Source organism: Cnuella takakiae (assembly GCF_001953305.1).
GTDB lineage: Bacteria > Bacteroidota > Bacteroidia > Chitinophagales > Chitinophagaceae > Flavisolibacter > Flavisolibacter takakiae.
Window position 1 is genome coordinate 1,978,327 of sequence record NZ_MTFE01000010.1, and the last position, 42,972, is coordinate 2,021,298.

Sequence of the window (42,972 nt, forward strand, 5' to 3'; positions counted from 1 at the left end):
ACTTTTCTGATGCGTTTTTTTCTGCTTTGCCTCCTGCTTGCGGGCTTTACTTCCCTGCAGGCACAGGAGCTCTATGTATTCAGCGACCCGGCTTCGAATGTGCCGGCCCGTTCACTGGTAACAAAAGGCTTTGTTCAGTTGGGCACCCGCAATCCTTTGCCGCAACGCTATGGCGCCGAGGTGATGGCCGGTGTAAGCAAAAAGCTGATGCTGCGTGCCGGTACCACGGTCTCCAATATGATGATGCGGGGCAACCGCTGGGAGGCTGCCTATCTCTATGGCAAGTACCGTTTTTTGAGCAAGGATGGCGTGCATGCGCACTTCCGGATGGCAGCTTTTGCCGAAGCGGCTTACTCCCGCAACCCTACTTTTTTTGATGAAATAAATATTCAAGGAGATGTAAGCGGCAGCCAGCTGGGATTGGTCGCTACCCAGCTCAAAAACAAAACGGCGGTATCGGCTACCGTTGCCTACCTGTCGGCATTCCGCAAACCCACACCGCCCGGTTATGGTATCCCGGTGGTGCAAAATGCAGTTGGTTATTCATTGTCGGCTGGCACCCTTGTATTGCCCAGGGTCTATAAGAACTACGACCAGCTCAACTTCAACATATACGCAGAGTTGCTGGGGCAAAAAGCACGAGGCAGCGATGCCTGGTTTGTGGACCTTGCTCCCGCCATTCAGTTCATTGTAAAAAGCAATACCAAGTTCAACCTGGGTTACCGTTTCCAATTGGATGGCACGGCCAGCCGCTTTACCCAGAACATGTTTGTGCTGGGTGTGGAGCATACTTTTTTCAATGCATTGAAGAAATAGGGGTTGAACCACGAAGACAGCTTCGGCACAGAGGAGCACTGTTTTTTTTGATTTGCTAGTAAATCACCTCTCTGTGTTCCTCCCTTTCCACCCTGTCTCCGTGGTTCAACCCCAAACAAAAAGTCCGCTGCTAAGTTTTGCGGTACTTTTTTGCGGGGTTTTGTTTGTGGTGAAATAGGGCGATAATTACCACCAATTCTTTTGCTGGTTCAATGGTGTAAATGATGGAATAGGGATATTTTTTGAGGCCTAATTCGTGGTAATGAAGGTAGGTATTGCGCCACCAGGTAGGACGCTGGCAAATTCGAAAAAGCGCTTCGTTTATTGCCAAAACAAAGTTTTCTGCCGCAACTAAACTTTGATCCCGGTACCATTGTACGGCTGCTTCATACTCCTTTTGAGCTTCAGGGTGCAGTTCGTACCGGTACATAATTGAGTTGAAGTGCTGCAGTTAAGGTTTCAAAAGAGCTGCAATGCGTTCCTGGCTTTCCTGTGCGCTGACAACTTTTGCTTCGCCACTTTTGTAGTCGGCATGTCTGCGGTCAAGTTCAGCTTTAAGTTCTTCGGTATAGGTTACAGACAACTGTTCAATATCATTTTCCATAATTGCGTAAATAGCCTCTATTTTTTTGTCGTCGGCTACTTCCAGGTAGTTGTGCAGTTTTTGCCGGAGGGCTGTAGTTTTATTCATTTCCGGTGTTTGTACAAATGTAAATCCAATATACCGTAATGCTGGTTGCAATTAGGTTATAAAAGCTTCAAGCAGTTAGCTCCAAGCTCCAAGGCTGATACGATTTTTTGTGCAAATCTAAACCGTGTTCCTTCCTGCCCTCCCTGTCTCCGTGGTTCAATCCCAAACAAAAAGCCCGCTTCCTTTCGGAGCGGGCTTTTTTATGATCAGGACTTGTTCGCTTAGCGCATGAACAGCAGTTCGCGGTACTTGGGCAGGTACCATTCTTTGTCGTCCACCAGCAGTTCCAGCTTGTCGGCGTGGTAGCGGATTTTGTCAAAGAATTTTTCCTTCACTTCTTCGCCATAAGCAATGGCCTTCTCGCGGGTGTTTTCCAGCGCATTGGCCTTTTTGCGGGCTTCAATCATCGCGGTTACCGAAGTGCTCATTTCATTGATGTGACGCGACAGGATCTGCAGCAGCTCTTTCTGGCTGGTGTAGTTGGCGTCTTCCAAACCGATTTCCTTCAGACCTTTGATGTTGTTGATCAGCAGGTTCTGGTAACGGATGGCTGCAGGCAGGATGTGGCTGGTAGCCAGTTCCGCCATCATGCGGCCTTCGATCTGTACTTTCTTCAGGTATTTCTCCAGCTCAATTTCGTGGCGGGCTTCCAGTTCGCTGTGCGAGTAGATGCCGTTGTCGATAAAGAGTTTAAACGCTTTTTCTGTAACCATCGCATCTAGTGCCAGCGGCGTGGTCTTCACGTTGGGCAGGCCGCGTTGCTCGGCTTCGTTTGCCCACTCTTCCGAATAGCCATTGCCTTCAAACAGTACGTTCTCAGAAGCAATGATGTACTCCTTAATTACGTGCATGATGGCGATTTCTTTCTTGTCGCCTTTCTGGATCAGCTTGTCCACATCGCTCTTGAACTGCTTCAGGGTAGCGGCCATGGCGGTGTTGAGCACGGTCATGGGGTTGGCGCAGTTGGCGGTAGAACCCACGGCACGGAATTCGAACTTGTTACCGGTAAAGGCAAAAGGCGAAGTACGGTTGCGGTCGGTATTGTCCATCAGCAGTTCGGGGATGCTGCGGTGGATGTCCATCTTCAGCATGCTTTCGTCCTGCTCATCAAACTTGTCACCCACACGCTGCTTGATATCATTGAGCACCTTGGTGAGGTACTGGCCAATGAATACCGACATGATGGCGGGCGGCGCTTCGTTGGCACCCAGGCGGAAGTCGTTGGAAGCCGAAGCAATAGAGGCGCGGAGAATATCGGCGTAATCGTGGAAGGCCTTGATGGTGTTCACAAAAAAGGTCAGGAACATCAGGTTGGTCTTCGGCGTTTTGCCGGGAGAGAGCAGGTTCACACCGGTATCGGTGGCCATGCTCCAGTTGTTGTGCTTACCGCTACCGTTGATGCCTGCGAAGGGTTTTTCGTGGAGCAGTACGCGCAGTTTATGACGCTTGGCCACGCGGTCCATCACATCCATCAGCAGGGTGTTGTGGTCTACGGCCAGGTTCAGTTCTTCAAAGATGGGCGCACACTCAAACTGGCCGGGAGCCACTTCGTTGTGACGGGTGCGAAGGGGAATACCCAGCACATACGCTTCTTTTTCGAAGTCGCGCATAAAGGCATACACCCGCTCGGGGATGGAACCAAAATAATGGTCTTCGAGCTGCTGGTTTTTGGCCGAGTTGTGGCCATAAACGGTGCGGCCGCACATTACCAGGTCGGGGCGGGCATTGAACATGGCTTCGTCGATCACGAAGTATTCCTGCTCCCAACCCAAAGTAGCAGTAACCTTGGTTACGTTGCGGTCGAAATAGTTACAAACGTCCACAGCCGAAGAGTTGAGGGCTTCAATAGCCTTCAGCAGGGGTGCTTTATAGTCGAGCGATTCGCCGGTATAAGAAACAAAGATGGTAGGGATGCAAAGGGTTTTACCAAAACCGGTTTCCAGGATAAAAGCAGGAGAGGAGGGATCCCAGGCAGTATAACCGCGGGCTTCAAAAGTAGCACGCAGGCCGCCGTTGGGGAAAGAAGAAGCATCGGGCTCCTGCTGGATCAGCGCATCGCCTTCAAACTGCTCGATGGGGGTGCCATCGGTTTTCAAGGTAAAAAAGGAGTCGTGCTTTTCGGCCGTGGTGCCGGTAAGGGGCTGAAACCAGTGTGTATAGTGGGTTACACCTTTTGTTTCCGACCAGGCACGGATGCCATGTGCAATCTGGTTGGCCATCGAGCGGTCGATTTTCTGACCGGCTTTGATGGAGTTGTTCAGGCTTTTATAAGCTTCATCGCTCAGGAACTGGCGGGCTTTGCTCAGGGTAAACACGTTCTCGGCAAAAATGCCGGTGATTTTGGCGGAGCCATTCAGTTGGTGGCTGCTTCCGTTAACCGCCTCGGTAGAGGTTTCGGTCAACCCGCGGAGGGCTTGAAATCGCAAGGACATAGAATAGGTTTTGGGCAAAATAAAGACTAATGGCAGAATTTGTACAAGTATTTTCGGGAAAAGCTGCTTTCAGGTAGACGAATTATAGAAAAATCAGACATTTTTTGAAAATTCTAAACCTGAATGGTGTCACATACAGGCTTCTATAAAATATATCAGGTACTATTAATGTGAGCTTCCGGCCAGTTCCCCTAGGCGTCTTGCATTAGTTGCCTGTTGTTTTCCAGTTGGCTTTTTCCTGATCAAATACAGACAGCAAAAAAGATACAAAGGCAGCACAATACTACGGTAACGCACCACGGCACCCAGGAAGGGGATGGTATAACCAATTATCAGAGCAATAAGCAGGACAAGGATGGCTATAAACCAAATGGTGGGTGTTTGCGAAACTCTTTTGCGCATGCAGGCGGCTGCCCAAAGAGTAGCAGCAACAAGCAACAGGCCTTCCATAGCTGCAAGTGCGGTACCCCAATTATAGCTGTCGGATGGAAAGGGGCGGAACAATCCAATTGCCAATGCCCGGGGCAATTGCTGGAGGTAAGCAGCTGCCGTTGGTTCCAACACCGCCATGTCAATCCGGGAGGCTCCATGTTTATTCAAAAATGCAACCTGCCGGTCTGCAAGAAGTTCCGGGAAGTTCAGTGCCGGTATAAAACGAGGTACTATAAAAAACAGTAAAGCCAAGACCAGCAGGGTAGCGCCAAATCCAATGGCAGGTTTGAGCCGGAACCTAACCGTAATTGCCCATCCCAACAGGGCAGCTCCAATTGGTAGCAGGAGAAAATTGCGCAAAGCAATGACCACTAAGAGACCTGTGGCAAATGCTCCCAGGGTCTGTAGACTGAGTTTGCGGGTATTTTCCCATTTCCAAACTGTATATAGAATGAGTGCAAGGGCAATTACCAGGAATCCCTCTTTATGTATCCCGCTGGTCCAAAATAAAAAGGAAGGCAGCAGCAGGGGCGGATAAATGAGGTAAGCAGGTACCTGTGGCAGCAGGTTGCGGCCCAATCGGTACAATAGGATGGGGCCGGTTAACAGCAAGGCGTTTACCAGTACCACATTTATATAGTAATTGCTCCCGGTAAACAGGTTGCAAATTCCCAGGAGCTTGGGGATGGTATTGGCATCGAGGTTGTTCCACCAGGAGTGGCGGGTACTGAAAAAACCGCCATAGCCCGCTGCATTACCGGTTTCAAACAAGGTGCTTACAAAGGAAAGTGGATCATTTCGGAGCATGCCCGTTTCCACAAGGCCATCCCGGTGGTAGCTCCAGGTGTCGCCTCCCTTTTCCCATTTTCGAAAATAAAACCCGTAAAAAAGCCCGCAGGTTACTTTTAGCCAATAATACCCGGCAAGATGTGGCAGGGGAATACCGCTATTGCGGAAAAAAGGAATGCGCCAAAGCAGCAGGGTACAGCCAGTCAGGTAAAAACAAAACAGCAGGAAGGTCAAGCGGGGTAAGGATTTGCTGGTCGCAAAATAGCCAAATAAGCCACTGGATGACCAATTAAAATAGGGAGCTAGGAACGAAGACCTTAGTTTTGCCGCGCACAACCCCCACGTCATGGAAATTACCGTAAAGACCGCCGAGCAGTTGCGCATTACTGCCGAAGAATTTGAACTCATCAAACAGAAACTGGGCCGTACGCCCAACTTCACCGAGCTCTGTGCTTTTTCGGGCATGTGGAGCGAACACTGCAGTTACAAAAACTCCATCAAATGGCTGAAGACCCTGCCCCGCGAAGGTGGACGCATGCTGGTAAAAGCCGGTGAGGAAAATGCCGGACTGATGGACATCGGCGACGATTATGGCGTGGTGTTTAAGATCGAATCGCACAACCACCCCTCGGCGCTTGAGCCTTTCCAGGGTGCCGCTACCGGTGTAGGTGGTATCCATCGTGATATTTTTACCATGGGTGCCCGCCCCATCGCAGCCCTCAACTCGCTGCGCTTTGGCCGCCTTTCGGAAGACAAAACCCAGCACCTGCTGGCCGGCGTGGTGCACGGCATCGGCCACTATGGCAACTGCTTTGGCGTACCTACCGTTGGTGGTGAAATCTATTTTGAAGACTGTTACCATACCAACCCCCTGGTGAATGCCATGAGCGTAGGTATTGTAAAAGCAGGCAAGACCGTATCGGCTACCGCCCTGGGTACCGGCAACCCCGTGATGTACGTGGGTTCGGCTACCGGCAAGGATGGTATCGGCGGTGCTTCTTTTGCTTCTGCGGAGATCACTTCGGAGTCGGTACAGGAACTGCCCGCCGTACAGGTAGGTGATCCTTTCCAGGAAAAGAAATTGCTGGAAGCCTGCCTCGAAGTGATTGAAACCGGCGGCGTGGTAGGTATGCAGGATATGGGTGCCGCAGGCATCATCTGCTCTACCGCCGAAATGAGCGCCAAAGGCGAAGTGGGTATGCGCATCGACCTGGAGAAAGTGCCCATGCGCCAGCAGAACATGAAGGCCTGGGAACTGCTGCTTTCCGAAAGCCAGGAGCGTATGCTGCTGGTGGTGGAAAAAGGGCAGGAAGCAAAAGTGAAAGCCGTATTTGACAAGTGGGACCTGGAAAGCTCTGTGATTGGTGAAGTAACTGATGATGGCCTGCTTTCTTTCTATATGTATGGCGAACTGGAAGCCCAGATTCCTGCACAGGAACTGGTGCTGGGTGGCGGTGCCCCCGTTTACGAGCGTCCTTATGAGCGTCCTGCTTATTTCGATAAAATTGAAGCTTTCAAACCGGAGTCGGTTTCCGAGCCTGATACCGAAGACCTGAAAGCCATTGCTGAAAAACTGGTTACCCTGCCTTCCATTGCCAACAAGCGCTGGATTTTCAACCAGTACGACAGCATGGTGGGCACCGTAAACGCCAGCACCAATGCGCCTTCTGATGCGCAGATTGTGCTGGTAAAGGAAACTGGTAAAGGGCTGGCGGTAACGGTGGATTGCAACAGCCGCTATGTATTTGCTGATCCCTTCAAAGGTGCAATGATTGCCGTGGCCGAAGCCGCCCGCAACATCACCATCAGTGGTGGCCAGCCCCTGGGGGTTACCAACTGCCTCAACTTTGGTAACCCTTACGATCCGCAGGTGTACTTCCAGTTTGTAAACGCGGTAAAAGGTATGGGTGAGGCCTGCCGCAAGTTCGATACGCCTGTTACCGGTGGCAACGTGAGCTTCTACAACCAGAACCCCGACGGCCCCGTATATCCTACCCCCACCATCGGTATGGTAGGTTTGGTAGAAGACCTGGGTAAGACCATGAGCCTCAACTTCAAACAGGAAGGTGATGTGGTGTTCCTGCTGGGCAGCCTGCAAAACGATATCAACTCCTCCGAATACCTGCAAAAGATCCGCGGCGTGGAGTTTTCTCCCGCACCTTATTTCGAGCTGGAAGAGGAGTTTGCCCTGCAGCAAAAAGTGTCCGAACTGATCAAGGCAGGCTTGCTGCAATCGGCACACGACCTGGCAGAGGGCGGACTGATCGTTGCCCTGCTGGAAGCGGGCTTTACCAATGGCCTGGGCTTTAATGTGCAAATGGTAGAAGGTTTCCGCAAGGATGCTTACCTGTTTGGTGAAGCACAGAGCAGGGTAGTGGTGTCGGTATCTGCCGGCCAGGTGCCAGCCTTCAAGAAAGCTTTGGGCAACCTGCCCTGCTATGAACTTGGTACCGTTACCGCTAGCGACGTAATTGTTGGTGGCTGGAACTGGGGTAGCATCCTTGAGTGGAAAGAAAAGTACGACACGGCTATTGAAAAATACCTGGCAAAAGAAGAAGCCGGTGGTGCGCTGAGCATGATCTAAGCTTTGGAGGATATACTTGTAAAGCCCGGGTGAGTTTTCATCCGGGCTTTTTATTTCACGCAAAGGCGCCAAGGGGCAAAGACGCAAAAAACATAACTGCAAAAACGCAAAGGAGTAAAAGAGATGCTATTAAAATCATTTGACCACCTGCCATTAAGAAAAACCTTCTTTGCGCCTTTGCTCCTTGGCGACTTTGCGTGAAACTTTCGTTGCGTCGTTGCTCCGCCTCGTCGTTGCGTGAAAGACGCCTTTGCGTGAAATGCTTGATATCTACTTATCTTTCCCCAGTATTACCGCCGCTTGCTCCTAAATTGAACTATGAACCAATCTATTGCCATCATTGGTGGCGGCAATCTGGGAACGGCCATTGCCGAAGGCCTGATCAAAAGTGGATTTGTACAACCTGCCCAACTCACCATTACCCGCCGCAACGTGGCGGCCCTGCAGTTTCTACAAGATAAAGGCGTGGTGGTTACTTCCGACAATTCCGCCGCAGTGAAAGATGCCGGTATGGTGATCCTGGCCATCAAACCCTTCCAGTTTAAAGAAGTGCTCACAGAGATTGCCGTTGCCCTTAACCCGCAGCAGGTACTCATTTCTGTAGTTACCGGCATTTTCCTCAAAGACATGCAAAGCATTGTAGGCCACCAAATGCCGCTATTTCGCGCCATGCCCAATACCGCCATTGCCATTCAGGAAAGCATGACCTGCCTGGCCAGCACACAGGCTTCAGCCGAACAGGTGCAAATGGTGCATGATGTGTTTGCTACCCTGGGTAAGGTGGCAGTGATTGACGAAAAGCTGATGGATGCCGCCACCGTGCTGGGTGCCTGTGGTACGGCCTATGCCATGCGGTATATCCGGGCAAATATCCAGGGAGGTATTGAAATTGGCTTTGATGCCAAAACGGCTTCCCTGATTGCTGCGCAAACGGTAAAAGGGGCTGCCGAACTCCTGCTGCAACGTGGCGCCCACCCCGAGCAGGAAATTGATAAAGTAACCACGCCCAAGGGTTGCACCATTGCCGGGTTGAATGAAATGGAGCACCAGGGGTTTTCATCTTCGCTGATCAAGGGCATTGCTACCAGCTACGATAAGATTGTGAAGGGATAGTGGATCTAGATCTTCCATCCCTTGGAGAGATGGAAGATCTAGTCTATTAAACCTTAAAGGTTTACAGCTAATTGATATACAGTAAAATAGGCTTGCTGCTTTTATCAATATAACCTGATAAAATTTCCATGAACCGGGTGCTTACCGCCGGACATCCTTCCGAATTGGGTAAGCGAAACGGCACCTGCATATTGGGCACACCGCGCCAGGAATGGAGTACCACAGCCCGGGCCATCATATTGGAGTTGGTGGCATCCAGACCCACCAGCTTGTAAGCTCTTCCAAAGCGACCATGGTAGGCATAACCTATTTTTGCCAAACCCCTGGATGAACATTTAGAACCCGGAACATTGCTGTACACCGGCTGATCATCTTTTTCCCTGCCATTAAGCACCATACCCTTGTGGAGTATCTGCTGATTTTTAAGGTCCAAAACAAAGAATCGGTACCGGCCCGAATACTGCTGCAGGTCTACATAGAAAGCAACCTTGTCGTTGTAGCGGTTGCCCGGTTTAAGCTGGCTGCACATGGCCTTTAAGGCTTCACTGGAACCTGTTTGTTTTGCGCCTGCCACTGGTAGGTTGGTGTTGTACAGGAATAAAAATATTGCTCCGAGCAGAAGGAGCATTGCCAGGGCAATAAGGGATTTTTTGAGGCTCATAGTTAGTAATGGTGGCTGAAAGTATGCAATTGTAATACACCCGCCAACCAGGAGCCCACATAGTACCCAATTAGGAATGCTTACCTTTTATTTTCGCCATTATTCTTTGGCCTGCGTAAGAGGGATATGAATCTTTTTACTGAAGGTTTCCTGAACTGTGGGTACCAAATCATGCCCGGAGTCCATTGCCGCAGACGGTACAGCAGTTGTAATACCTGCCTGTTTTCGGCCTTTACTTTTTTGTCTAATACCATTACCGGAAACTGTACCAACTTCAGTAAACGTTTGAAGCTTTGCTGGTCTTTCATTTTCAGGGCATCTTCCAGTAGGAACTCAATACCCACCTGCCCATAGGCAAGCAGTTGGGGATATTGGCTGTTTACCGTTTCGTAAAACAACAGGTAAAAATTCCGCATATACCGCCAGCTATTGGTGCGGTTGGTTTGATGCCTGGAATAATAGGTGCCTAAAAATGGGGTATAAACAAAAGGTACCTTGCTGGCCACCAATTCAACTGCAAAAAAGCGGTCACCCAAGGCTTTCAGTTGCTCCGGAAACTGGTGCTTTTTGAAAATGTCGCGGTGCATCAGCATGCATTGCTGAAGGGATGGGTGCGGTGTTTGCGCCAAAAAATCCGGCAGCATCAGGCGTTGTAACAATTGTGCTGGCGTATGGGCACCAATAATTTTTGTTTCACGTGCAATGGGCTGATCGTTGGCATCCATGCTTACGCGTTCGTAATCGCAGTACAGTACGACCGGTTCTGTTGCGGCTTCCGCAACAGCCTGCAGCTGTACAGCCGTTTTTTCGGGATGGATCCAGTCATCGGCATCCAGGCATTGGATCCAGGTGCCTTTGGCAGCCCTTACCCCAAAGTTTCTGGCCTGCGGCAGTCCGCCATTGGCTTTTGCCAGGTACTGCACCCTGTTGTCCTTTCTTTCCAGCTGTATTGCCACCTCTTTAGTGTTGTCTGTTGAACCATCGTCAACAATAAGGCATTCAATATCGGTAAAGGTTTGGGCCAGTACACTGTTGACGCAACGTTCCAGGTACTTTCCCTGGTTGTAACAGTTGACAATAATGGAGACAAGGGGCGCCATGATGCGGAGGGTTGGTTAAGGGAGAAAAGCAGGCTAAAGCATACAAAATATAAAAGGAGGGGTAAAATCAAAATTGTCGGGCCCTTAGTTTTGTTTTTCAATATAAACCCCTGCTTTCCCTCCTTACATTCCCTTTTTAGGATTGTAGCGGACACGGGCAAAGGAGGGGTTTTTAGGACTGTCTGATGTTCACAAAATCTCCCCAAAACTTTCTTCTTTTTTTCCCGCACCCAAACTATCCGTAGTTTTGCATGACCTCCCGGAATTTTTAAGACCCTTCCGCTGGTCATGTACAGGTTGCCAAAACCTGTTTCTTTTTTTCAGAACACCGGATTTGACCAGTAGCACAGCCCTTCTTTAGATAAGCTTTTTGCAATTCGGCAGCCGTTTTGGTCTGGAAAGAACTATTGTACCACAGACAATAACCTCTTATGGCTAAGTATATATTTGTTACGGGTGGTGTAACCTCTTCCCTCGGGAAAGGTATTATTGCGGCTTCGCTGGCCAAACTGCTCCAGGCTCGTGGCCTGCGGGTAACCATCCAGAAATTTGACCCCTATATCAATGTGGACCCCGGAACACTCAACCCCTATGAACACGGTGAGTGTTATGTGACCGAAGACGGTGCCGAAACTGACCTTGACCTGGGTCACTACGAGCGTTTCCTCAACATTTTTACCTCGCAAGCCAACAACGTTACCACCGGCCGCATTTACCAGTCGGTGATCAACCGTGAACGCGAAGGTGCTTACCTGGGTAAGACCGTGCAGGTGGTGCCCCATATTACCGACGAAATCAAGCGCCGGATGTTGCTGCTGGGACAAAACAACCAGTGGGATATTGTGATTACCGAGTTGGGCGGTACCGTGGGTGATATTGAATCACTGCCTTACATCGAGGCCGTTCGCCAGCTGCAATGGGAACTTCCAGAAGAAGACCTGCTGGTGGTGCATCTTACCCTGATTCCTTACCTCAAGGCGGCAAAAGAGCTGAAAACAAAGCCTACCCAACACTCTGTAAAGATGTTGAGCGAAAGCGGCGTTTTCCCCGATGTTATAGTATGCCGTACCGAGGAGCCCCTCAACGATGATATCAAGCGCAAGATCGCCCTGTTCTGTAATGTAAAGCCCGAGGCAGTTATTGAAGCGCCGGATGCCAGCACCATTTACGAAGTGCCCCTGCTGATGATGAACGAGCAGCTGGACCTTACCGTGCTGAAAAAGCTGAACATTACCCAGTTTGGTGAACCCGATCTGACCCGTTGGAAAGGCTTTTTGGATAAACTGAAATACCCCAAGGCCAAAGTATCCATTGGCCTGATTGGTAAATACGTAGAACTGCAGGATGCCTACAAGTCCATCCTGGAAGCATTTGTACATGCCGGCGCTATGAATGAAACCAAGGTGCAGGTACTGCCCATCCATTCCGAAGGCCTTACACCTGAGAATGTTGCGGAAAAGCTGTCCAATCTGGATGGTTTGCTGGTAGCACCTGGTTTTGGTCACCGGGGTATTGAAGGCAAGATCACCGCGGTGCGTTACGCCCGCGAAACAGGTTTGCCCTTCTTTGGCATTTGCCTGGGTATGCAGATGGCGGTAATCGAATTTGGCCGCAATGTGCTGGGTATACAGGGTGCACACTCCACGGAGATGGAGCCCGATACCGAGGGTGCTGTAATCAATATGATGGAAGAGCAGAAGAAGATTACGGCAAAAGGCGGCACTATGCGCCTGGGTGCTTATCCTTGTCATATCAAAGAGGGTAGCCTTGCTTACAAAGTGTATGGCACCTCGGACATCACCGAGCGCCACCGTCACCGCTACGAGTTCAATAACGAATACCTGGAGGCTTATGAGCAGGCCGGTATGGTAGCCAGCGGCCGCAACCCCGAAACAGGGCTGGTAGAAATCATCGAGCTGCCCAACCACCCTTATTTCATTGGTTCGCAGTACCACCCCGAGCTGAAGAGCACCGTGGAAGCACCGCACCCGCTCTTTGTAGGCTTTGTGGCTGCTGCCCGACAGTACCACGATAAGAAGATCGCTTTGCGTCCTTCCGTGGTAACTACTGAAGCTTAAATTAGGAACCACTAAGACAGAAAGGCGCGAAGAGGACACCAGGATTTTCTTGATAAAACTTTATCTCTTTGTGTCTTAGTGGTTCAAAAACCCTATTGAAGCCAGCTCACAAGCTGGCTTTTTAACTTCGTAACCGAAACTCCTGACTATCTTTGCCGCCTTTAAACAAAGGAAGGGCGAAGCCAAAGCACCGAAGGGCAACATGTTCAGCGGATCTTTGGCGCCGGTTTTCCGGAGTACTATCAATCAATTTTTTTGCAAATGAATTTCGACCGGAATACGATCATTGGATTCGTAGCTATGGCTGTGCTGTTTTTAGGTTATTTTTTTTACAATAGCCAGGAACAGGCAGCTTTCCAAAAGAAAAGGGCTTACGAAGATTCGGTGGCCCTTGCCCGCATGCCTAAAGTGGACAGTGCTGCCCTGCGCCGCGACTCCATGCGCCTCGATTCGCAAAGCCGTATTGCTTCCGCCGGCGGTTTCCAGTCCGCGGCTACCGGCACCGAGCAATTTACCGAAGTGGTGACCGATGTAATGAAAGTGGTGTTTTCCAACAAAGGCGGTCAGCCCCGGTATGTAGAACTCAACCAGTTTAAAGGCACCGACAGCAACCATGTTCGACTGGCCGGATCTGATTTTGATAAGATCAGCTACGTGGTACGCACCGGTGACAACCGCACCGCTGATGTGGCTAATTTTTACTTTCAGGGTGGACAGACCGTTAAAAACGCCGATGGTTCCACAACGGTTAAATACCAGTTGCTGGGCGCCAATGGCGCAGCCGTTGTACACCAGTATGTGGTTAAACCCAACAATTACCTGATTGACTTTACCATTGGCCTGAACGGCGTGCAGCAGCTCACCCAAAACAATACCCTCAACCTGCTGTGGCAAAACGAAGCCCGCCAGCTCCAAAAAGACCTGAGCTATGAGCGCACCCAGTCGGCTATAAATTATAAGGCCGATGGCAGCACCGATTACGAAAACATTACCGGCAGCAGCAGCGAGGAGTTTGACCAGCCTGTAAACTGGGTTGGGGTAAAACAACAATTCTTTGCCAGCGCACTGGTAGCCAAAAACAATTTCACTTCCGGTGAAGTTAGCTGGACGGCGCCTGCTGCCGACAGTAAGAACAACACCATTGTACAGGCTGTAGCCAATATGAAGGTTAACCTTCCTGCAACTGCAAACACAACAGTTCCCCTAGCCCTGTATTACGGTCCTACCGACTACAAGATCCTGAAGCAGTACGGCAACGACCTGGAGGACATGGTGAACCTGGGCAGCGGTATGTTTGCCTTTGTAAAATACCTGAACCGCTGGGTGGTAATTCCCCTTTTCGACCTGTTCCGGACCCTTACCAGCAACTACGGTATCGTGATCCTGTTGCTGACCCTGGCCATCCGCCTGCTGATTTCGCCAATCACCTATAGCAGCTACCTGAGCGGTGCCAAGATGAAGGCCCTGCGCCCTGAGATCGAAAAGTTGAAAGCCAAACACGGCGACGACCAGCAGGCCATGAGCATGGACCAGATGAAGCTATTCCGCGAAGCCGGTGTAAACCCCCTGGGTGGTTGTATCCCCGGTTTGCTCCAGCTGCCCATCTTCTTTGCCCTGTACTCCTTCTTCAACTCGGCAGTGGCCTTGCGGGGTCAAAACTTCCTGTGGGCCGATGACCTGGCGCAGTACGATTCGATCCTGAACTTACCCTTCGCCATTCCTTTTTACGGCGACCATGTAAGCCTGTTTACCATTACCGCGGTGCTCACTTCTTTTGCTATTTCCATTTATAGCATGAGCATGACCCCCGACCAAAGCAACCCGGTGATGAAGTACATGCCTTACATCTTCCCCTTCATCCTCCTGTTTGTATTCAACAAACTGCCTTCGGGTTTGACCTGGTACTATACCGTTTCAAACATCATAACCCTGGTGCTCCAGTTTGTGATCCAGAACTATATCATCAACCATGATAAGATCCTGGCGAAAATTGAAGAAAACCGCAGCAAGCCAAAAGCAAAAAGCAAGTGGCAGGAGCGTTTTGAGGCCATACAGGACCAACAGAAAAAAGTACAGGACATGCAGCAGCGTACCAAAAAATAAGCTGCTTTCATACTAATAATCTTAGGGGTTCATGTTTTCGGCACCAGATGGCTGAAAATATGGACCCCTAAACTTTTTGAACCCTTTGTCATTGTTGGAGCCAACTAATGGGGATATTTGGCTCGTCTTTAAGACGTGGTTATGATTAAAAAAGGCATTTTATCCTTCCTGGCGGTTTTGTTTTCCGTTTTTGCGTTTAGCCAAAAGAAACTTACCGAAGGCATTATCCAGTATAATGTGGTAATCAATACGGGTTCGGAAAAGCCCAAGGCGGCCGATTTCCTGGATGGCGCCAATACTACTGTTTACCTGAAAGGCAACAATAGCCGCAGCGATATGGTGAGCGCACTGGGTACGCAAAGCACATTGGTGGATGGCGCCCGCAACAGCATTGTGATACTAAAGGATTATGGCTCCCAGAAATACATGATCAACCTGACGCCTGCCAACTGGAAGGAATTGAACAACAAATACCTGGATGTGCAGTATAGCCTTCAGGATTCGACCCGGAATATTTTGGGTTATAACTGTAAAAAGGCGGTGGGTAAACTAGCTGACGGCACCCCGGTAGAAGTTTGGTACACCCCCGATGTGCAGGTGGACAATAAAAATTTCAGTGTAATGGGGCAAAACCTGCCCGGCCTGGCGCTGGAGTTTAAAACCAATATGGGCAGTACCAGCATTACCTATACCGTGTCCAAAATCAGTTTCACCACCGTGCCTGTTGCCCGTTTCGATCTGCCAAAGGCGGGTTACCGTATCATGACCTACGAAGAAAGTAAGGGCATGTAAATTGCCCTAAATAAAAAAGCCGGCGCAAGGCCGGCTTTACTGTCTTATAGCGGATGTAACTAGTAGCGGGTTGGTTTAAAACTTACCTTGTCCAGCAGCACCTTACGTTTAATCGGCAGGATGTATGCCTGATTCCCCCTTTCAACCATTACAGGCTGATTGAGGATGATGTAATTGTTGCTTTCTGTCTGGCTCAACACCTTACTGCCACGGTAGCTATACCCCGAACGTAGGGTAAAGGTTTTATAATTGACCGTGCCGGTACGTGCAGAAAGCAGGTTTTGTTTGCTGCGCGGAAATTCAGATTTCTTACCACCTTCGCCCAAAGTAGCGAATGCCACCATTGATGCCGAAAGGAGCACCAGGGTAGCAAGCTTCCGCTGAAGAATCGGGGTTATTTGGCGGTTTAGTTTCATTTGCAACAGCGAAAGTACTAAATAATATTAACATTTATGCTTGCCTGTAGAATTTCTTTTCGCCTATGTTAAACGTGTGGGGATAAAGAAAAGTTGTGATTATTGGCGCTTTTTTGGCTTAATAGTAAATTGTAACCGGAGGAATTTAGGATGCAGTCAGACCAATATTTTGACCGTGAGCAGATGCAGGAGTTGTTGCGTAACTATGAAAACCTGAGACTGGGTAAAAGCAGCCCGTTTCTGGAAGAAGAGGCTTTTGAACGCATCATCGACTACTTCGACGATAAAGAGGATATGGGCAAGGCACTGGAAGCAGCCGCCATTGCCATCGAGCATTTTCCTTTTAACGCTACCCTGTTGTTCAAGAAGGCCGATCTGCTGATCGCCACCCGAAAGTACTACCAGGCACTCGACCTGCTGGAGCGTGCCGAGGTGCTGGACACAACGGATATAAATCTCTACATTTTAAAGGCAGATGTTTATATGGCCATTGGCAAGCCCGAGAAGGCTGCCGAAGTGCTGGAAACATCCATCAACCTGTTTGAAGGCGAGGAGCGCATCGAGCTGCTGTTTGAGTTGGCCGACGTGTTTGACGACTACGAGGAGTTTGAAAAGGTATTCGATTGCCTGGTGATGATCCTCAAAGAGGAGCCAACCAATGAAGAAGCTTTATACAAAATCTGCTTCTGGACCGATTTTACCGGCCGCAACGAAGAAAGCATCCGCCTGCACCTTTCCATCATCGACGAACATCCCTACAACGAGCTGGCCTGGTTTAACCTGGCTGCAGCTTACCAGGGATTGAAGTTGTTTGAAAAGGCAATTGATGCTTACCAGTATGCGCTGGTGATAGATGAGAAGTTTGATTATGCCTACCGCAATATGGGGGATGCATATATCAGGCTGCGTAAGTACAAAGAGGCTATCGAGGCATTGGAAAAAGTGCTGGAATTGTCCAAGCCCGAAGAAGTGATCTATGAAGCCATCGGTCATTGTTACGACCGGATGAAGGAATACACACAGGCAAGGGCTTACTACCGCAAAGCTTCCAACATGAATGCGGAAGACAGTAAGTTGTATTACAAAATTGCCTGTACCTACTACAACGAAGGGCAATTTTTAAATGCTTCCAAACAATTAGAGTCGGCGCTGCGGCTGCACCGCAACCAACAGGAGTACAACCTGCTGATGGGCGAATGCAAACTGCAGATGGGTGAATATCGTGAAGCCATCCTGTACTTCTCTTATGTGGTGCGTACGCGGCCCAAGAAGGTAGCCGGTTGGGAAGCGCTTGTACGTTGCCTTTATGAAGCGGAGTACTACTTCGAGGCCAAGCAACAGGTGCTGGCAGCCCTGGATGCCACCAACAACAAACCCGTATTTTACTATTACCTCTCTGCCATACTGTTTGCCGAAGGCAAACCAAAAGAGGCATTGTTGTACTTGGAAAAGGGATTGGAACTGTCGCCCAACACACTTAAAAAGCTGGTAGCCCTGAATTCATCGTTGCTCCAGCATAGCCAGGTGATTGAAACCATTGCCCGCTACAAGCGAAAGCGTGGGGGCAAATCACAACAATAGCAGATAGTTTTCCCCTATTTTTGCCCGCAATAAATTTAGGGTTAACAATCTGCTACACATGAATTTCAACCTGACACAGATTCCGGAACGCCATCCCAAGCCCCGTAAGGCAGGCATCACCATGGTGATGGACAAAGGCCTGAGCGTAAATGAAGCACGCAATTTTATGAGCGTAGCGCATCCGCATGTCGATATCGTGAAGCTTGGCTTCGGTACTTCCTTTGTTACCCCCAACCTCGAGGAAAAACTCGAAGTATATGCTTCTTACGACATCCCCGTTTACTTCGGCGGTACCCTGTTTGAAGCTTTCCTGATCCGCAACCAGTTTGATGATTATATCGCTGTGTGCAAAAACTTTGGTATCAAATACATGGAAGTGAGTGATGGCTCCATCACCATTCCGCATACCGAAAAGTGCGGCTATATTGAAAAACTCACCGCACACGGTACCGTATTGAGCGAGGTAGGTAGTAAGGACGCCGCACACATCATTCCTCCATACAAATGGATTGAACTGATGCGTGCCGAGCTCAGCGCCGGTGCCACATACGTGATTGCCGAAGCCCGCGAAGGCGGAAACGTAGGTATCTACCGCGGTTCAGGTGAGGTGCGTGAAGGCCTGGTACAGGAAATTCTGACCCAAATTCCCGGCGAGCGCATCCTTTGGGAAGCTCCCCAGAAAGAACAGCAATTGTATTTTATCGAGCTGCTGGGTTGCAACGTAAACCTGGGCAACATTGCACCTACCGAAGTGCTGCCTCTGGAAGCCATGCGCATTGGTTTGCGTGGTGACACCTTCCACCTCTTCCTCGACAAAGCAACTGCCCAATGAGCCTGTATGGATTGCTGGGTAAAACCCTGAAGCATTCTTTTTCGAAAGGTTTTTTCACCGATAAGTTTGCAAAAGAGGGGAGGACTGAGGACCGTTACGACAACTTTGAACTGGAACATATTGGTCAGCTGGAAAGCCTGCTGCAACAGCACCCAGACCTGCGTGGCTTAAATGTGACCATACCTTACAAGGAAGCAGTGCTTCCTTTTTTACATGCCAAAAACGAGGTAGTAGCAGCTATTGGTGCCTGCAATTGTATCAAGATAGAAAATGGTAAACTGCATGGCTTCAATACCGATGTTGTAGGCTTTCGCGATTCACTGCAAAAAAGATTGCAGCCGCAGCATACCCATGCTTTGGTGCTGGGTACAGGTGGTGCGGCAAAAGCGGTGTTTTATGTATTGGAACAACTGGGAATTGCCTACCAGGTTGTTTCGAGAACTAAAACAAGCGATACCATAACTTATGAAGAAGTGACACCTGATTTGATGGCTTCGCATCGGCTGGTGATCAACACTTCTCCGGTGGGCATGTATCCAAAAATGGATAAAGCCCCGCTGCTGCCTTATGATGCTATCTCACCGGCGCACCTGTTATTTGATTTGATTTATAACCCCGAACAAACCTTGTTTTTAAAACATGGTGCTGACCGGGGTGCTCAGACTGCCAATGGGTATGAAATGCTGATTGGCCAGGCGCTGGAAAGCTGGCGCATTTGGACGGGATCGGAACACGGATAAAACAGATTGAACGGATGAAGACGGATATCTGTTCCATTCCGTTTCATCCGTTCAATCTGCGTTCCTATCACTAAATTCCGGATAATTTTTCTTTTACTACTTCAGGTACACTTGCCGTTTTGCGTTTGTTGTAATCAAAACAGATCATGCCTGTTTTAGCAAGCGCCACCACTTTTTCATCTCCTTCATTTACCAGCATATAGGCCAGGTCAAAGCTTACACGGCTGAAATCAAAAGCGGTAACATAGGCCCGCAGGGTATTGCCATAAAACACTTCATTTTTGAATTCAATGGCTACATCACCCATAATAAGGCTAACGCCATCCATATCGAGTTCAGAGTATCCGTAGTGCTTCAGGTATTGCATTCTTGCTTCGTGCAGCAAGGAAAGAATGGTGTCGTTGCCCACATGCCCGCCATAGTTTACATCGGTGATGCGGATGGGTAGGAGGGTAGAGAAAGTAAAAGTTTCGGGTAGTTCCAGTTTGATGCGTGCCATGCGCCGCAAGATAGGCGCAAATAGTGGGAGTGAATCACCAGTTGGTGGTTCCTTTACCTTGTTTTTGAAACAGGAATTCTAAATAGTTGTACTTAAGTTATTAGTCTACCTGTTGTACCATTTCCATTACACCGGCAAAATCGGCTGTAGTTACCAAAGAAGGGTTGGCTACCCTTTGTTTGAGCTGCAATACCAACTCCGTACAGCCTGCAGGCAGCGGTACTTCGCCGCAGCGAAACAGATCGTACAGTTTTTTGGGCAGCCTTACTGCGGCATCATCGGCAACAGATACCACCATGTAACGCTCCAGTTCTTCGTCTGCAACAAGGTAACTGGTTGGTACCACATCGTACAAGCGGGAATCATTGTTTCGTGCAGGTTGGGCATATGGAATAGGACCGGAGCCTGAACCCGGAAGGAGGGAGTAAGTAGCTTGTGTAAACCTGTTATTGGATGGAGCGGTAGATGTAGCTCTTGTTACGATTTCGGAAGCAACATCCTGCGAAGAGTGCCTGTTATCCGGCAGGGGCACAATCGTACTTTCAACGGGAGCCCTATGCCTGCTAACACCACTGTTGGGCGCTGTGGTGTTGTACTGGCGGAAAATGAAAAAAGCAAACAGTAAGGACGCTGCCACACTGCCGTATCGTATCCATTTATTGCGGGGCAGCATACGGATTACAGGTGCACTTATCGCTTCGGGTTCCATCTTTTTTTGGATGGCTTCCCAAGCATCAGTCGGAGGTACGGAACTATAATTGTGCAGCTTTTGGGCGAACAGGGGTTTGTCTTCTAGTTGTTCGGACAGGCGTTCCCACCCCATTGCGGGCGGTTCGGGGGCCCATTCTTCCAGTCTGCTTTTCCAACCTGTTTGCATGATCAGCGTACTTTTCGTTTTTCAATGTGTTTTTGCACCAGGTCCTGCAGTATTTGCTTGGCACGGCTCAACTGGCTCTTGGAAGTACCTTCGCTGATGCCGAGCAACTCGGCGATCTGTTTGTGCGAATAACCTTCCACTACGTACATGTTGAACACGGTGCGGTACCCGGGCGACAATTGCTGCACCAACGCCACAATATCCTTTTCGGCCATATTGTCCAGCGCGGTGAGGTAGCTGCCTTCGTAGGTTTCCTCCTCTTTTTCGGTTAAGGGTTGCAGGTGCGTTTTGCGGCGGAAGTGCTCAATGGCCGTATTTACAAAAATGCGGCGCACCCAACCTTCAAACGAACCTTCGCTGCGGTAGCTCTCCAGCTTGCGGAACACTTTTACAAAGCCTTCCTGTAGTATGTCCTCTGCCTCTTCGGCATTGGCCGCATAGCGCAGGCATACCCCGTACATCTTCGGTGCGAAGCGGTGGTATAATTCCGACTGTGCCTTGCGGTCGCCGCGGAGGCTACCCTCAATTAAGTCGGACTCCGGGGTCATTTGGTTGCCTGCAGGTTGCAATATTTCAGGTTTGCGGTTGTTGATTCAAAAATGTTACCAGCTGCGCAACGGCTTTTTTGCGGTGGCTGAACTTGTTTTTTTCATCCATGCCCATTTCTGCAAAACTGCTTTCGCTGCCATCGGGTACGAATATGGGGTCGTAGCCAAAGCCTTCACTGCCTTTGGGTGCAGCAATAATCCGGCCTTCGCAGATGCCTTCAAACAAGTGCTCTTGTCCATTAAGGATAAGGGCCACCACGGTGCGGAAACGGGCTTTGCGATTTTCACTGCCTTCCAGCTTGTGTAGCAACAAGGCCATATTAGCAGCGTCCGATTTTACCTCGCCGGCATACCGGGCACTGCGCACGCCGGGTTCGCCGTTCAGCGCCGCTACTTCCAGGCCGGTATCCTCACTGAAACAATCCTGTCCCGTCATTTGATGGATTACCCGGGCTTTTTCCAGGGCATTTGCCTCCAGCGTATCATGGGGTTCGGGTATGTCGATATCGATGCCGGCTTCTTTCAGGGTTTGTACCTGTAGGACGGCAGGAAGCAAGGACTGGACTTCTTTTACTTTGTTGGTGTTGTTGGTGGCAAAAATCATAACCAGTGATTTGCAGGATTTTTGAAGGATTTGTAGGAACCGCTAACCTATATGATTTTATAGGATTTCTAGAATGTAACCCTCTTGTTGGAAGTGCTTTAGTTGTGAAAATATGGTGCTCCGAACTTCTTTGTAATCAATAGATCATACAAAACACATGAAAAAGGCACAGCCTTGCTGCGCCTTTGAATTATGAATATTTATGCTTTTCATTCCGGATCTTATTAATCCTTTTAAAATCCTATCAATCCCCGGTTCTATATGCCGAACATATTCTTCAAGCACCCCCACAGCTGCATTTTCAAGTCCCGGTTCTGGGAAATTGGGCCGAGGGGCAGGGCGCAGAGGTAAGTACGCTGGTCGAAGTTCTGCAGCTGGAAATGCGGGAAGTTGAAGGGCAGGTCTACCTGCTGCGGCGTAACGCCCATCAGCAGCACCTGTTTGCTGTTGAACTGTTTCAGTAACTCGGTATAAGGCTGCGGGTAGTGGTGAAAGTTTACAATGGCCACATCAGCGATGCTCAGGCGGCAGGCGCTGAGGATGTTGGACAAAAACTCCAGTTCTGCATCTGGCAGGTAAGGGTAAGCATCATTGCTCACTACTATGAGGATTCCTTTTTTGTTACCACCCAGGGAAGGCGTATTGCCCATTGCCACCGGTGAAGCTTCATATTTTGGCGCGGGTTCTTCCAAAGGCAGCAGGGTAGTGGCTGATGCGGCAAGGGGGGGAGCAACGGCTGCTGGCGCCTTTAGTTGTTCCGGGGCAGCTGCAGGTGCTGGCTTTGGTGTAACAACAGGTTCGGTAACATCCGCCTGAACTTTTTCCACAACCTTCACCTTAGGCTCTATCTCCTGTACATGTTTGTGTGGAACGCTTGTGTCCAGCAGCGTATCGGTATAGAGTTGCGAAAGTAGTCGGTTGTTTAAAGGAATGTTATTGAGGCTCATGCTACAAGTTTGTGGCTGCGGTTCTGGTGTTTTTCTGTTTCTTTGCGGCTGCTAAATTACACAATATGGTTGCTACCCAAGAGATCCCGGTAATAAAAGCTGCCCAGTCGAAACTGGAAGGCTTCAGCCTGGAGAACGTTCCCTTTGGCAAGTATTTCACCGATCATATGCTGGAAGCCGACTACATCGACGGCACCTGGCAAAACGTGACCATCAAGCCTTATGGCCCCCTGAGCCTTGATCCCTCGGTGGCTGCATTGCATTATGGTCAGGCCATCTTTGAAGGCATCAAAGCCTACAAGGATGATGCAGGCAACGCAGTGGTTTTCCGCCTGCAGGACAATTTCAAACGCTTCAACATCTCCGCCGAGCGCATGATGATGCCCGCCGTTCCCGAAGAGATCTTCGTGGAAGGCATCCGCCAGCTGATTGCCGTGGACAAGAACTGGATTCCTGCCCAGGCCGATCATTCGCTGTACATCCGCCCCTTCATGTTTTCGAGCGATGAGCTGATTGGCGTACGTCCGTCTGAGAACTACAAGTTCCTGGTAATCCTGAGCCCAACTGGCCCGTACTACGGTACGCCCATGCGTATTTATGTAGAAGAGCAGTATGTGCGTGCCGTGAAAGGTGGTATTGGCTATGCCAAGGCTGCCGGCAACTATGGCGCGTCCATGATGGCTACCGCCATTGCAAGGGACAAAGGTTACGACCAGGTACTGTGGACCGATGCCTACGAGCACAAGTACGTGCAGGAGATCGGTACCATGAACGTGATCTTTATTCTCAACGGCAAAGCCGTTACCCCCGACTTGGAAGCAGGCACCATTCTCCACGGCGTAACCCGTATGAGTGTGCTCACCATTCTAAAGGAAATGGGTTTAGAGATTGAAGAGCGCCCCATCTCAATCGATGAACTGATCGATGCTTACAAGGCAGGTACCCTGAAAGAGGTATTTGGCACCGGAACGGCTGCAACGGTGTCGCCCATCAAGGAACTGCGTTATAAGGATTTCGTGATGAACTTCGATGTGGCTAGCTGGACCGTTATGCCTGAAGCCAAGCGACTGCTGGACGATATCCGTTACGGCAGGAGCGAGGACCGTTATGGCTGGCTGGTAACCATCTAACCAGAACCGCAGATTTGTATGATTTGGAAAGATTTGTATGATTACAGGTCTTCAAGTCTACCGTTTGCCCAATTATTTTTTCATCCCGTTTGGGGGCTTTGGAAAGGAAAATTCAGGTGTAAATACCTGCGATGTGGATAAAAATGCCGGAACGGCCATCCTTTTTTTGGTTATTCACATTTGGTCTGTTACCTTTGCCGTCCCAAAAACAAAAGGTTCGTAATGCCTACTATACAGCAACTAGTACGTAAAGGAAGAGAGATCATCCGGGCAAAAAGCAAATCCAGGGCTCTGGATGCATGCCCCCAACGCCGTGGTGTTTGTACCCGCGTTTATACCACAACCCCTAAGAAGCCTAACTCTGCGCTGCGTAAAGTAGCCAAGGTTCGTCTCACCAACAAGGTGGAGGTTATTGCCTACATCCCTGGTGAAGGCCACAACCTGCAGGAGCACTCTATCGTGTTGATCCGCGGTGGTCGTGTGAAGGATCTTCCTGGTGTACGTTACCACATCGTACGTGGCTCTTTGGATACTGCCGGTGTTAAAGACCGTAAGCAGAGCCGCTCCAAGTACGGTACTAAGAAAGACAAAGGCGGTGCAAAAGCGCCCGTTAAGAAAAAATAAGATCACAGGTTTCGCGGATGAATTTAGATTCCGCTGATAATTTGTGTTTCATTCAAAACATTAAACCCGATCAAGCAGCTCAGCACCGCGCCTGAGAACCTCTGGTCGAACTTTAAAAGACATGCGTAAGTCACAAGCTAAAAAGCTGCCTCTCGCTCCGGATCCCCGCTTTAACGATAAGCTGGTTACCCGTTTCGTAAACAACATCATGTGGGAAGGTAAGAAGAGCGTAGCCTTCACCATTTTCTACGATGCACTGGATAAAGTAGCCAAAACCACTGGTGAAGACGGTTACGAAATCTGGAAAAAAGCCCTTTCCAACGTAACGCCTGCAGTAGAAGTACGCAGCCGTCGTATTGGTGGTGCTACCTTCCAGATTCCTTCTGAAGTGCGTCAGGATCGTAAGATCTCCCTAAGCATCAAATGGCTGGTTCGCTACAGCCGTGAGCGCAACGGTCGCTCGATGGCCGACAAACTGGCTGCCGAGATCGTAGCTGCTTCTAAAGGTGAAGGTGCCGCTTTCAAGAAGAAAGAAGATACCCACCGTATGGCTGAAGCCAACAAGGCTTTTGCTCACTTCCGCGTATAACCTGCGTGTTAAGCATAGAACTTTTGAAACCACTGCCTTTCCAGGCGGTGGTTTTTTATTTCACGCAACGAAGCAACGGAGCGGCGGCGCAACGGGAGGTTCACGCAAAGGCGCTAAGGAGCAAAGCCGCAAAGTGAAGTTGCTCGCTAAGGCACAATGACCCAAAGAGTAGGTAAGCTATCATCAACACAACCTACCAACATGTATTTACGTTGCGCCGCCGTTCCGTTGCGTCGTTGCGTGAAATAAACTTTGCGTCTTTGCTCCTTTGCCGCTTTGCGGGAAACTCAATTGCGTGAAAAATAAAAAAGGCTACTCCGGGGAGCAGCCTTGATTCTATTATTTGCTTTGCGTGCAATTACACGTTGTCCGGACCTTCGGTGTTGCCACCGCCAAAGTCTTTGGAAGCATCAGCATCAGTGTTGCCGGGGTTGCTGTCTTCTGCACCGGTTTCGGTAGAGGTTTCGGCAATTACCTGATCTGCACTCAGTCCGTCGGTGTTTTCGCTGCGGGTAGCGTCCGCATCGTTAAAGTGACCTGTAGTAGCACTGCCGGAATTGGCGTTGTTACGCTTTTGTGGTGTGCGGCTACCACCCACACCTTTACTGGCATTGGCCTGCTTGTTACGGGTGTTGTTTTTGGCAGGAGTTGCAGTAGCCTTGTTGGCACCACCGCCAGAGCGGGTAGCACTTTTACCTGCTGTTTTGCCAGCAGTTTTGCTGATTGCTTTTGGTGCGGCCTTGGCAGCTGTTTTAACTGCACCTTTTTTAGGAGCTGCTTTGGCTACGGCCTTCTTTGCAGGTGCTGCTTTTTTAGCGGCTGCTTTCTTTGAAGGAGCAGCTTTCTTGGCAGCAGCCTTCTTGGCGGGGGCGGCCTTCTTAGCTGTAGCTTTCTTAGCAGCTGCTTTTTTTGCAGGAGCGGCTTTCTTTGCTGCAGTCTTTTTTGCTCCGGTTGTTTTAGCAGAAGCTTTCACAGGTCCTTTCTTGGGCGCTGCTTTTTTTGCGGCTGTTTTCTTGGCGGGGGCAGCCTTCTTAGCTGTTGCTTTCTTAGCAGCCGCTTTTTTTGCAGGGGCGGCTTTCTTGGCTGCAGTCTTTTTTGCTCCGGTTGTTTTAGCAGAAGCTTTTACAGGTCCTTTCTTGGGCGCTGCTTTTTTTGCGGCTGCTTTCTTTGCAGGCGCTGCTTTCTTAGCCGTAGCCTTTTTAGCAGGCGCTGCTTTTTTAGCGGCGGTCTTCTTGGTTGCAGTTTTAGCTGCACCTTTGGAAGCCGCTTTGCTGGCGGTTTTGCCAGCACCCGAAGATTTCTTCGGGGCAGCTTTTTTGGCTGCTTTTGAAGTTGCCATAATGAATGAATTTTTAAATGGGTTAATAAATAGTACTACCAAAGTACTAAGGATATAACTATTTGCAAAAAATGTGCATTATACATGCCTGTTAGGTAAAAGTTTATGCACAATTGTGGACAACCGCAAGCGGAGAATCGGCCAGGTAAGGAGACCCATGAAGGGGCCGGCAAAATGCCTGAAACAAATTGCGTGGAACACCTAAAGAGAAAGAGAATTTGAGTGGGGCACAACCGGTCAGATTCCAGGGTTAAAATGCTTCAATGCTACCACCATTACCGCGGCAAAGTAGGATTTGCTGTTCCAGCAAGGTTTTTTAAACAGTTGGTTCTGTTCTGTCAACAGGCTGTGGATTTACCCATCTCCACCTTTGACCTGTAAGCAACCATAGCAATGGTGAATGGCGTGTGTAGTATTGCTGCCCGGAGGTTTTTGTCCGGTGTCCGCCGAAGCTCTGTCGGCACTCGTCGTTTAATTAACAAACAAGAAATAAATACCGGGGCAAAATGTGCCTCATTTCCTTACCTTTGCGTCCTCAATTTTTTCTTGCCCAAAAACCATCAGGCAGACTTGAAATTGAGCAAGGCCTAAACCGGTCAGCCTGCTGCATCTGCTGCAGCCCTGCCGGAAGTCCGGGAAACAACGATTTTATACAATCAAATCATCATGGCAGACTTAAAATTTCAACGGAACTTCGGTATTGCCGCGCACATCGATGCCGGTAAGACCACTACAACCGAGCGCATCCTGCGCTACACCGGTATGATTCACAAGATTGGTGAAGTGCACGACGGTGCTGCTACCACCGACTGGATGGAGCAGGAAAAAGAGCGTGGTATCACCATCACCTCGGCCGCTGTAAGCTGCCAGTGGAACTTCCCTACCGTAAAAGGTAAGGCAGATGCCAATACCCAAAAATATTCCTTCAACATCATCGATACCCCCGGTCACGTGGACTTCACCGTAGAGGTAGAACGTTCTATGCGTGTACTGGATGGTCTGATCGCCCTGTTCTCTGCCGTTGACGGTGTAGAACCCCAGTCGGAGACTGTATGGCGCCAGGCAAACCGTTACAACGTTCCCCGTATCGGTTTTGTAAACAAAATGGACCGCTCCGGTGCCGACTTCCTGATGGTGGTTAACCAGGTGCGTGAAATGCTGGGTTCGAAAGCCGTTCCCCTGCAGCTCCCCATCGGCGCCGAAGATGATTTCAAAGGTGTGGTTGACCTGATCAAGATGAAAGGTATCATCTGGCACATGGAAACAGAAGGTATGACTTTCGATGAGATCGACATCCCTGCCGATATGGTTGAAGAAGCCAATGAGTGGCGTGCCAAGCTGGTAGAAGCCGTAGCCGAATACGACGACCAGCTGATGGAGAAGTTCTTCGAGAACCCTGATACCATCACCGAAGGTGAAATCCACGAAGCCATCCGCAAAGCAACCATCGACCTGTCGATCGTGCCTATGATGTGTGGTTCTTCTTTCAAAAACAAAGGTGTACAAACCGCACTGGATGCTGTTTGCCGTTACCTGCCTTCGCCCATCGATATCGAAGCCGTAAAAGGTACCGATCCCAACACCGGCGAAGAACTGGAGCGCAAGCCCAACGCAAAAGAACCTTTTGCTGCCCTGGCCTTCAAGATCATGACCGATCCTTTCGTAGGTCGCCTGGCGTTCTTCCGGGTTTATTCGGGTCACCTCGATGCCGGTAGCTATGTACTGAACGTACGCAGCGGCAAAAAAGAGCGTATCTCCCGGATTATGAAAATGTTTGCCAACAAGCAAAACCCCATCGACTTCATCGAAGCTGGTGACATTGGTGCAGCTGTTGGTTTCAAGGAAATCAAAACCGGTGATACCCTCTGCCACGAAGATCACCCCATCACCCTGGAGAACATGTTCATCCCCGAGCCTGTAATCTCCGTTGCCGTTGAGCCCAAAACACAGGCCGACGTTGACAAAATGGGTATGGCCATTTCCAAGCTGGTAGAAGAAGATCCTACCCTGCGCGTTAAAACCGACGAAGATACCGGTCAGACCATCCTTTCAGGTATGGGTGAACTGCACCTGGAGATCATCGTTGACCGTATGCGTCGCGAATTCAAAGTAGAAGTAAACCAGGGTGCTCCCCAGGTTGCCTATAAAGAAGCATTCAACCAAACCGTACAACACCGCGAAGTGCTGAAGAAGCAATCGGGTGGTCGTGGTAAGTTTGCCGACATCCAGTTTGACCTCGGTCCCATCGACGCAGAGTGGAAAGCTGAAAACCCCGACAAAAACTACCAGTTTGTTAACGATCTGTTTGGTGGTTCTATTCCCCGTGAATTTGTACCTGCCATCCAGAAAGGTTTTGAACAGTCGATGAACACCGGTGTGCTGGCTTCCTTCCCCGTAGACAACCTGAAGGTTCGTGTATTCGACGGTTCTTTCCACGCAGTTGACTCCGACGCTATGTCGTTTGAAATGTGCGCCAAGCAAGGTTTCCGCGAAGCTGCCCGCAAAGCGAAGCCCGTTCTGCTGGAGCCCATCATGCGTGTTGAGGTACTGACTCCTGACCAGTACATGGGTGACGTTACCGGTGACCTGAACCGTCGTCGCGGTATGCTGGAAGGTATGGATACCCGTGCCGGTGTACAGGTGATCAAAGCCAAAGTACCCCTGAGCGAAATGTTTGGTTATGTAACCCAGCTGCGCTCACTGTCTTCTGGTCGTGCATCTTCTACCATGGAGTTCTCGCACTATGCACCTGCTCCCAACAACATCGCCGAAGAGGTGATCTCTAAGAACAGAGGCAAGGCAATTGCTGAATAATTTCAGTAGTTGTTAAACATACGAACCCCGCTTTTGAGCGGGGTTTTTTTATGCTGTGATGGGAACACGGATGGAACGGATCAGACGGATATAAACGGATAATCCGTTCAAATCTGTTTCATCTGTTCAATCCGTGTTCCTATCCACTAATGGATCATGAAACGTATAATACACCCCCCACACAGACGTAACCAGGTTACAGAAATAAAACAGCAAACTGATCACCACCGCTATAGCCGGGTCAAGCCCAAAGAACCCTGCCCCTTCCGCAAAAACCAGTTCGCGGGTGCCGAGGCCACCACCCAGGGAAATGGGCAGCACGGAGATAACAGTAGCAACAAGGGAGATAAAGATCCACGCATGCAGTAAGGGCTGGCCTATAGCAGCAAGGATGGCATACAGGCAAACTACCTGCACACCTTGTACAGCAAGACCCCAGAAGAATGCAGGCCAGAAGGAAGGTAGAAAGTCGGGAAAGAAGAAACGGATAACCAGGTAAAGCCCGATAATAGCGCCAATAGCGCCGGCAATAAACAATCCATCCCACAGCGCATCTGGAACCACAATCAGCCCATAAGCAGCAAGCAACACGCCTAGTGCCAGCAACCCGCTAAAGCGGTCCAGCAATACCGCAGCACTAGCTTTCTTATAAGGTGCGCCATACCGTTTATGCAACAACACAACTTTATAGGCATCACCACTGATGGCTCCGGGTAAAAACAGGTTGTAGAACATACCCATCCAATACAGCTTTCCGTTGGTAAGCTCAGGTAAATTCAGGCCGATGTTGCGGAAGTAAAAATTAAGCCTGAAAGAGGAGAGGACCTTACTTAACAGATAAAGCAGCACCGCCAGGAAAAGGTACCACCAATTGGCATCGGCAAGTGCCTGGGTGGCCTGTTGCCAGTTGATTTTTTGACTGATATACCAGAAGCAGACTAAGGTAATACCAATCTTCAGGAGCAGTTTAATTGTTTTCTTAACAGGTGCATCTTTTTGATTTGGTACTGCTTCAGTGGAATGGTCCATTCTTTGGTATATTGCTGCATACAGGGGCTAAACAAGAGAATAAGGATGACCTTTAATGTTTGCACAGCCCCAGATTGTGGATAAGACCGCAAAAAACCCGATATTTTCCCAATTATCCACAAAAATTCTTCCTCAATCTTTGGCTGGTTCCAATAAGTTCCGTTCCTTTGCACTCCCATTCGAAAAAGTGGGTTGGACCTATGTCACAGAGAATCCGAATCAAATTACAGTCTTACGACCACAATCTGGTCGATAAATCAGCCGAGAAAATCGTGAAGACCGTGCGTAGCACTGGCGCAGTAGTAACAGGTCCAATTCCCCTGCCTACGCGTAAAAAGATCTTCACCGTTCTGCGCTCGCCCCACGTAAATAAGAAGAGCCGCGAGCAGTTCCAGTTGGCTACCCACAAGCGCCTCCTGGACATCTACACCTCTAGCAGCCGTACCGTAGACGCACTGTCTAAGCTCGACCTGCCTTCTGGTGTTGAAGTGGAGATCAAAGCATAACAGCAAGATCAAAAACAGCGGTCCGGGTAACTCCGGGCCTTTAGTTCTTTATAACTTTTTCCAACATCTCTCAACTCCCGCAGCCTTCAGGCCGGGAAGAAAAGAGCGCTGTTTTAGCAAACTACTCAGCCTCCGGGCAACCGGGATTAAACTGAGTTTTTACATATAAACAAGCCCTTCGAGGTTTGTTTGTTGCCGGTACTTCTGAACCCCACTAGCCGGGGCCGCTTCCTTCGGGAAGTGCTGATAAAAGAAAAGGTCGGCAATAAACCAGGATTGAAGACCCCCTACCTTCTGGGGTCTGTCTTGCACAACCTTGCGGGGATAAACCTTAAACACAAATGAAAGGTATTATCGGCAAGAAAATCGGGATGACCAGCATCTTCGATGCAAGCGGTAAGCAAACTGCCTGCACCATCATCGAGGCTGGTCCTTGCGTTGTAACTCAGGTTAAAACGCAGGAAACAGACGGCTACAGCGCACTCCAAATCGGTTTCGGCGACAAGAAGCCCAACCAAACGCTGAAAGCTGAAGCAAATCACTTCGTAAAGGCCAACACTCCGGCCAAGAAATTCGTAAAAGAGTTTCGCAACTTCTATCAGGATCAAAACATCGGCGACGTACTCACCGTGGACATTTTCGCTGAAGGCGAAAAAGTTGACGTGGTAGGCACCACCAAGGGTAAAGGTTTCCAGGGCGTAGTTAAGCGTCATGGCTTCTCTGGTGTGGGCGAGGCTTCGCATGGCCAGCACGACCGTCAGCGTGCACCCGGTTCTATCGGTGGCTCTTCTTACCCCAGCCGTGTATTCAAAGGCATGCGTATGGCAGGCCGTATGGGTACCGACCGCGTAAAGGTAAAAGGCCTGAAAGTAGTGAAGATCTTCGCTGAGAAGAACTACATCTTGGTAAGTGGATCCGTTCCGGGCCACAATGGTTCAATCGTTTTAATCCAGAAGTAATCATGCAACTGAACGTATTAAACATACAAGGACAGGAAACAGGCAGAACTGTTGAACTTCCTGAAGAGATCTTCGGTATCGAGCCGAACAATCACGTTATCTACCTCGCGGTAAAACAGTACCTCGCCGCTCAGCGCCAGGGTACCCACAAAGTAAAAACCCGCGCCGAAGTACAGGGTGCCAGCCGCAAGCTGCACCGCCAGAAAGGTACCGGTGGCTCTCGTAAGGGTAATATCCGTAACCCTTTGTACAAAGGCGGTGGTACCATCTTTGGTCCCAAGCCCCACAAGTACGACATCAAACTGAACCGCAAGGTGAAGGATCTGGCTAAAATCTCTGCCCTGTCTTACAAGGCTAAAGAAAACGCCATCATCGTTGTTGAAGACCTGAACCTCGACGCTCCCAAGACCAAGACCATCGTAGGTCTGCTGAAGAGCCTGAAGGCCGACAACAAGAAGCTGATGTTCGTTACCCCCGAGTACAACGACAACGTAACCCTCAGCCTCCGCAACATCCCCACCGTGCTGGGTACCCTGCTGAGCGATGTGAACACTTACGACATCGTAAACTCTGAAGTACTGGTTCTGACTGAAAGCGCTGCCAAGGTATTTGCCGGTGCTGAAGAAGCTGAAGCAGCGTAATAAAGTATTAACCTTTCAAATCTTTTCAGATGAGAACTTCTGAAGTACTGGTAAAACCCATCCTGACAGAAAAGGCCAACGGTCAGCAGGAAAGCCTGCGCCGCTATGCTTTCAAGGTGGCCCGCAAAGCAAACAAGCTGGAGATCAAAAATGCAGTTGAAGCCTTCTACGGTGTAAACGTAGTAGACGTAAACACTTCCGTGGTTCCCGGTAAAAACAAAACCCGCTACACCAAGAAGGGTTTTGTACAAGGCCAGAAACCCGCTTACAAAAAAGCGCTGGTAACTGTAGCCGAAGGCGAGACCATCGACCTGTACAGCAACAGCCTTTAAGCAAATAGTCGTCCGTCGTCAGTCGGCTGTAGTCTAAAAAGACAACAGACATCAGACGACAGACCACAACTGTTAACCCGAATGGCTGCAACAGCCGCTAATGTTGATAAACAATAAACAATGGCATTAAGAAAGTATAAACCCGTTACAGCCGGTACCCGTTGGAGAATCGGCAACGCTTATGCGGAAGTTACTACCAACGTTCCCGAGAAGTCGTTGGTGGAATTCAAAAAAGGTACTGGTGGTCGTAACAGCCAGGGCCGTCGTTCTATGCGCTACATCGGTGGCGGTCACAAAAAGATGTACCGTATCATCGACTTCAAGCGTGATAAAAAGAACATCCCTGCTACTGTAGCTACAATCGAATATGATCCGAACCGTTCGGCTTTCATCGCCCTGCTGAACTATGCAGACGGTGAGAAGCGCTACATCATCGCTCCCCAGGGCCTCACCGTAGGTTCCAAGGTGGAAAGCGGCGACGCTGTAGCTCCTGAACTGGGCAACGCACTCCAGCTGAAGAACATGCCCCTGGGTACTGTTGTGCACAACATCGAGATGCAGCCTGGCCAGGGTGGTAAGATTGCCCGCAGCGCCGGTGCATCTGCCCAGCTGAGCAACAAGGAAGAAAAATATGCAATTCTGAAAATGCCTTCGGGTGAACTGCGTAAAGTGCTGATCAATTGCTTCGCTACTGTAGGTGTTGCTTCTAACAGCGACCACAGCCTGGAAAGCAAGGGTAAAGCAGGACGCAACCGTTGGAAAGGTATTAAGCCTCGCAACCGTGGTGTGGCCATGAACCCTGTCGATCACCCGATGGGTGGTGGTGAAGGTCGTGCCTCCGGTGGTCAGCCCCGCAGCAGAACAGGTATGTACTCTCGTGGTCTGAAAACCCGTACGAAAGGAAAAGGCAGCGACAAGCTGATCATCCAACGTAAGAACGGTGGCAAACTGGCTAAATAATCATTTCTAACAAACGAAAATTCAAAATAGAATGGCTCGTTCGATTAAAAAAGGTCCTTACGTAGCGGCGCACCTTGAAGACAAAGTGGTTGCTATCAACGACGGCAAAAACAAAAGAGGTGTAATCAAAACCTGGAGCCGTCGTTCTACCATCACGCCTGATTTCGTGGGTCACACCTTCGCAGTTCACAACGGAAACAAGTTCATCCCTGTTTACGTTACCGAATTCATGGTGGGTCACAAACTGGGTGAATTTGCACCTACCCGCAACTTCAAAGGACACGCAGCTAAAAAGTAACAATAATTAGCCTTTGGCTGTTAGCCTTTAGCCTTTAGCAGGCCAACAGCTAACAGCCAACAGCTAAAAACTAAATCATAATGGAAGCAGTAGCTAAACTCCGTAACTATCCCACATCGCCCCGCAAAATGCGTTTGCTGGCTGATCTCATCCGCGGTATGCAGGTTGAGAAAGCTCTGGCCGTGCTGGAGCACAACCCCAAGCACCCCGCAGTGCCCATGCGCAAGCTGGTACTGAGTGCCATCAGCAACTGGAAGCAGAAGAACGAAGGTGGTGACGAAGGACAGTTGTTCGTAAAAACCATTTTCGTGGATGGCGCCCGCACCCTCAAGCGCATGCGTCCTGCACCCCAGGGCCGTGGCTACCGCGTACGCAAACGCAGCAATCACGTAACCGTAATTGTTGACGCGAAAGCTTAATTCAAAACATTCAAAGTATAACCAATAAACATGGGTCAAAAAGCAAATCCTATTGGTAACAGGTTAGGTATCATCCGTGGATGGGAATCCAACTGGTATGGTAACAAAAAGGACTTCTCCACCAAGCTGATCGAAGACAACAAGATCCGCACCTACCTGAATGCCCGTATCAACAAAGGCGGCATTGCCAAGATTGTGATCGAGCGCACTTTGGGTAAACTGATCGTTACCATCCACACCTCCAAGCCCGGTATCATCATCGGTAAAGGCGGTGGCGAGGTAGACCGTATCAAAGAAGAGCTGAAGAAGCTCACCGGCAAAGAAGACGTACAGATCAACATCCTGGAGATCCGTCGTCCCGAGCTGGATGCTATGATCGTAGGCGATACCATTGCCCGCCAGATTGAAAACCGCATCAACTTTAAGCGTGCAACTAAGATGGCCATTGCTTCTGCGCTCCGCATGGGTGCCGAAGGTATCAAGGTTCAGCTGAGCGGCCGTCTGGGCGGTGCTGAAATTGCCCGTTCCGAAAAGTTCATGCAAGGCCGTGTGCCCCTGCACACTTTCCGTATGGACATCGACTACGCCAACGTGTTTGCACAAACCGTATACGGCAAGATCGGTATCAAGGTATGGGTATGTAAAGGTGAAGTGCTGCAGAAGCGCGACCTGAACCCCAACCTGGTAGCCGACAAAGGTGGCGCTGGCGACCGTCGTGATGGCGGCCGTGGTGGCGACCGTGGTGGCTTTGATCGTCGCGATCGTCGTGAAGGCGGTGGTGGTGGTAACCGTGGCGGTGGCAACCGTGGTGGTGGCCGTCCTGGTGGCAACCGATAAACAATTAGCTAATTAGCTAATGAGCCAATTAGCTAATTGATAACTCAATGTGTAACGCGGTTTGAGTTTGGAAAAATTACCAACTACAAACCACAAACTATAAACTAGATATGTTACAGCCGAAAAGAACAAAGCACCGCAAAGTGCAGAAAGGCCGCATGAAAGGCGACGCCAAGCGCGGTGCTACCATCTCTTTTGGTTCCTACGCTCTGAAGGCGCTGGAAAACCATTGGATCACCGATCGCCAGATCGAGGCTGCCCGTCAGGCACTCACCCGTCACATGAAGCGTGAAGGTAATGTGTGGATCCGCATTTTCCCCGACAAGCCCATCACCCGCAAGCCGCTCGAGGTACGTATGGGTAAGGGTAAAGGTAACCTGGAGTTCTGGGCTGCCACTGTTAAACCCGGTCGCATCATTTTTGAAATTGATGGTGTAAGCGAAGAGGTTGCTCAAGGCGCTCTTAAGCTGGCTGCCGGCAAACTGCCCATCGCCTGCAAGTTTGTTAAGCGTCGTGACCTGATCACCGCCTAATAACAAATGTGCTAATGAGCCAATTAGCTAATGTGCTAAACGGCTTACCTCACAAGGACATTAGCACATTGGCACATTATCACCTTATCAAATTAAAGATCATGTCTAAGACTATCGACTTCAAAAAAAGCATTCAGGGCCTGAGCATCGACGACCTGAAGGCCCGCATCGCAGAAGACGAGCAGCGCCTGAAGAAGCTTGAGTTCGGTCATGCCATTTCTCCCCTGGAGAATCCCATGAGCATCCGTTCTCTGCGTCGCGAACTGGCTCGCCTGAAAACTGAACTGAAGAAACAACAACTGAGTGCATAAACAGCTGTTAGCTGTTAGCTGTTAGCCCTTAGCTAACAGCCAAAGGCTAAAAGCTAAAAGCTAATTACAATGGCTGAAACAACAACTCCTGAAATCAGGAATCTCCGGAAAACCCGTATCGGCGTGGTTACCAGCAACAAGATGACCAAAACCATCACCGTTGCCGTTGAACGTAAGGTAAAGCACCCCATCTACGGTAAGTTCGTAAAGAAAACCACCAAGTTCCACGCCCACGACGAGCAGCAGACTGCTTCTATCGGCGATGTGGTGAAGATCATGGAAACCCGTCCCCTGAGCAAGACTAAGCGATGGAGACTGGTGGAGATCGTAGAGAAAGTGAAATAAGAAAAAGCTGTTAGCTGTTGGCCTTTGGCTTTTAGCTACAGCCTATCTGGTAAAAAGAATACTAACTGCTTTTAGTTGCGCTGGCTAACCGCTAACAGCTAAAAGCCAAAAGCTCAAAAAAATGATCCAGCAAGAATCCCGTTTGACAGTAGCGGACAACAGTGGTGCTAAAGAAGTACTCTGCATCCGTGTACTGGGCAACAGCGGTCAGCGTTATGCAAGGGTTGGCGACAAGATCGTAGTAACCGTTAAAGACGCTATCCCAGCCGGCGGTATCAAAAAAGGTACAGTAGCCAAAGCGGTTATTGTACGCACCACCAACAAGCTGCGTCGTAAGGATGGTTCTTACATCCGTTTCGACGATAATGCAGTAGTTATCTTAAATGCTTCCGACGAACCACGCGGTACCCGTATCTTTGGGCCCGTTGCTCGTGAGCTGCGTGATAAGGGCTACATGAAGATCATCTCCCTGGCTCCTGAAGTGCTTTAAGGAGTAGGAGGGAACCCGCAACGGTCCCTTATTGATCGGCACACAGAACATAGTCTAATCAATAAACCGGTTCCTGGCAGTATCAGGAACATAAAAACAACACTCCCGCAGCAATGCGGGGATGAGGGTAAAACAAAATGAAAACAAGATTCAAACCCAAGTACAACATCCGCAAGGGCGACCAGGTGGTTGTTATCGCAGGCGATGACAAGGACCTGAAAAAACCCCGCACCGTGCTGGAAGTACTGGTTGATGATGCAAAGGTGGTGGTAGAAGGCGTAGCCATTGTTACCAAACACACCAAGCCTTCGGCTCAGAACACCAAAGGTGGTATCGTTAAGAAAGAAGCTGCTATCGCAATTTCCAACGTTATGTTGTGGGATGGCAAACAAGCCACCAAAGTGAAGCGCGAAGTGGTAGAAGGTAAAAAAGTTCGTGTATCTAAAAAATCCGGGGAGGCAATCAAGTAATGGCAACAACAACTACAACTCCGAGATTAAAAGATAAGTACAAGGCTGAAGTGATCCCTGCCCTGCAGAAGCGCTTCAACTACAAGTCTGTAATGCAGGTTCCCCGCCTGGAGAAGATCTCCATCAACCGCGGTGTGAATGGTGCCGTTGCCGACAAGAAGCTGGTTGATATTGCTATCGACGAACTGACCACCATTACCGGTCAGAAAGCCGTAGCTACCATGTCTAAAAAAGACATCTCCAACTTCAAGCTGCGTAAGAACATGCCCATCGGTGCGCGTGTTACCCTGCGTGGCGACAAGATGTACGAATTCCTCGACCGTCTGATCGCTGTGGCCCTGCCCCGCGTACGTGACTTCAAAGGCATCAACGAGAAGTCTTTCGACGGCCGTGGCAACTATACCATGGGTGTTACCGAGCAGATCATCTTCCCTGAAATCGACATCGATAAGGTGAACAAGATCACTGGTCTGGACATCACTTTTGTAACTACTGCCCAAAACGACGAAGAAGCTTACGAGCTCCTGAAGGAACTGGGTATGCCGTTCAAAAACATCAAGAAATAATGTGCCAATTAGCTAATTAGCAAATGTGCTCATTAGCTAATCCGGTTCTTTTGTAAATACAAACAACCATTTGCCAGTGAGCTATACATAGCACATTGGCTAATTATCAAATTAGCAAATTAACTCACTATGGCTAAAGAATCAGTAAAGGCTCGTCAGCGTAAGCGTGAGCGTATGGTTGCCCAGTATGCTGAGAAGCGTGCAGCCCTGAAAGCCGCCGGCGACTATGCCGCCTTGGACGAGCTTCCCAAAAACGCTTCGCCCGTGCGCCTGCACAACCGTTGCCAGATGACCGGCCGTCCCCGCGGTTACAGCCGTTACTTCGGTATCAGCCGTGTAGCCCTGCGCGACATGGCCCTGAACGGCATGATCCCCGGTCTGAAGAAGGCTAGCTGGTAAGCAGATGAGTAATGAGTAATGAATAATGAGTCACCACTCATTACTCATCACTCATTATTCATGAACACAACAACATCAATTATTCATATCAAATCCAATTATCCCGCTCCGTGCGGGATGTAGGAGGGCTCCAAACATGGTAACAGATCCTATAGCAGATTTCCTGACCCGTATCCGTAACGCTCAGATGGCAGGACACCGCATCGTGGAAATCCCCGCTTCTAACCTGAAGAAGCGCATGACCGAGATCCTGTACAACCAGGGTTATATCCTGAAGTACAAGTTCGAGGACGACAACAAACAAGGTCTGATCAAAATCGCATTGAAGTACGACGCAGCTACCAAAACGCCCGCTATCCAGTCGCTGGAGCGTGTTAGCCGTCCCGGTCTGCGTCACTACGCCAAGCCTGCCGACTTCCGTCGTGTAAAGAATGGCTTGGGTATCGCTATCCTCTCTACTTCTAAGGGTGTGCTTACCGACAAGGAAGCCAAAACCCAGAATGTAGGTGGCGAAGTACTGTGCTATATCTACTAAGCTATTAGCTATTAGCTGTTGGCTTTTAGCTAACAGCCAACAGCTAATAGCCAACAGCCTCTTCTTACCAATACATTAAGCTGTTCCTATACAGGCTGACCGGTTGGTAAGCATAATCAAACAATAAACAACAAACTTCTTACTATGTCTCGTATAGGTAAAGCGCCCATCGCTGTTCCTGCAGGTGTAACCATCTCGGTTGCAGCTGACAACGTGGTAACCGTGAAAGGCCCCAAGGGTGAGCTGAAGCAGCCCATCGACCGCGACATCACTGTTCAGGTTGAAAACAATGAAATTAACGTAACCCGTCCCACCGACCAGATTCGCCACCGCGCACTGCATGGTCTGAGCCGCGCCCTGCTGGCCAACCTGGTGAAAGGTGTAACTGAAGGTTATACCCGTAAGCTGGAGCTGGTGGGTGTAGGTTTCAAGGCTACCAACACTGGTAACGTTCTGGACCTCGCCCTGGGTTACTCGCACAACATCATTTTCGAAATTCCTTCGGAACTGAAAGTAGCCACCCTGCAGGAAAAAGGTAAGAACCCCGAAATCACCCTGACCGGTATCGACCGTCAGCTGATCGGTGCCGTTGCCGCTAAAATCCGCAGCCTGCGCAAACCCGAGCCGTACAAAGGTAAAGGTGTTCGCTACCAGGGTGAAGTGGTACGTAAGAAAGCAGGTAAGTCTGCTGGTAAATAAGGTTAGGTGTTTGGTGTTTAGGGTTTGGAGTTGTTTATCGCTCCTCCTGAACACCAAACCCCAAACTCCTAACTCCAAACATAAAACTCATTCCCTGGCAGTATCAGGGATGTAAATACAACAACATGAAAACAAGCGCTAAACTTTCCCGGAGGCAGAACATCCGCTACCGGATCCGTGCTAAAATTTCGGGTACCGCGCAGAAACCCCGCCTGTCGGTGTTTCGTAGCAATGCCGATATCTACGTTCAGGTTATCGACGACGTAAACGGCTTTACCCTGGCAGCTGCTTCTTCCCGCGATAAGGACATTGCAGCCCAAACCGGCACCAAATCAGAAAAGAGCTTCCTCGTAGGCCAGGCTGTTGCCCGCAAAGCAAAAGAACTGGGTATCGAGAAAGTGGTTTTCGATCGTGGTGGCAACCTGTACCATGGCCGCGTTAAGGCAGTAGCCGATGGCGCTCGTGAAGGAGGTCTGCAATTCTAATCAGCCGTTAGCTATTAGCCATTAGCTGTTAGCCTCGCTAATAGCTAACAGCCAACAGCTAAAAGCTTCAATTCTAACGTAATTACTAAGTAATACACAATGGCAAAAGCTAATTTAAATAGGGTAAAAGCTGGCGACCTGGAACTGAAAGACAAGGTTGTTGCGATCAACCGCGTAGTGAAGACTACCAAAGGTGGCCGTGCTTTCTCTTTCTCCGCACTGGTAGTTGTTGGTAACGAGAACGGTGTGGTAGGTCATGGCCTGGGCAAAGCAAAAGAAGTTCAGGAAGCCATCACCAAGGGCATCGAAGATGCCAAGAAGAACCTGATCAAGGTTCCTGTAATGCACGGTACTATTCCCCACGATCAACTGGCAAAAGTTGGTGCTGCCAAAGTACTGATCAAGCCTGCTGCACACGGTACGGGTGTAATCGCCGGTGGTTCGATGCGTGCTGTGCTGGAAAGCGCCGGTGTTACCGACGTTCTGGCCAAGTCGCTGGGCTCTGCCAACCCCCACAACGTGGTTAAAGCTACTTTCGAAGCCCTCGCCCTGCTGCGTGAGCCCGTAAGCATCGCTAAAACACGTCGCGTTGCGCTGAAAAAAGTATTCAACGGCTAATAAAAGTTTTTAGTTTTTAGTTTTTGGTTCCTGGTCCTGACCATTGAACCAAAAACTAAAAACCAGAAACTAAAAACTCATTAGATATGAAGAAGATCAAAATCACGCTGGTAAAGAGCCCCATCGACCGCCCTCAGCGTCAGAAAGATACCCTGGTAGCCCTGGGTCTGAAAAAGATGAACGCTACCAAAGAGGTTGAAGCTACTCCCCAGATCCTGGGTATGGTAAACAAGGTACAGCACCTGGTTGCCGTAGAAGAGCTGGCATAAGGCAATTAGCTAATTAGCCAATGTGCTAATTGGCTAATGTTATTACACTAGCTTTGCAATTCTTTTTTCTTTTAGCACATTAGCTCATTGGCTAATTAGCTAATTAAAGCGAGGGGAGATACCCCGTTAAGTAAAAATCAACAAGCATGAAACTGCACAATCTCCAACCTGCCAAAGGTTCCGTACACAAAGAGAAACGTTTAGGTCGTGGTGAAGCTTCCGGTAAAGGTGGCACCTCCACAAAAGGTAACAAAGGCCAGCAAAGCCGTACCGGTTACCAGCGCAAGATGGCCCACGAAGGTGGCCAGATGCCCATCCAGCGTCGTGTTCCCAAGCGTGGCTTCAAGAACATCAACCGCATCGAGTACAAAGTGTTCAACCTGGGTCAACTCCAGCAGCTGTCTGAAAAGTACAACCTGGCTGAGATCACCCTCGAGAACCTGTACATCAACGGCCTGATCGCTCAAACCGACCGCGTGAAAGTACTGGGCAATGGTGAGCTGACTGCCAAGCTGAGCTTCCGCGTTAACGCCATCTCCGAGAAAGCCAAATCGGCTATCGAAACTGCAGGCGGTTCCGTAGAGATCATCAAGTAATTACTTTAAATTTGAGGTCGCTGTTGTACACAGCGGCCTCATTTTATTGATTACAACATTTGGTTCGATGGTAAATAGGTTTGCTGTAAAGGATATATTGTCTTATTATCGCAAACCTTTTTGCTTATAGAGAATCGTAAACGTTTGACTATTCTGTGAAGAAGTTATTTAAGACCCTGAAGAATATCTGGAGCATCGAAGAGCTGCGCGACAAGATTGTGTTCACGCTGGTGCTGATATTCATTTACCGCGTGGGTACCCACATCGTACTGCCCGGTATTGATCCTACCAGACTGAATCTGAACAATGCTAACAATGGTATCCTCGGACTGATCGACACCTTTGCCGGTGGCGCCTTCTCACAGGCTTCGATCTTTGCGCTTGGCATCATGCCTTACATTTCCGCTTCCATCTTCATGCAACTGATGACGGTACTGGTACCCCAGTTCCAGAAGATGCAGAAAGAAGGAGAGAGTGGTCGTAAAAAAATCAACCAGTGGACGCGCTTCCTCACCGTGGGTGTGGCTGCCGTTCAGGGTTCGGCTTACGTTGCTTACCTGCGCCAGATGACCGCCCAATCGGGTGGTATCATGCCTGGCTTTGAATCGTATTTCTGGTTGTCTACCGTGCTGCTGCTTACTGCAGGTACCCTGTTTGTAATGTGGCTGGGTGAGAAGATCACTGATAAAGGCCTGGGTAACGGTACTTCACTCATCATCATGGTGGGTATCCTGGCCCGACTGCCCCAGAGCTTTATGCAGGAACTGACCAACAAATCAGTTCGTACCGGCCAGATCCTCATCTTCATCATCGAGATCGCCATCCTGATTGCCATCATTATGGGATGTATCCTGCTGGTGCAAGGTGTGCGCAAGATACCTGTTAACTATGCCAAGCAGATTGTTGGTAACCGCCAGTTTGGTGGTGCCCGCCAGTTCCTGCCCATTAAGGTTAACAGCGCCGGTGTAATGCCCATCATCTTTGCACAGGCGGTTTTGTTCCTGCCTACCTTGTTCAACCTGAGCAAGACTGCAACAGGTCAGGGTATTGCAGCCATGTTTACCGACCACTCCAACGTGTGGTACATGGTAATCTACTCGGTGGTAGTAATTGGTTTTACCTTCCTGTACACCGCCCTTATTTTCAACCCCAAGCAGATTGCCGACAACCTGAAGCAGAACAACGGCTTCATCCCCGGTGTGAAGCCTGGCCAGCCTACGGTTGATTATATTGGTGCGGTAATGGACAAGATCACCCTGCCTGGCGCCATCCTGTTGGCACTGGTGGGTATCCTGCCTGGTATCGCTCAACTGCTCGGTGTAACGCAAGGTTTTTCTACCTTCTTCGGTGGCACTTCGTTGCTCATCATGGTAGGTGTGATCCTCGATACCCTCCAGCAGATCGAAACACAGTTGCTGATGCGCCAGTACGACGGCCTGATGAAGAGCGGTCGCATCCAGGGTCGCCAGACTGTAACTCAAGCTTCTTATTAACATCAGATAACCTAGCTTTGAAAACCTGGCGGGCCAATGCCCGCCGGGTTT

50 protein-coding genes are annotated in these 42,972 nt (G+C 49.6%); 36 read left to right on the plus strand and 14 right to left on the minus strand.

Annotated features, from left to right (window positions below; genetic code table 11):
• Positions 1–816 (plus strand): hypothetical protein (locus BUE76_RS08670; protein WP_216820643.1); only part of this gene is annotated, 816 nt, incomplete at its 5' end.
• A 130-nt stretch (positions 817–946) separates the two neighbouring features.
• Here the strand turns inward: BUE76_RS08670 and BUE76_RS08675 are convergent.
• The 4 genes from BUE76_RS08675 to BUE76_RS08690 form a co-directional block, all read right to left on the minus strand.
• Positions 947–1,246: a type II toxin-antitoxin system RelE/ParE family toxin gene (locus BUE76_RS08675; protein ID WP_073042603.1), complete on the minus strand. Its 300-nt coding sequence runs from the start codon at positions 1,244–1,246 to the stop codon at positions 947–949.
• Between the two features lie 21 nt (positions 1,247–1,267).
• Entirely contained in the window at positions 1,268–1,507 is a 240-nt protein-coding gene (locus tag BUE76_RS08680; RefSeq protein WP_073042601.1) for an addiction module protein, read from the minus strand.
• Between the two features lie 221 nt (positions 1,508–1,728).
• Positions 1,729–3,939 carry a glutamine synthetase III family protein gene (locus BUE76_RS08685; protein WP_073042599.1) on the minus strand — a complete coding sequence of 737 codons (2,211 nt, stop codon included), beginning with the start codon at positions 3,937–3,939 and terminating at the stop codon, positions 1,729–1,731.
• A 165-nt stretch (positions 3,940–4,104) separates the two neighbouring features.
• The gene (locus tag BUE76_RS08690; RefSeq protein WP_073042597.1) at positions 4,105–5,394 is read right to left on the minus strand and encodes a hypothetical protein; all 1,290 of its coding nucleotides are present in this window, start codon (positions 5,392–5,394) and stop codon (positions 4,105–4,107) included.
• A 112-nt stretch (positions 5,395–5,506) separates the two neighbouring features.
• Between BUE76_RS08690 and purL the strand changes: the two genes are divergently transcribed.
• Positions 5,507–7,744 (plus strand): phosphoribosylformylglycinamidine synthase subunit PurL, encoded by a 2,238-nt coding sequence (gene purL / locus BUE76_RS08695; protein ID WP_073042595.1) that lies wholly within the window; start codon positions 5,507–5,509, stop codon positions 7,742–7,744.
• 318 nt (positions 7,745–8,062) lie between these two features.
• Complete coding sequence (gene proC / locus BUE76_RS08700; RefSeq protein WP_073042593.1) at positions 8,063–8,857, plus strand: pyrroline-5-carboxylate reductase; 795 nt, start codon at positions 8,063–8,065, stop codon at positions 8,855–8,857.
• A gap of 67 nt (positions 8,858–8,924) precedes the next feature.
• Here the strand turns inward: proC and BUE76_RS08705 are convergent, their stop codons facing one another.
• Positions 8,925–9,518: a murein L,D-transpeptidase catalytic domain-containing protein gene (locus tag BUE76_RS08705; protein WP_073042591.1), complete on the minus strand. Its 594-nt coding sequence runs from the start codon at positions 9,516–9,518 to the stop codon at positions 8,925–8,927.
• Positions 9,519–9,598: 80 nt separating this feature from the next.
• A complete protein-coding gene (locus BUE76_RS08710; protein WP_073042590.1) occupies positions 9,599–10,618 on the minus strand; it encodes a glycosyltransferase family 2 protein in 1,020 nt (339 codons plus the stop codon).
• A gap of 431 nt (positions 10,619–11,049) precedes the next feature.
• Here BUE76_RS08710 and BUE76_RS08715 point away from each other — a divergent pair, with 431 nt between their 5' ends.
• The 3 genes from BUE76_RS08715 (at position 11,050) to BUE76_RS08725 (ending at position 15,591) form a co-directional block, all read left to right on the plus strand.
• Entirely contained in the window at positions 11,050–12,696 is a 1,647-nt protein-coding gene (locus BUE76_RS08715; RefSeq protein WP_073042588.1) for a CTP synthase, read from the plus strand.
• Positions 12,697–12,957: 261 nt separating this feature from the next.
• Complete coding sequence (gene yidC, locus BUE76_RS08720; protein WP_073042586.1) at positions 12,958–14,799, plus strand: membrane protein insertase YidC; 1,842 nt, start codon at positions 12,958–12,960, stop codon at positions 14,797–14,799.
• Positions 14,800–14,940: 141 nt separating this feature from the next.
• Positions 14,941–15,591 (plus strand): hypothetical protein, encoded by a 651-nt coding sequence (locus tag BUE76_RS08725; protein WP_073042585.1) that lies wholly within the window; start codon positions 14,941–14,943, stop codon positions 15,589–15,591.
• A gap of 59 nt (positions 15,592–15,650) precedes the next feature.
• On the opposite strand, the gene BUE76_RS08730 is transcribed toward BUE76_RS08725, so the two are convergent.
• The gene (locus BUE76_RS08730) at positions 15,651–16,007 is read right to left on the minus strand and encodes a hypothetical protein (RefSeq protein WP_073042583.1); all 357 of its coding nucleotides are present in this window, start codon (positions 16,005–16,007) and stop codon (positions 15,651–15,653) included.
• A gap of 150 nt (positions 16,008–16,157) precedes the next feature.
• On the opposite strand from BUE76_RS08730, the gene BUE76_RS08735 reads away from it, so the two are divergent.
• Genes BUE76_RS08735 through BUE76_RS08745 form a run of 3 tightly spaced genes read left to right on the plus strand, consistent with a single transcriptional unit; the run spans position 16,158 to position 19,160 of the window.
• Positions 16,158–17,588, plus strand: a complete 1,431-nt coding sequence (locus BUE76_RS08735) for a tetratricopeptide repeat protein (protein WP_073042581.1) — start codon at positions 16,158–16,160, stop codon at positions 17,586–17,588.
• A gap of 58 nt (positions 17,589–17,646) precedes the next feature.
• Positions 17,647–18,420, plus strand: coding sequence for a phosphosulfolactate synthase (locus tag BUE76_RS08740; RefSeq protein ID WP_073042580.1), 774 nt, complete (start codon positions 17,647–17,649; stop codon positions 18,418–18,420).
• A complete protein-coding gene (locus BUE76_RS08745) occupies positions 18,417–19,160 on the plus strand; it encodes a shikimate dehydrogenase family protein (RefSeq protein WP_073042578.1) in 744 nt (247 codons plus the stop codon). Before BUE76_RS08740 ends, BUE76_RS08745 begins: the two co-directional genes overlap by 4 nt.
• Positions 19,161–19,230: 70 nt before the next feature.
• Here the strand turns inward: BUE76_RS08745 and BUE76_RS08750 are convergent, their stop codons facing one another.
• The 5 genes from BUE76_RS08750 to BUE76_RS08770 all read right to left on the minus strand — a co-directional run bounded on the left by BUE76_RS08750 (position 19,231) and on the right by BUE76_RS08770 (position 22,635).
• Positions 19,231–19,659: an acyl-CoA thioesterase gene (locus tag BUE76_RS08750; protein ID WP_073042672.1), complete on the minus strand. Its 429-nt coding sequence runs from the start codon at positions 19,657–19,659 to the stop codon at positions 19,231–19,233.
• A 100-nt stretch (positions 19,660–19,759) separates the two neighbouring features.
• On the minus strand, positions 19,760–20,536 hold the full coding sequence (locus tag BUE76_RS08755; protein ID WP_073042576.1) for a hypothetical protein: 777 nt from the start codon (positions 20,534–20,536) through the stop codon (positions 19,760–19,762).
• Positions 20,537–20,538: 2 nt separating this feature from the next.
• The gene (locus BUE76_RS08760; protein ID WP_073042670.1) at positions 20,539–21,084 is read right to left on the minus strand and encodes an RNA polymerase sigma factor; all 546 of its coding nucleotides are present in this window, start codon (positions 21,082–21,084) and stop codon (positions 20,539–20,541) included.
• Between the two features lie 25 nt (positions 21,085–21,109).
• On the minus strand, positions 21,110–21,688 hold the full coding sequence (gene rdgB / locus BUE76_RS08765; RefSeq protein ID WP_245798340.1) for an RdgB/HAM1 family non-canonical purine NTP pyrophosphatase: 579 nt from the start codon (positions 21,686–21,688) through the stop codon (positions 21,110–21,112).
• A gap of 257 nt (positions 21,689–21,945) precedes the next feature.
• Positions 21,946–22,635 (minus strand): hypothetical protein, encoded by a 690-nt coding sequence (locus tag BUE76_RS08770; protein WP_073042573.1) that lies wholly within the window; start codon positions 22,633–22,635, stop codon positions 21,946–21,948.
• Between the two features lie 65 nt (positions 22,636–22,700).
• On the opposite strand from BUE76_RS08770, the gene BUE76_RS08775 reads away from it, so the two are divergent.
• From BUE76_RS08775 to rpsG, 3 genes are all read left to right on the plus strand, one after another.
• The gene (locus tag BUE76_RS08775) at positions 22,701–23,765 is read left to right on the plus strand and encodes a branched-chain amino acid aminotransferase (protein ID WP_073042572.1); all 1,065 of its coding nucleotides are present in this window, start codon (positions 22,701–22,703) and stop codon (positions 23,763–23,765) included.
• A 222-nt stretch (positions 23,766–23,987) separates the two neighbouring features.
• Positions 23,988–24,389: a 30S ribosomal protein S12 gene (rpsL, locus tag BUE76_RS08785; protein WP_073042568.1), complete on the plus strand. Its 402-nt coding sequence runs from the start codon at positions 23,988–23,990 to the stop codon at positions 24,387–24,389.
• Between the two features lie 121 nt (positions 24,390–24,510).
• Entirely contained in the window at positions 24,511–24,978 is a 468-nt protein-coding gene (gene rpsG, locus BUE76_RS08790) for a 30S ribosomal protein S7 (RefSeq protein WP_073042567.1), read from the plus strand.
• Positions 24,979–25,336: 358 nt separating this feature from the next.
• On the opposite strand, the gene BUE76_RS24650 is transcribed toward rpsG, so the two are convergent.
• Entirely contained in the window at positions 25,337–25,576 is a 240-nt protein-coding gene (locus BUE76_RS24650) for a hypothetical protein (protein WP_173702653.1), read from the minus strand.
• Positions 25,577–25,682: 106 nt separating this feature from the next.
• Here BUE76_RS24650 and BUE76_RS24740 point away from each other — a divergent pair, with 106 nt between their 5' ends.
• Entirely contained in the window at positions 25,683–26,375 is a 693-nt protein-coding gene (locus tag BUE76_RS24740) for a hypothetical protein (protein ID WP_178371835.1), read from the plus strand.
• Between the two features lie 608 nt (positions 26,376–26,983).
• Positions 26,984–29,131, plus strand: a complete 2,148-nt coding sequence (gene fusA / locus BUE76_RS08800) for an elongation factor G (protein WP_073042563.1) — start codon at positions 26,984–26,986, stop codon at positions 29,129–29,131.
• A 126-nt stretch (positions 29,132–29,257) separates the two neighbouring features.
• Here the strand turns inward: fusA and BUE76_RS08805 are convergent, their stop codons facing one another.
• A complete protein-coding gene (locus BUE76_RS08805) occupies positions 29,258–30,160 on the minus strand; it encodes a lysylphosphatidylglycerol synthase transmembrane domain-containing protein (protein ID WP_073042561.1) in 903 nt (300 codons plus the stop codon).
• Between the two features lie 200 nt (positions 30,161–30,360).
• Here BUE76_RS08805 and rpsJ point away from each other — a divergent pair, with 200 nt between their 5' ends.
• From rpsJ to secY, 22 genes are all read left to right on the plus strand, one after another.
• Complete coding sequence (gene rpsJ, locus BUE76_RS08810; protein ID WP_028787065.1) at positions 30,361–30,666, plus strand: 30S ribosomal protein S10; 306 nt, start codon at positions 30,361–30,363, stop codon at positions 30,664–30,666.
• Between the two features lie 341 nt (positions 30,667–31,007).
• Positions 31,008–31,625 (plus strand): 50S ribosomal protein L3, encoded by a 618-nt coding sequence (rplC, locus tag BUE76_RS08820; RefSeq protein ID WP_073042558.1) that lies wholly within the window; start codon positions 31,008–31,010, stop codon positions 31,623–31,625.
• A gap of 2 nt (positions 31,626–31,627) precedes the next feature.
• The gene (gene rplD, locus BUE76_RS08825) at positions 31,628–32,266 is read left to right on the plus strand and encodes a 50S ribosomal protein L4 (protein ID WP_073042556.1); all 639 of its coding nucleotides are present in this window, start codon (positions 31,628–31,630) and stop codon (positions 32,264–32,266) included.
• A 29-nt stretch (positions 32,267–32,295) separates the two neighbouring features.
• Positions 32,296–32,598 (plus strand): 50S ribosomal protein L23, encoded by a 303-nt coding sequence (gene rplW, locus BUE76_RS08830; RefSeq protein WP_073042554.1) that lies wholly within the window; start codon positions 32,296–32,298, stop codon positions 32,596–32,598.
• Between the two features lie 120 nt (positions 32,599–32,718).
• The gene (gene rplB, locus BUE76_RS08835; RefSeq protein ID WP_073042552.1) at positions 32,719–33,558 is read left to right on the plus strand and encodes a 50S ribosomal protein L2; all 840 of its coding nucleotides are present in this window, start codon (positions 32,719–32,721) and stop codon (positions 33,556–33,558) included.
• Between the two features lie 31 nt (positions 33,559–33,589).
• Positions 33,590–33,856, plus strand: coding sequence for a 30S ribosomal protein S19 (gene rpsS / locus BUE76_RS08840; RefSeq protein ID WP_073042550.1), 267 nt, complete (start codon positions 33,590–33,592; stop codon positions 33,854–33,856).
• Between the two features lie 80 nt (positions 33,857–33,936).
• Positions 33,937–34,275, plus strand: a complete 339-nt coding sequence (rplV, locus tag BUE76_RS08845; RefSeq protein ID WP_073042548.1) for a 50S ribosomal protein L22 — start codon at positions 33,937–33,939, stop codon at positions 34,273–34,275.
• Between the two features lie 30 nt (positions 34,276–34,305).
• A complete protein-coding gene (gene rpsC, locus BUE76_RS08850; RefSeq protein ID WP_073042546.1) occupies positions 34,306–35,112 on the plus strand; it encodes a 30S ribosomal protein S3 in 807 nt (268 codons plus the stop codon).
• Between the two features lie 110 nt (positions 35,113–35,222).
• Positions 35,223–35,645: a 50S ribosomal protein L16 gene (gene rplP, locus BUE76_RS08855; RefSeq protein WP_073042544.1), complete on the plus strand. Its 423-nt coding sequence runs from the start codon at positions 35,223–35,225 to the stop codon at positions 35,643–35,645.
• Between the two features lie 101 nt (positions 35,646–35,746).
• The gene (gene rpmC, locus BUE76_RS08860) at positions 35,747–35,956 is read left to right on the plus strand and encodes a 50S ribosomal protein L29 (RefSeq protein WP_073042542.1); all 210 of its coding nucleotides are present in this window, start codon (positions 35,747–35,749) and stop codon (positions 35,954–35,956) included.
• 69 nt (positions 35,957–36,025) lie between these two features.
• Positions 36,026–36,301, plus strand: a complete 276-nt coding sequence (gene rpsQ / locus BUE76_RS08865) for a 30S ribosomal protein S17 (RefSeq protein ID WP_073042540.1) — start codon at positions 36,026–36,028, stop codon at positions 36,299–36,301.
• A 121-nt stretch (positions 36,302–36,422) separates the two neighbouring features.
• Positions 36,423–36,791, plus strand: a complete 369-nt coding sequence (rplN, locus tag BUE76_RS08870; RefSeq protein WP_073042538.1) for a 50S ribosomal protein L14 — start codon at positions 36,423–36,425, stop codon at positions 36,789–36,791.
• Between the two features lie 137 nt (positions 36,792–36,928).
• Positions 36,929–37,261 carry a 50S ribosomal protein L24 gene (gene rplX, locus BUE76_RS08875; protein WP_073042536.1) on the plus strand — a complete coding sequence of 111 codons (333 nt, stop codon included), beginning with the start codon at positions 36,929–36,931 and terminating at the stop codon, positions 37,259–37,261.
• Positions 37,261–37,827, plus strand: a complete 567-nt coding sequence (rplE, locus tag BUE76_RS08880) for a 50S ribosomal protein L5 (RefSeq protein ID WP_073042535.1) — start codon at positions 37,261–37,263, stop codon at positions 37,825–37,827. The genes rplX and rplE overlap by 1 nt, the downstream gene beginning before the upstream one ends.
• Before the next feature lie 129 nt (positions 37,828–37,956).
• Positions 37,957–38,226, plus strand: a complete 270-nt coding sequence (gene rpsN, locus BUE76_RS08885) for a 30S ribosomal protein S14 (protein WP_073042533.1) — start codon at positions 37,957–37,959, stop codon at positions 38,224–38,226.
• Between the two features lie 136 nt (positions 38,227–38,362).
• Positions 38,363–38,761, plus strand: a complete 399-nt coding sequence (gene rpsH / locus BUE76_RS08890; RefSeq protein ID WP_073042531.1) for a 30S ribosomal protein S8 — start codon at positions 38,363–38,365, stop codon at positions 38,759–38,761.
• Positions 38,762–38,905: 144 nt separating this feature from the next.
• On the plus strand, positions 38,906–39,460 hold the full coding sequence (rplF, locus tag BUE76_RS08895) for a 50S ribosomal protein L6 (RefSeq protein WP_073042529.1): 555 nt from the start codon (positions 38,906–38,908) through the stop codon (positions 39,458–39,460).
• A 125-nt stretch (positions 39,461–39,585) separates the two neighbouring features.
• Entirely contained in the window at positions 39,586–39,945 is a 360-nt protein-coding gene (rplR, locus tag BUE76_RS08900; RefSeq protein ID WP_073042527.1) for a 50S ribosomal protein L18, read from the plus strand.
• A 99-nt stretch (positions 39,946–40,044) separates the two neighbouring features.
• A complete protein-coding gene (gene rpsE, locus BUE76_RS08905; RefSeq protein ID WP_073042525.1) occupies positions 40,045–40,563 on the plus strand; it encodes a 30S ribosomal protein S5 in 519 nt (172 codons plus the stop codon).
• An 86-nt stretch (positions 40,564–40,649) separates the two neighbouring features.
• Positions 40,650–40,832 (plus strand): 50S ribosomal protein L30, encoded by a 183-nt coding sequence (gene rpmD / locus BUE76_RS08910; RefSeq protein WP_073042523.1) that lies wholly within the window; start codon positions 40,650–40,652, stop codon positions 40,830–40,832.
• Positions 40,833–40,978: 146 nt separating this feature from the next.
• Positions 40,979–41,428: a 50S ribosomal protein L15 gene (gene rplO / locus BUE76_RS08915; protein ID WP_073042522.1), complete on the plus strand. Its 450-nt coding sequence runs from the start codon at positions 40,979–40,981 to the stop codon at positions 41,426–41,428.
• Between the two features lie 155 nt (positions 41,429–41,583).
• Complete coding sequence (gene secY, locus BUE76_RS08920; RefSeq protein WP_073042520.1) at positions 41,584–42,921, plus strand: preprotein translocase subunit SecY; 1,338 nt, start codon at positions 41,584–41,586, stop codon at positions 42,919–42,921.
• Positions 42,922–42,972 lie beyond the last annotated feature (51 nt).

What these genes read in the sequence shown, in the direction of transcription:
- fusA (WP_073042563.1), top strand. Translation starts at nt 26,984, where the DNA reads ATGGCAGACTTAAAATTTCAACGGAACTTCGGTATTGCCGCGCACATC.
- rplB (WP_073042552.1), top strand. Translation starts at nt 32,719, where the DNA reads ATGGCATTAAGAAAGTATAAACCCGTTACAGCCGGTACCCGTTGGAGA.
- rpsL (WP_073042568.1), top strand. Translation starts at nt 23,988, where the DNA reads ATGCCTACTATACAGCAACTAGTACGTAAAGGAAGAGAGATCATCCGG.
- BUE76_RS08760 (WP_073042670.1), bottom strand. Translation starts at nt 21,084, where the DNA reads ATGACCCCGGAGTCCGACTTAATTGAGGGTAGCCTCCGCGGCGACCGC.
- rpmD (WP_073042523.1), top strand. Translation starts at nt 40,650, where the DNA reads ATGAAGAAGATCAAAATCACGCTGGTAAAGAGCCCCATCGACCGCCCT.
- rpsS (WP_073042550.1), top strand. Translation starts at nt 33,590, where the DNA reads ATGGCTCGTTCGATTAAAAAAGGTCCTTACGTAGCGGCGCACCTTGAA.
- purL (WP_073042595.1), top strand. Translation starts at nt 5,507, where the DNA reads ATGGAAATTACCGTAAAGACCGCCGAGCAGTTGCGCATTACTGCCGAA.
- rpsN (WP_073042533.1), top strand. Translation starts at nt 37,957, where the DNA reads ATGGCTAAAGAATCAGTAAAGGCTCGTCAGCGTAAGCGTGAGCGTATG.
- rplW (WP_073042554.1), top strand. Translation starts at nt 32,296, where the DNA reads ATGAGAACTTCTGAAGTACTGGTAAAACCCATCCTGACAGAAAAGGCC.
- rpsG (WP_073042567.1), top strand. Translation starts at nt 24,511, where the DNA reads ATGCGTAAGTCACAAGCTAAAAAGCTGCCTCTCGCTCCGGATCCCCGC.
- rplV (WP_073042548.1), top strand. Translation starts at nt 33,937, where the DNA reads ATGGAAGCAGTAGCTAAACTCCGTAACTATCCCACATCGCCCCGCAAA.
- rpmC (WP_073042542.1), top strand. Translation starts at nt 35,747, where the DNA reads ATGTCTAAGACTATCGACTTCAAAAAAAGCATTCAGGGCCTGAGCATC.
- rplC (WP_073042558.1), top strand. Translation starts at nt 31,008, where the DNA reads ATGAAAGGTATTATCGGCAAGAAAATCGGGATGACCAGCATCTTCGAT.
- rplP (WP_073042544.1), top strand. Translation starts at nt 35,223, where the DNA reads ATGTTACAGCCGAAAAGAACAAAGCACCGCAAAGTGCAGAAAGGCCGC.
- rplR (WP_073042527.1), top strand. Translation starts at nt 39,586, where the DNA reads ATGAAAACAAGCGCTAAACTTTCCCGGAGGCAGAACATCCGCTACCGG.
- rpsE (WP_073042525.1), top strand. Translation starts at nt 40,045, where the DNA reads ATGGCAAAAGCTAATTTAAATAGGGTAAAAGCTGGCGACCTGGAACTG.
- rpsC (WP_073042546.1), top strand. Translation starts at nt 34,306, where the DNA reads ATGGGTCAAAAAGCAAATCCTATTGGTAACAGGTTAGGTATCATCCGT.
- rplE (WP_073042535.1), top strand. Translation starts at nt 37,261, where the DNA reads ATGGCAACAACAACTACAACTCCGAGATTAAAAGATAAGTACAAGGCT.
- rplD (WP_073042556.1), top strand. Translation starts at nt 31,628, where the DNA reads ATGCAACTGAACGTATTAAACATACAAGGACAGGAAACAGGCAGAACT.
- proC (WP_073042593.1), top strand. Translation starts at nt 8,063, where the DNA reads ATGAACCAATCTATTGCCATCATTGGTGGCGGCAATCTGGGAACGGCC.
- rdgB (WP_245798340.1), bottom strand. Translation starts at nt 21,688, where the DNA reads ATGATTTTTGCCACCAACAACACCAACAAAGTAAAAGAAGTCCAGTCC.
- BUE76_RS08730 (WP_073042583.1), bottom strand. Translation starts at nt 16,007, where the DNA reads ATGAAACTAAACCGCCAAATAACCCCGATTCTTCAGCGGAAGCTTGCT.
- BUE76_RS08735 (WP_073042581.1), top strand. Translation starts at nt 16,158, where the DNA reads ATGCAGTCAGACCAATATTTTGACCGTGAGCAGATGCAGGAGTTGTTG.
- BUE76_RS08750 (WP_073042672.1), bottom strand. Translation starts at nt 19,659, where the DNA reads ATGGCACGCATCAAACTGGAACTACCCGAAACTTTTACTTTCTCTACC.
- BUE76_RS08740 (WP_073042580.1), top strand. Translation starts at nt 17,647, where the DNA reads ATGAATTTCAACCTGACACAGATTCCGGAACGCCATCCCAAGCCCCGT.
- rpsH (WP_073042531.1), top strand. Translation starts at nt 38,363, where the DNA reads ATGGTAACAGATCCTATAGCAGATTTCCTGACCCGTATCCGTAACGCT.
- BUE76_RS08745 (WP_073042578.1), top strand. Translation starts at nt 18,417, where the DNA reads ATGAGCCTGTATGGATTGCTGGGTAAAACCCTGAAGCATTCTTTTTCG.
- BUE76_RS08755 (WP_073042576.1), bottom strand. Translation starts at nt 20,536, where the DNA reads ATGCAAACAGGTTGGAAAAGCAGACTGGAAGAATGGGCCCCCGAACCG.
- BUE76_RS08725 (WP_073042585.1), top strand. Translation starts at nt 14,941, where the DNA reads ATGATTAAAAAAGGCATTTTATCCTTCCTGGCGGTTTTGTTTTCCGTT.
- BUE76_RS08685 (WP_073042599.1), bottom strand. Translation starts at nt 3,939, where the DNA reads ATGTCCTTGCGATTTCAAGCCCTCCGCGGGTTGACCGAAACCTCTACC.
- BUE76_RS08770 (WP_073042573.1), bottom strand. Translation starts at nt 22,635, where the DNA reads ATGAGCCTCAATAACATTCCTTTAAACAACCGACTACTTTCGCAACTC.
- rpsQ (WP_073042540.1), top strand. Translation starts at nt 36,026, where the DNA reads ATGGCTGAAACAACAACTCCTGAAATCAGGAATCTCCGGAAAACCCGT.
- rplN (WP_073042538.1), top strand. Translation starts at nt 36,423, where the DNA reads ATGATCCAGCAAGAATCCCGTTTGACAGTAGCGGACAACAGTGGTGCT.
- BUE76_RS08715 (WP_073042588.1), top strand. Translation starts at nt 11,050, where the DNA reads ATGGCTAAGTATATATTTGTTACGGGTGGTGTAACCTCTTCCCTCGGG.
- rplX (WP_073042536.1), top strand. Translation starts at nt 36,929, where the DNA reads ATGAAAACAAGATTCAAACCCAAGTACAACATCCGCAAGGGCGACCAG.
- BUE76_RS08680 (WP_073042601.1), bottom strand. Translation starts at nt 1,507, where the DNA reads ATGAATAAAACTACAGCCCTCCGGCAAAAACTGCACAACTACCTGGAA.
- yidC (WP_073042586.1), top strand. Translation starts at nt 12,958, where the DNA reads ATGAATTTCGACCGGAATACGATCATTGGATTCGTAGCTATGGCTGTG.
- rplO (WP_073042522.1), top strand. Translation starts at nt 40,979, where the DNA reads ATGAAACTGCACAATCTCCAACCTGCCAAAGGTTCCGTACACAAAGAG.
- BUE76_RS08805 (WP_073042561.1), bottom strand. Translation starts at nt 30,160, where the DNA reads ATGGACCATTCCACTGAAGCAGTACCAAATCAAAAAGATGCACCTGTT.
- BUE76_RS08710 (WP_073042590.1), bottom strand. Translation starts at nt 10,618, where the DNA reads ATGGCGCCCCTTGTCTCCATTATTGTCAACTGTTACAACCAGGGAAAG.
- BUE76_RS08705 (WP_073042591.1), bottom strand. Translation starts at nt 9,518, where the DNA reads ATGAGCCTCAAAAAATCCCTTATTGCCCTGGCAATGCTCCTTCTGCTC.
- rplF (WP_073042529.1), top strand. Translation starts at nt 38,906, where the DNA reads ATGTCTCGTATAGGTAAAGCGCCCATCGCTGTTCCTGCAGGTGTAACC.
- BUE76_RS08675 (WP_073042603.1), bottom strand. Translation starts at nt 1,246, where the DNA reads ATGTACCGGTACGAACTGCACCCTGAAGCTCAAAAGGAGTATGAAGCA.
- BUE76_RS08775 (WP_073042572.1), top strand. Translation starts at nt 22,701, where the DNA reads ATGGTTGCTACCCAAGAGATCCCGGTAATAAAAGCTGCCCAGTCGAAA.
- rpsJ (WP_028787065.1), top strand. Translation starts at nt 30,361, where the DNA reads ATGTCACAGAGAATCCGAATCAAATTACAGTCTTACGACCACAATCTG.